The 44180-nt window shown below is 50.9% G+C and carries 39 protein-coding genes; 18 read left to right on the top strand and 21 right to left on the bottom strand.

Features of this window, described 5'->3' with window-relative positions; genetic code table 11:
- Positions 1 to 1024, bottom strand: a 1024-nt coding sequence (locus KO503_RS15225) for a replication initiator protein A (protein WP_215992409.1), incomplete at its 3' end; no start/stop codon positions are given.
- A gap of 411 nt (positions 1025 to 1435) precedes the next feature.
- Here KO503_RS15225 and KO503_RS15220 point away from each other — a divergent pair.
- Entirely contained in the window at positions 1436 to 2833 is a 1398-nt protein-coding gene (locus tag KO503_RS15220; RefSeq protein WP_215992408.1) for an AAA family ATPase, read from the top strand.
- Positions 2820 to 3839: a ParB/RepB/Spo0J family partition protein gene (locus tag KO503_RS15215; protein ID WP_215992407.1), complete on the top strand. Its 1020-nt coding sequence runs from the start codon at positions 2820 to 2822 to the stop codon at positions 3837 to 3839. The genes KO503_RS15220 and KO503_RS15215 overlap by 14 nt, the downstream gene beginning before the upstream one ends.
- Before the next feature lie 84 nt (positions 3840 to 3923).
- Here the strand turns inward: KO503_RS15215 and KO503_RS15210 are convergent, their stop codons facing one another.
- Positions 3924 to 4958 carry a helix-turn-helix transcriptional regulator gene (locus KO503_RS15210; protein ID WP_215992406.1) on the bottom strand — a complete coding sequence of 345 codons (1035 nt, stop codon included), beginning with the start codon at positions 4956 to 4958 and terminating at the stop codon, positions 3924 to 3926.
- Between the two features lie 100 nt (positions 4959 to 5058).
- Between KO503_RS15210 and cysD the strand changes: the two genes are divergently transcribed.
- Both cysD and cysN read left to right on the top strand, forming a co-directional pair.
- Positions 5059 to 5961 carry a sulfate adenylyltransferase subunit CysD gene (cysD, locus tag KO503_RS15205; RefSeq protein ID WP_215992405.1) on the top strand — a complete coding sequence of 301 codons (903 nt, stop codon included), beginning with the start codon at positions 5059 to 5061 and terminating at the stop codon, positions 5959 to 5961.
- Positions 5962 to 6019: 58 nt separating this feature from the next.
- Entirely contained in the window at positions 6020 to 7927 is a 1908-nt protein-coding gene (cysN, locus tag KO503_RS15200; RefSeq protein ID WP_215992404.1) for a sulfate adenylyltransferase subunit CysN, read from the top strand.
- Positions 7928 to 8035: 108 nt separating this feature from the next.
- Here cysN and KO503_RS15195 read toward each other — a convergent pair whose 3' ends face one another.
- On the bottom strand, positions 8036 to 9070 hold the full coding sequence (locus KO503_RS15195; RefSeq protein WP_215992403.1) for a tyrosine-type recombinase/integrase: 1035 nt from the start codon (positions 9068 to 9070) through the stop codon (positions 8036 to 8038).
- A 107-nt stretch (positions 9071 to 9177) separates the two neighbouring features.
- Here KO503_RS15195 and KO503_RS15190 point away from each other — a divergent pair, with 107 nt between their 5' ends.
- Positions 9178 to 10080 carry a DUF1403 family protein gene (locus KO503_RS15190; protein ID WP_252731122.1) on the top strand — a complete coding sequence of 301 codons (903 nt, stop codon included), beginning with the start codon at positions 9178 to 9180 and terminating at the stop codon, positions 10078 to 10080.
- A 4-nt stretch (positions 10081 to 10084) separates the two neighbouring features.
- The gene (scpB, locus tag KO503_RS15185; RefSeq protein WP_215992402.1) at positions 10085 to 10675 is read left to right on the top strand and encodes an SMC-Scp complex subunit ScpB; all 591 of its coding nucleotides are present in this window, start codon (positions 10085 to 10087) and stop codon (positions 10673 to 10675) included.
- Positions 10676 to 10700: 25 nt separating this feature from the next.
- On the opposite strand, the gene KO503_RS15180 is transcribed toward scpB, so the two are convergent.
- Together KO503_RS15180 and KO503_RS15175 are read right to left on the bottom strand one after the other, a co-directional pair.
- A complete protein-coding gene (locus tag KO503_RS15180; protein ID WP_215992401.1) occupies positions 10701 to 12893 on the bottom strand; it encodes a plasmid recombination protein in 2193 nt (730 codons plus the stop codon).
- A 277-nt stretch (positions 12894 to 13170) separates the two neighbouring features.
- Entirely contained in the window at positions 13171 to 13944 is a 774-nt protein-coding gene (locus KO503_RS15175) for a FadR/GntR family transcriptional regulator (protein WP_215992400.1), read from the bottom strand.
- A 94-nt stretch (positions 13945 to 14038) separates the two neighbouring features.
- Here KO503_RS15175 and KO503_RS15170 point away from each other — a divergent pair, with 94 nt between their 5' ends.
- From KO503_RS15170 to KO503_RS15150, 5 genes are all read left to right on the top strand, one after another.
- A complete protein-coding gene (locus KO503_RS15170; RefSeq protein ID WP_215992399.1) occupies positions 14039 to 14686 on the top strand; it encodes a GDSL-type esterase/lipase family protein in 648 nt (215 codons plus the stop codon).
- Between the two features lie 182 nt (positions 14687 to 14868).
- Positions 14869 to 15525, top strand: a complete 657-nt coding sequence (locus KO503_RS15165; RefSeq protein WP_215992398.1) for a GDSL-type esterase/lipase family protein — start codon at positions 14869 to 14871, stop codon at positions 15523 to 15525.
- Positions 15526 to 15610: 85 nt separating this feature from the next.
- Positions 15611 to 16570 (top strand): sugar ABC transporter substrate-binding protein, encoded by a 960-nt coding sequence (locus tag KO503_RS15160; RefSeq protein ID WP_215992397.1) that lies wholly within the window; start codon positions 15611 to 15613, stop codon positions 16568 to 16570.
- A complete protein-coding gene (locus KO503_RS15155; protein ID WP_215992396.1) occupies positions 16561 to 17358 on the top strand; it encodes an ATP-binding cassette domain-containing protein in 798 nt (265 codons plus the stop codon). The genes KO503_RS15160 and KO503_RS15155 overlap by 10 nt, the downstream gene beginning before the upstream one ends.
- Positions 17351 to 18352 carry an ABC transporter permease gene (locus tag KO503_RS15150; protein ID WP_215992395.1) on the top strand — a complete coding sequence of 334 codons (1002 nt, stop codon included), beginning with the start codon at positions 17351 to 17353 and terminating at the stop codon, positions 18350 to 18352. Before KO503_RS15155 ends, KO503_RS15150 begins: the two co-directional genes overlap by 8 nt.
- A gap of 170 nt (positions 18353 to 18522) precedes the next feature.
- On the opposite strand, the gene KO503_RS15145 is transcribed toward KO503_RS15150, so the two are convergent.
- The 6 genes from KO503_RS15145 to KO503_RS15120 form a co-directional block, all read right to left on the bottom strand.
- A complete protein-coding gene (locus KO503_RS15145; protein WP_215992394.1) occupies positions 18523 to 19296 on the bottom strand; it encodes a metallophosphoesterase family protein in 774 nt (257 codons plus the stop codon).
- A 153-nt stretch (positions 19297 to 19449) separates the two neighbouring features.
- A complete protein-coding gene (locus KO503_RS15140; RefSeq protein ID WP_215992393.1) occupies positions 19450 to 19971 on the bottom strand; it encodes a hypothetical protein in 522 nt (173 codons plus the stop codon).
- Between the two features lie 198 nt (positions 19972 to 20169).
- A complete protein-coding gene (locus KO503_RS15135) occupies positions 20170 to 20439 on the bottom strand; it encodes a hypothetical protein (protein ID WP_215992392.1) in 270 nt (89 codons plus the stop codon).
- A 192-nt stretch (positions 20440 to 20631) separates the two neighbouring features.
- A complete protein-coding gene (locus KO503_RS15130; RefSeq protein ID WP_252731120.1) occupies positions 20632 to 21996 on the bottom strand; it encodes a polysaccharide biosynthesis/export family protein in 1365 nt (454 codons plus the stop codon).
- A 136-nt stretch (positions 21997 to 22132) separates the two neighbouring features.
- On the bottom strand, positions 22133 to 24223 hold the full coding sequence (locus KO503_RS15125; protein ID WP_215992391.1) for a GumC family protein: 2091 nt from the start codon (positions 24221 to 24223) through the stop codon (positions 22133 to 22135).
- Positions 24224 to 24351: 128 nt separating this feature from the next.
- The gene (locus tag KO503_RS15120) at positions 24352 to 25743 is read right to left on the bottom strand and encodes a phosphomannomutase (RefSeq protein WP_215992390.1); all 1392 of its coding nucleotides are present in this window, start codon (positions 25741 to 25743) and stop codon (positions 24352 to 24354) included.
- A 377-nt stretch (positions 25744 to 26120) separates the two neighbouring features.
- On the opposite strand from KO503_RS15120, the gene KO503_RS15115 reads away from it, so the two are divergent.
- Positions 26121 to 27578 carry a mannose-1-phosphate guanylyltransferase/mannose-6-phosphate isomerase gene (locus tag KO503_RS15115; RefSeq protein WP_215992389.1) on the top strand — a complete coding sequence of 486 codons (1458 nt, stop codon included), beginning with the start codon at positions 26121 to 26123 and terminating at the stop codon, positions 27576 to 27578.
- A gap of 45 nt (positions 27579 to 27623) precedes the next feature.
- On the opposite strand, the gene KO503_RS15110 is transcribed toward KO503_RS15115, so the two are convergent.
- Positions 27624 to 28427 carry a sulfotransferase family 2 domain-containing protein gene (locus tag KO503_RS15110; protein WP_215992388.1) on the bottom strand — a complete coding sequence of 268 codons (804 nt, stop codon included), beginning with the start codon at positions 28425 to 28427 and terminating at the stop codon, positions 27624 to 27626.
- Between the two features lie 218 nt (positions 28428 to 28645).
- Between KO503_RS15110 and KO503_RS15105 the strand changes: the two genes are divergently transcribed.
- The 3 genes from KO503_RS15105 to KO503_RS15095 are packed head-to-tail and all read left to right on the top strand — an operon-like array spanning position 28646 to position 32155.
- Complete coding sequence (locus KO503_RS15105; protein WP_215992387.1) at positions 28646 to 29941, top strand: oligosaccharide flippase family protein; 1296 nt, start codon at positions 28646 to 28648, stop codon at positions 29939 to 29941.
- A 1-nt stretch (position 29942) separates the two neighbouring features.
- Complete coding sequence (locus KO503_RS15100; protein WP_215992386.1) at positions 29943 to 31229, top strand: hypothetical protein; 1287 nt, start codon at positions 29943 to 29945, stop codon at positions 31227 to 31229.
- Positions 31226 to 32155, top strand: a complete 930-nt coding sequence (locus KO503_RS15095; RefSeq protein WP_215992385.1) for a hypothetical protein — start codon at positions 31226 to 31228, stop codon at positions 32153 to 32155. Before KO503_RS15100 ends, KO503_RS15095 begins: the two co-directional genes overlap by 4 nt.
- 6 nt (positions 32156 to 32161) lie before the next feature.
- Here KO503_RS15095 and KO503_RS15090 read toward each other — a convergent pair whose 3' ends face one another.
- From KO503_RS15090 to KO503_RS18045, 3 genes are all read right to left on the bottom strand, one after another.
- Positions 32162 to 32335 carry a hypothetical protein gene (locus tag KO503_RS15090; protein ID WP_215992384.1) on the bottom strand — a complete coding sequence of 58 codons (174 nt, stop codon included), beginning with the start codon at positions 32333 to 32335 and terminating at the stop codon, positions 32162 to 32164.
- Between the two features lie 115 nt (positions 32336 to 32450).
- The gene (locus KO503_RS15085) at positions 32451 to 33578 is read right to left on the bottom strand and encodes a glycosyltransferase family 4 protein (protein WP_215992383.1); all 1128 of its coding nucleotides are present in this window, start codon (positions 33576 to 33578) and stop codon (positions 32451 to 32453) included.
- Positions 33575 to 34276 carry an acyltransferase gene (locus KO503_RS18045; RefSeq protein ID WP_215992382.1) on the bottom strand — a complete coding sequence of 234 codons (702 nt, stop codon included), beginning with the start codon at positions 34274 to 34276 and terminating at the stop codon, positions 33575 to 33577. The genes KO503_RS15085 and KO503_RS18045 overlap by 4 nt, the downstream gene beginning before the upstream one ends.
- Before the next feature lie 236 nt (positions 34277 to 34512).
- On the opposite strand from KO503_RS18045, the gene KO503_RS15075 reads away from it, so the two are divergent.
- Entirely contained in the window at positions 34513 to 35421 is a 909-nt protein-coding gene (locus tag KO503_RS15075; RefSeq protein WP_215992381.1) for a glycosyltransferase, read from the top strand.
- 20 nt (positions 35422 to 35441) lie between these two features.
- On the opposite strand, the gene KO503_RS15070 is transcribed toward KO503_RS15075, so the two are convergent.
- The 6 genes from KO503_RS15070 to rfbC form a co-directional block, all read right to left on the bottom strand.
- Positions 35442 to 36548, bottom strand: a complete 1107-nt coding sequence (locus KO503_RS15070; RefSeq protein WP_215992380.1) for a glycosyltransferase family 4 protein — start codon at positions 36546 to 36548, stop codon at positions 35442 to 35444.
- A 17-nt stretch (positions 36549 to 36565) separates the two neighbouring features.
- Positions 36566 to 37639, bottom strand: a complete 1074-nt coding sequence (locus tag KO503_RS15065; protein ID WP_215992379.1) for an acyltransferase family protein — start codon at positions 37637 to 37639, stop codon at positions 36566 to 36568.
- An 80-nt stretch (positions 37640 to 37719) separates the two neighbouring features.
- Positions 37720 to 38604, bottom strand: a complete 885-nt coding sequence (rfbA, locus tag KO503_RS15060; protein ID WP_215992378.1) for a glucose-1-phosphate thymidylyltransferase RfbA — start codon at positions 38602 to 38604, stop codon at positions 37720 to 37722.
- Positions 38601 to 39452: a dTDP-4-dehydrorhamnose reductase gene (gene rfbD / locus KO503_RS15055; protein WP_215992377.1), complete on the bottom strand. Its 852-nt coding sequence runs from the start codon at positions 39450 to 39452 to the stop codon at positions 38601 to 38603. The genes rfbA and rfbD overlap by 4 nt, the downstream gene beginning before the upstream one ends.
- Positions 39449 to 40498, bottom strand: coding sequence for a dTDP-glucose 4,6-dehydratase (gene rfbB / locus KO503_RS15050; protein WP_215992376.1), 1050 nt, complete (start codon positions 40496 to 40498; stop codon positions 39449 to 39451). Before rfbB ends, rfbD begins: the two co-directional genes overlap by 4 nt.
- On the bottom strand, positions 40495 to 41058 hold the full coding sequence (gene rfbC / locus KO503_RS15045) for a dTDP-4-dehydrorhamnose 3,5-epimerase (protein ID WP_215992375.1): 564 nt from the start codon (positions 41056 to 41058) through the stop codon (positions 40495 to 40497). Before rfbC ends, rfbB begins: the two co-directional genes overlap by 4 nt.
- Before the next feature lie 316 nt (positions 41059 to 41374).
- Between rfbC and KO503_RS15040 the strand changes: the two genes are divergently transcribed.
- Together KO503_RS15040 and KO503_RS15035 are read left to right on the top strand one after the other, a co-directional pair.
- The gene (locus tag KO503_RS15040; RefSeq protein WP_354667596.1) at positions 41375 to 43513 is read left to right on the top strand and encodes a YjbH domain-containing protein; all 2139 of its coding nucleotides are present in this window, start codon (positions 41375 to 41377) and stop codon (positions 43511 to 43513) included.
- On the top strand, positions 43510 to 44169 hold the full coding sequence (locus KO503_RS15035; protein WP_215992373.1) for a YjbF family lipoprotein: 660 nt from the start codon (positions 43510 to 43512) through the stop codon (positions 44167 to 44169). Before KO503_RS15040 ends, KO503_RS15035 begins: the two co-directional genes overlap by 4 nt.
- Positions 44170 to 44180 lie beyond the last annotated feature (11 nt).

Genomic DNA, 44180 nt, shown 5'->3' with positions numbered 1-44180 from the left:
TCTTGGCCATACGCACTTTGACGTAGCCCAAGAACGCTTGTTCTGCGGAATGCAATCGCGGGTGGCCAGAGGCCGCCCAGTAGGCACGCCAATCCGCCTCAAGCGCATAGACATCCCAACCAGGCGCAATATCGCGCGCGCGCTCGAACGCAGCCACTGGTAATGGCCCAAGCGTCGGACCATCGTTTTCCAACACGCGCGCGCGCGTTGTAAAGCGGATGATGTCGCCCTCTTCTTCTGCGATCTCGTAATCGGGCAGTTGATTGGCCTCGATCATATCGCGGATCATTTTGCGAAATACACGACGCGGGCTGGCCGAGCCTGATTTTTTCAACAGCGTTGACACAGACACGCGCCAATAATCTTGCTTGCCACAATGTTTACGCGCCAACTCGTAAACCCGCCGTTCCAGCGGTTTGCGCAACCTGAAATAATCACGACTGAGCGTCAAAACAGATTTCGACATAACGGCTCTAAACAGCCATTCCGACAAGGTGACAGAGACATTCAGCATCCGCCCGCCACGGGTTTTCCGCTCAATTTCCCAGCTTTCAATCAGGCCAAACCCAGACGTCACCTCATGATCACCAACCACGATGTTGGTTTTGATCCGCGTCCCCGCAAGACGGTCAAACGCTTCCGTCAAACGCCGGTAAGAATCCCCACTGGTTTCACGGTTAGTGGCCACCAAAAGATCATGGGCGGTCAAGGTCAGCGTGCGACTGATGGCACGTCCCATATTGAGCGCCGCCATCAATTGACTGACGCAAAAAATCAAAATGTCTTTGTCGTGAATTGTCGCCAGACCTTTAACAGAGGGCGTGACCTCGATCTGCGTTCCGTTGTGCTCGTAAGACAAAATACGTCGATCAGGGCGTGTAGACAGCGAGAACATCGGATGTTCCATCGTCGCCAAATCATCCTTGGGAATGGCATCAAAGATGTCGCAAAGAAAAAAATCAATCTGCGGATGCCGATCGGGTAAAAGCCCCCCTGCCCCAGCAGTTGTCACTGCGCCTGCCATTCTTGTCCCTGACTGCTCATCATTGAAGCAAATTCGCCATTTCCCCTTCGGGGTTTTATTAACACCCAGCTTAAAGATAGGAGCTTGAACGGTCCAGTCTTTCCAACGTGGGTTCAGAGTCGCTTGAACGTGGGTTCAGAGTCACCTTATCGTGGGTTCAGAGTCGCCTATGATTTTCAGATCCCATATTTTTTGTTTTGTTTCATATAGATATAGAATTCACCTTGACCCCTTAACTAATAAATAACTTAAATATAACACTGCATTTTTTTTCAGACCTTCAATTGCGGTCCTACTGAACCTCAAAAAGTAGCAACAATTTCAACAAATTGATTCGCAATGGTACGGTTTTACTTCCATGTGCTGCTTTTTGCAGTATTCTAAGGAAAACATGGCATATGAGGTTTGGCAATGACCAAAGACGGAACCATCCAACCCCCTTATTTCAACATCGATCCTGACCAAGCCATGCTTGATCTTGAAACACCGGTGAACACAAAAGGCTTTGCCAGTATCGCAGAAGCCTGCAGTCGTGGACGTGATGATCTTGCCTCTCGCGGGATGAACGAAGCCGGTCACAAAAAGCTTAGACTATTTTCCACATGGGAAATCACTCGTTATCTGATCCCTGTTGCCACACCGCATTTCAGACGCGTGTTGCGCTCAAACCCAGATTTACCCCAAGGCAGCTCTGAAACCGATGGCGGCGCGAAATGGTTCACGCTTGATGAGGTTCTCAAACTTCGCGCGCATTTCGCAGCTGAAGGTTCTAAGAGCAAAGAATATGTCCCCTATCGGCCCAAAGGCCTGCCTGCCAAAATCGTTGCTGTCGCAAATTTCAAAGGCGGTGTTGGTAAAACATCCACGGCAGCACATCTGGCCATGTCAGCGGCTTTGGATGGATATAAGGTTTTGGTCATTGACCTGGATAGCCAAGGATCGATGACTTCTATCTTTGGTGGCAAGGTCGAAGACGAGTGGGGCACTGTGTTCCCGCTTCTGGCCCGCCACTACGCCACACACCAGCGTCAGGCCAACCAGTCTCGTATGGATCGCGGAGAAGCCCCTGTGCCCCTTGATGAGACGCTCACAGAGGCCTTGAAGGTCAAAGCCCAAGACGTGATCCAATCCACCCATTGGCCCAACATCGACTTGATAGGTGCGCAGCTAAATTTATACTGGTCCGAATTTCAAATTCCGGTCTGGCGGATGCAAGGCCGCGGCTGGAAACTCTGGGATGCGCTCACAGATGTGCTGGAGGCCGACGGGGTGCTTGATGATTATGACATCGTGTTCCTCGATACCCCCCCTGCCCTTGGCTATCTGACGATCAACGGCTTGGCCGCCTCGGACATCTTGCTCGTGCCTCTTGGGGCGTCATTCTTGGAGTTCGATTCCACAGGCCGTTTTTTTGACATGCTGCATTCCACCTTCCAATCTATCGAGGACGGGGAAAACATGGCGGCGCGGGCTTTGGGCCGCGAGGAATTGAGTTTTGAATGGGACGCCGTGCGCACCGTAATCACCCGCTACGATGGGGCACAGCAAGGTGAGTTAGGGTCTTTGATGCAGGCTTATTTGGGCAAAACGCTATCCCCGCATAGACAAGATTTCACTGCCTTGATCGGTCAAGCCGGCGAACAAGTGAATGGCATCTATGAAGCCGACTATAGGGACTTTAACCGCGAGACCTATGCCCGTGGCCGACAGACCTTTGATGAAACCTATGCAGCGTTTAAACGCTTGCTCTTGGGCAGCTGGCGGCGGGACGAGATAGACGCACAGGAGATGACGCATGGCGAAACGTAAAAGACTGACCCCTGCCCGTTCAGATTTTCTTGGTGGCAATGACCAAATTGACTCGAATGCAGCCAAAACTGACGCGCGAGCCCCTGAGACCAAAGCGATGTTTTCGATGGGTGTAGCCAAAACCACAAGCCGCCCGCCGATCGCGCATGTCGCAGGCGAAGCGGCGATGACTGCGGCGCTCACTGAAATGACCGACATGGTGGCTAAGGCGCGCTCTGAAGGCCGTATTGTTGAAGTTCTGGCGTTGTCGCAGGTCGATATGGGGCATCTGGTGCGTGACCGCGTTCATGTCCATAGCGATGATCTTGAGGCGCTCAAATCCAGCCTAAAAGCGCGTGGGCAGCAAACACCCATTGAAGTGGTGGATCGTGGCGCAGAGACGACGCCGCGCTATGGTTTGATCTCTGGCTGGCGCCGTATGGTTGCGCTGTCCGAGATTGGCGCACCTGAAGTTTTGGCGATTGTGCGTCAGCCTAAAACCTCTTCGGATGCCTATGTCGCGATGGTGGAAGAAAACGAAATTCGCTCTGACATCAGTTTTTATGAACGAGCACGCGTCGTGGTCAAAGCCTTGGAGGAGGGGGTCTATACAGACTCTAAGAAAGCCCTTCAGACTCTGTTTTCAAATGTTTCGCGTGCGAAACGTTCCAAGATCAAAAGCTTTATGACCCTTGTTGAGACTCTAGACGGGGCTTTGCAGTTCCCGTCTGCCTTGAGCGAACGCACAGGCCTTGAATTGGTCAAAAGAATTCAGGCGGACCCCGCCAATGCCGAAGCGATGAAGGCGCGACTAGCGCAAGCAAAGCCGACTTCAGCTGAGGCCGAAATGGCTGTGTTGTTGACTGAAGCGCGCGCGAAAGTGGCTCATCCTAAAGGGTTAAAGACTACGACCCAAGTTAAAGTCACCTTTCACCCAAAAGATGGGCGTGCGGAACTCACGGGGGAGGGCGTTGACGAGGCCCTGATAAAAGATTTGAACAAGTGGCTGAAAGCGCGCCGGATGTAAAAACGCGATTTGCCAATTCTTGGCATTTGTTTCGCGCGCGAAACAAAAATAGATCACGTTGCGATCTTGATAAGACGCGCGGAACTATAACCAAATTGCACTGGCTTGCATGGCGCGTACAACACCGGGTTGGCCACGGACGCCTATGTGAGCAAAAAGTTGTTTTGATGTGCTGCGGGTTGTTTCTATTGTCCAACCCAGCGTTTGAGCCGCGTCACTCAGGCTGAGACCATCACATAGCGCTGCCGCAAGCCGGGCTTCGCTGCGGTTCAGATCAAAGGCGACCATGATTTGTGACAAGGGCAGGGCGCTTGCCTTCACATCATGACGTATCCGTCCCACCAAAACCATAGTGCCAGCATGATGCTGGGTCGAGAGGATCATTTGCACCCGTGGGGATGAGCAAAGCCAGACACTGTGTGGACCGGAATTTCCATTTGTAATAGCGCCTAAAGCATCCCGCAAATCCCGTGCCGCTACAGGCGTAAGGCGTAGCCGGCCTTCGCCGCTCAAGCCAATGTTCGCCACTTTCCCAAGCTGTTCTGCCAGCCCTAAGGCCATCGCAGTGACTTGACCTGTGGGGGTAAACACAATCCATCCCGCGCCGAGGTCGGCACAGATTTGATGTGTCAGCTCTGCTTGCGCACGCTCACGATTGAGGCTTTGCCATGCCCGAACAGCAGGGGCGAGATAGGGCAACAGGTTGGACAGATGTTGGCCATCTATTGCGCGAAAATCGTCTGTGCGACGTTTGAGGGTGATTATCCCCCAAGCATCCGTCGCGACCCTCCACCGTATGGCCCGCAGCGGTAGATCCGATTTGAGCGCACTAGGGTGGTCTGATTGAGAATACACGCGGCTGGTGCGCATCCTGTCGCTTGCGGTTAAGTCTGCGTCCCCTAAATCATCACCCACTTGCCAGCTCTGCACGGATCGATTGTTTTCGATCAGATGCAATTCTGCGCTGTCTGCATGAGTGATATCTGCCAGCACCCTCAGGAAATGGGACCAAGCCTTTTGGGGAGGGGCCTCAGATGATTTGAACTCGGCACGGGCCTCATCTGGCAGGCCTGTCGAGGCCATAAACAGCGCTGTAAGAAGTTGGGTTTCGTCTGACATATGGCCTCATTACAATATACCTCCCATATGGGGGGTGATTGCTGAGGCAGGCAAGGGTAAATACAGGTAATACTCAATTTAGCAGATTTAGAGAGGGCCTATGGCCAACAAAACCCTCACACACCTTCAGCGTTTGGAAGCCGAGAGCATCCACATCATGCGTGAAGTCGTCGCCGAGACAGAAAACCCAGTCATGCTTTACAGCGTTGGCAAGGACAGTGCTGTCATGTTGCATTTGGCGAAAAAAGCCTTTTACCCATCACCGCCGCCTTTTCCTTTGCTGCACGTTGATACAACTTGGAAATTCCAAGAAATGTACAAGCTGCGCGACAAAGCGGCCAAAGATGCTGGCATGGAATTGTTGGTCTACCAAAACCCAGAAGCGCAGGAACGCGGTATCAACCCGTTTGATCACGGCAGCTTGCACACCGATATGTGGAAGACCGAGGGTCTAAAGCAGGCGCTTAATAAATACGGCTTTGATGCGGCCTTTGGTGGTGCGCGTCGTGATGAGGAAAAAGCGCGTGCGAAAGAACGTGTGTTCTCATTCCGCTCGGCCAATCACCGTTGGGATCCGAAAAACCAGCGCGCTGAATTGTGGAACATCTACAACGCGCGTAAAGCCAAAGGCGAAAGCGTTCGTGTTTTCCCGATTTCCAACTGGACCGAATTGGACATCTGGCAGTACATCCATCTGGAAGGGATCGAAATAGTTCCTCTCTACATGTCTGCGATGCGTCCAACTGTCGTTCGTGATGGCTTGACCATCATGGTTGACGACGACCGTTTCCCGCTGAATGGCGAAGAACCTGTGATGCGCTCTGTGCGGTTCCGCACTCTTGGGTGTTACCCGCTGACGGGTGCAGTGGAAAGTGAGGCGACAACATTGCCTGAGATCATTCAGGAAATGCTGTTGACCACAACCTCCGAGCGGCAGGGCCGCGCCATCGACCACGATCAAGCGGCGTCGATGGAAAAGAAAAAGCAGGAAGGCTATTTCTAGGCGCTCAATGCGCCAGATATCGCCTTCATTTTTGCCCTTTCAGTTCAGGTGACTATTTATGACGACCCCGGATCCTATTTACAAAACAGATGCTTTGATCGCTGAAAACATCGATCAGTATCTTGAAACACACCAGCATAAAACCATGCTGCGCTTTATCACTTGTGGTTCTGTCGACGACGGCAAATCCACTTTGATCGGTCGCTTGTTGTACGATTCAAAGATGATCTTTGAAGACCAGCTTGCAACACTCGAAGCCGACAGCAAACGCTCTGGCACCCAAGGCGAAGAAATTGATTTCGCGCTTTTGGTTGACGGTTTGGCGGCAGAACGCGAGCAAGGTATCACCATCGATGTGGCGTACCGTTTCTTTGCCACCGAAAAGCGTAAATTCATCGTGGCCGATACGCCGGGCCATGAGCAATACACACGCAACATGGTAACAGGCGCCTCAACGGCTGACCTTGCCGTCATTTTGATCGATGCGCGTAAAGGCATTTTGACCCAAACCCGCCGTCACAGCTATCTCGTGAAACTTCTGGGCATTCGCCACGTGGTTTTGGCTGTGAACAAGATGGATTTGGTGGATTACGATCAAGATACATTCAACCAAATCGTTTCTGATTACCGCGAATTTGCTGACACTATCGGTATCGAAGACTTCACAGCGATTCCGATTTCAGGTTTCAAAGGCGACAACATCACAGGCGCGAGTGAAAACACGTCTTGGTATAAAGGCACATCCTTGTTGCCGCACCTTGAAACAGTGTCTGTCGAAGATAGCCTCGAGCAAGCCGAACCTTTCCGCATGCCTGTGCAATGGGTGAATCGCCCGAACCTTGATTTCCGTGGTTTTTCTGGCCTGATCGCCTCTGGCACAGTGCGCCCCGGTGATGAAGTGCGGGTTTTGCCATCAGGAAAAACATCAACCATCGACAAGATCGTCACCTTTGATGGCGACCGTGACATGGCTGTTGCCGGTGAATCTGTCACGCTAACTTTGACAGATGAAATCGATTGTTCGCGTGGTCAAGTGATTGTCGCCTCGAAATCACCGCTTGAAGTTGCTGATCAGTTTGAAAGCACATTGGTGTGGATGGACGAGCAAGAGCTTGTTCCTGGCCGTGCCTACTGGATGAAAATCGGGTCACAAACCGTTTCAGCCACCGTGCAAGAACCCAAATACGAAGTGAATGTGAACACGCAAGAACACCTTGCATCCAAGACATTGGATTTGAATGCCATCGGCATCGCCAATATCACGACAGACCGCGAAATTCCTTTCGCACCCTACGAAGAGTCACATGATCTGGGCGGGTTTATTCTGATCGATAAGATCAGCAATCAAACTGTCGCGGCTGGTATGTTGCACTTCTCATTGCGTCGTGCGCAAAACGTGCATTGGCAAGCCACTGACTTGGGCCGTGATCACCACGCCTCGATGAAGCACCAAAAAGCAGCCGTGCTTTGGCTGACAGGTCTGTCTGGATCTGGCAAATCGACCATCGCCAACATCGTTGAGAAAAAACTGGCGCGGATGAACCGCCATACCTTCTTGCTGGATGGCGATAACGTGCGTCATGGCTTGAACAAAGACCTTGGCTTTACCGAAGCTGATCGGGTGGAAAACATCCGTCGCGTTGGTGAGGTTGCCAAGTTGATGACGGATGCGGGCCTGATCGTGATCACCGCGTTCATTTCGCCTTACCGTTCAGAACGCGACATGGTGCGGTCTATGATGCAGCCGGGCGAATTTGTTGAAGTGTTTGTCGATACACCTTTGGAAGTGGCCGAAAGCCGCGATGTCAAAGGCCTGTATGCGAAAGCACGTGCGGGTGAATTGAAAAACTTCACTGGCATCGACAGCCCCTACGAACATCCTGAATCGCCAGACATGCGGATCGATACAACTGCAATGACGCCTGAAGAGGCCGCAGACGCGATCATCGCACGCCTTATCCCGTAAGGTGTTGCTTTAAACGGAAAGCCCGACGCGTCGCACACGGTCGCGTCGGGCAATGACTTCATTGCAGTTTGTTTCGCGTGCGAAACAAACTTTTTAGAAATACAAAATCTATAGTCCCGCAGCTTTGGTCAGGTTCACACGGAACCGATCTCGGCGGCGTTGATAACGGCGGGTCATTTCAGCGGAGGCATGTCCAAGATGTTTTTGCACATAACGCTCATCCACTTCGGCTGAACTGGCCAACCCCGCTCGCAAGCTATGACCAGAAAATAAAGTCAGCCGTTCTTTTTCAGGCAGATCAGATCGGATGCCCGCGGCCAAGACGGTTTGCTTAATCAGCCGTGCCACATGTTTGTCCGACAACCGCGCCTCAAGCGCATGTTTGCCATTGCGCGCCGTGCGCCTGAATACGGGACCAAGGTCAATTTTGGAAAAGTGCAACCATTGCTCAAGAGCATGCACAGGGCAGCTTTGATCCGACGATCCTCGACCAATCTCAACCTCGCGCCAACCGGTTTTGCTGTGAAAGGTCAAAATGATCCCTGCGTCCAAAATTTCGACCCACCCTTTGCCGTCAATTGTATCGCCCTTGCGCATATCCAAACTGACGATTTCAGAGCGCCGTAATCCGCCTGCAAACCCCAGCAATAAAATAGCGCGATCCCGAAGCCCGCGCAGATCAAACCCCAAGGTCGCAACCATGGCGCGGATGTCTTCGGGCAGGATGGCTTCCTTTTGCTCCGGAGGGCGGGCGTGCTTGCGCCGGATGCCCGCCAGCACAGTCGAGATGTGGCGATCCTTGCGATCCAGCGCAAAGCCATGTTGTTTGTAATGCCACACAAGCCCAGAGAGACGTCGCTCTATGGTCGCCACAGACAGGGCAGGGGAGCGATCATCTGGAGCGGCACAATTGGCCATGTAAAGCCCGATCAACTCAGCGGACGGGGGTAAAGGTTCTGCGCCTCGACGCCTGCACCAGCGTGCGAATTGCGACCAGTCTGTTTTGTAAGCCGCATTGGTATTGTCCGCCACGGCCATGCGTGCGTAATCGCGCGCGGTGGTAACCAAGCGATCCATGGTGCCTGAGCCGGAAACATCAGCTGGCAGGGCAATTTCATCGGGTTTTGGGGCGTTGCGCGACATAGATTTTAGGCTATTTTATTATGTCCGATAATACAAACTTATTGGACGTAAATAGATCATACAAGCTGAGGCGGTTTGATGGAAAATATCTAGCCATAAGCGCCGTCATGGATTACGATTTTCGTATGAAAATCGAATATATTCCGCAAAGGACGAGTCTAGATACAGTGTTCCGAATACCGTCTTGGATTCCGTCTGGATGTGCCGAAACTCTTGAAGATGCGGCGTTTTTATCAGGGGCAGCGTTGTCGCATCTGCATACTCTATTGATGTGCGGTGACGTGCCTCAGGAGTTGTTGAGAGACCGCTTGGCGCTACGGGCAGCCGAAGCCTGTATGACTTTTGCGGGGCGACCTGAACGCGCAAGCGACCTGCGTGATGCTCTGCACTTCATGCGTCCAGGCGACCTGCCCGGTCCGGCAGGGGAGACTTATCTGCAATGGCGGCGCGCGATCGAGAGGCCCTTGTCGATCAAAACCTTGCATCGCGCTCTGCCTCAAGTTGATGTCGCGCAGGTCGTCGATTGGCTCGACGCGGGGCAGGGTGCGCCGGTGGACCGCGCTGCCGCTGTGTTTGAAGCCGTCCTGATGGATGCGCCGCGCGCGGAGGTTTCAGCCTTGATCCTTGCAGACGCTGCTTTGGCGCAGGGGCTGGGGTGGGACCATCTGGTTCCGCTGCTGGCTGCGGGCCTAAAACATGCTGACCTTCGTAAGCGTGGTGATGATCTGCGATTGGTATATCATCGCGCGGTAGTCTCTTCGGCTTGTGAGGCTGTCGGCTTTGGGGCGGAGCTTTCGCGTGGTGCGGTGCATCTGAAAGCGGTCGCGCCGAAGTTGCGGGCGAAAGCGGCGGGCGCTGCCGTTGAGATGTTTCTGGCGCGGGATGCTGTTTCGCCAATGGCTTTGCCTTTGCCTGATCGGGCGGCACGACGTCTTTGCGATAGGTTGGGCGCGTTGGGGGCAGTGCGGGAACTTACTGGCCGCGACACCTTTCGACTATATGGGGTCTAATCCTATGGCTAAGAAACACCCTGAGCCTGAACTTGACCGCGAGCTGGCTGACCTGCCGCCAGAACTGCGCTGGCGCGAATGGATGCGACGGATTGAGGCCGTGCTGTTTGCCAGCGCTTCGCCGGTGCTGCGCGAGGATTTGGCAAAGGTGGTGGGGCAGGAGGCTTCGGTCGATCTTTTGATCGAAGATCTCTGTGCTGACCTTGCTGGCCGGTCTTTTGAAATTGCCAAAGTGGTTGGTGGCTGGATGTTCCGGACCCGATCTGCCTATGCGCCGGCGATCCGAGCCGCGGCGGACCTTGGTGAGCAGCGGCTGGACCTGAGCACGCTTGATGTCGCTGTGTTGACTGCAATTGCCTATCACCAACCGATCACGCGTGAGGGGTTGAAAGACGTCTTCGCCAAGGACATCAGCCGTGACCTGATTGGACGGTTACATGCGCGTGGTCTGATCGGGACGGGTCCGCGATCACCTCGGCGTGGCGCGCCTTATACGTTCGTCACCACCGAAGAGTTTCTCGTGCTGTTCGGGTTGGAAACGCTACGCGACCTACCAGATCGTGAGCAGATGCAGGATGCAGGGCTGTTAGAGTAATCGTATTATCCACGAGGCAAAAGGCTCAAAATCTCATATTTGGGCCGTTGCTGGTTGATGCTGGTTTTGGATTGGCATCGAGGGCCGCCTCAGTGCGTTTTTTGATTTCATCGGGGAGCCCCAAGAACAGTTTTGCAAGTTCTGGCATTTGGTGCGTTGTCCTGTTGGCACGTTCTTTTGCGAATTGGGACGCAAGCGGCTCGAGCACAGCCTCAGTCCACACGATCGGAAGCTCGCCTTTGTTTTCCATCACCTCCATTTCACACAGTAAGGTTTGGAGAGAGTCTCGGCTCACCCTAGATAAGGCCGCCCATCTCTCTCGGATATCGTCAGAGGAGACATCACAAGGGATGCCGCGCTTTGCCACACGTTTAGCGAAAGCCGCGCGATAGTCAGCATGCTGCAACCGAACAGTCAAAGAGTGCAGCGTGCCATTTCCGATATCTGCACCGTTGAGCCAGTTCCTGAGCCAGAGATTTGCAGCGGAATAATCCTCATCCATCGGTTTCAAGCCGGTCAGCTCATCGGTCCAAGATTTAAGGCTTTCATAGGCTGGTCGGAGGGGGGCCATTTTGCTGGTGAGGTCAATGATGTCTGAGGACAATTTTCCATATGCCGCTTGGGCATCTTTCTCGGCCGTTTCGGCAGCTCGATGATTTGCACGGGTTTGTTTGAGATCTCGTAGTGCCCCGCTGAGGTCTTCTTGGGTCTGCCGCTTTTGTTTCTCGAGAATTTCTACCTCACGTTTGCGTTCTTTGTGTCGCTTGAGCTGTTCGATAAACTCTGACACAAATCTGCGAATGCGCGAGAACGTGTCATGAATGATGGACTTGATGGTTGCGGGCAGAGGGATCGGATCGCCGCTTGAGAAGTGGGTCGACAGGAACTCATATCTGTCGCCTTTATCGGGCTTGCCTGCGCGCCGTTCAAAAAGGTCATCCGTTGCTTTGCTTGAGGGGAAAGCATCAGATTCAAGAACATGTTCGAAAGTGCCGTCAAAAATGGCTTCGAATGCGAAAGCGATGTTGGTTAGAGCATTCGATATCCAGTTGATCTCTTCCTTCATTTGAATGCGCTCGCGTTTGAATGTGCGTTCACGTTGCACAAGCTGCGCAACTCGTTCGTCCCATTCCGCAGTGCGTTCTGCCTCAAGTCGCTTGGCCTTTTCGGCTGCATTTGCCTCTAAACGCCCAGCGACTTTTTCGCTTGCAGCCACGGTCGCCTTTGAAATGCGCAAGGCATTGGCCGTGCCTGTTTCCAGTGTTTCCCGCATGAGGTCATCTTTTGTGGCCTCAAACGCTTCACGTTCTTTGCGCAGGGCTTCGCGTTCCTCGGCTAGTTTTTGTCGTTCCTCCTGGAGTTGGGCCACTTCAGCTTCGTTTTGTTCCTCCAGCTCAATGACGTACTCACGTTTGTTGCTGGGGTTTGGGTATTGCGCTGGTTCAAAGGATGCGAGCGAGTATTCAAGCCCGAGTGGTTTCATCGCTTCTGCATAGGATTCGCGCAGCTGTCCAAAGCTGTTGTACTTTCCAAGGACATGGTTGGATGACCAACTCAATGTTTTTGTGCCGATCTCTGTCTTCCAATCTTCGCAGCGCTGCCTGAATGCTTCGTCGGTTTCCCCTGCTTTCTTGCGGTCAGGTTTGCGAGATCGTTTCATATAAGTTGGACAGATCGCGAGGTGGACATGGGGTGTCGTTTCATCGCCATTGTAAATGGCAGAGACCAAGTCGTCTCCAAAGGTTGCGACGATCCATGCCTTTGTGAGCGTCTTCCAAGCCGACAGACGTTTCGGGTCTTCGCTTCCTGGAGCACCGCCATCTGGTCGAAAATATTCTGGTGAGGCACCGAGGATGATGGTGCAAAAAGGAGAGCCTGACGAGTTTTTAAATGTCGGCTCAACCACGTCTTTCATATAGGCGTTCACATCGTTGAGAATGTGCATGCCGGACCCTACCCAGACCTCATTGAGGTGCACACGATCAAGGTCAATCGCAGACCAGCCGTCAGGGTTTCGTTTTGTCTGGTGTAGTGTGGCTGCTTTCAAATTGGCGCGCGAAGATTGGCGAAAATTCGTGACGATGGCACCCGTTCCAGCAAGTTGACGCTCTTTTGGTTGACGTGGTTTTCTTGTGCCGCGTGGTTTCCGAGGGCGTCTGGCCATGACATCATTCCATATGGTTGAGACAATGATTCCGATTTGGAGTTTATTGCTCATAATGAAACTCCAGCTTCGCAGGAGTGTCAATGAGGATCATGGGGAACTGCTTCGCAGCCTCCCCCCGACACCCCTACGCTACGCGCCGACACGTTCTGGGCCTCTTTTATCCCTTCAATATTCCGATTGTGATAATGTCGTTGACCAGCCAATTACAGCGTTGCCCCCAACAGAATGCAGGTCGTTTGAAAGACGATGCACCGTCACTGCCGCGCGGCATAAGTCGCATGGTTAGGTCTTTAACGTGATGTATTGGTGAGCGGTTTAGCGCAGCCGTTTACATGCTGACGCCGGCGGGTGCGCGGCGGTCTTTGACGGTGGGCAGGGCGTTGCTGAAAATCTCTGTATTCAGCGTCCTGATGGCATCCGTGTCCTTTGCCTCTATCGCATCGCACAGCGCGGTATACTGTTGGGGATTGGCTCCGAAGCCAATCTGAACGAGCCATTCAATATGATGCGCATGCAAGCCGTAAATCATGCTTGTTGTCAAAGATAACAGAAAGTCGTTCATGACGATTTGTGCAGCGGTGCGGTGAAACGCAAGGGCAGCGATCGCGGCCTCAACCGGTGTGCCGTCAATCATCCGCGCCTGTTCGCGCAGGGCGCTCGTGTCCAGATCTCTCTCAGAGATCTGTGCCAAAAGGCTGCTTTGGGTCATGGCCAATGCATTAATCAATTGACTGCCGACATCAGGAAAACTCTCTGACGCGCTCATCCAGCCAATCATTTCGCGATCGACAAAATTCCAATCAGATTGGTTCAGAATTGCGGTGCCACGACGACGTTTGGTTTCTACAATTGACTTGGAAGAAAGTGACTTCACGGCCTCACGCACAACCGTACGGCTGACGCTAAGCTCCTCACCCAGAATATCCTCACGCGGCAAAAGCCCTGTTTGCGCCCAGTTCTTTGACACAATCGCGGAAAAGATGTGTTGCGCGGCAAGTGTGCTCAGATCGGTGCGGCTTTCCCTGATGGGCTCAAGCTTGGATGCCGACACACTCTTTTGTGTCGGACGCGGAATAGGGTCCGGGCGCCTGTAAATTGTCATTTCTATAACCTTATAGTCGCTAGAGCTTGCTATTCTTTGGACTTATAGATCATACGAATAGACGAGGTCAATTCACAGCATCGGAGCGGAGTATATGGAAAAGACAGTTGTTTGTTTTGGAGACTCAAATACATGGGGTTGCGAACCATTTGAGCATCCCAATGCTACGCCAAGGCGTATGCCAAAAGAGCGGCGCTGGACCAATGTTATGGTTGAAGATGCCAAGTTCCCGATCAAAATAATCGAAGAGGGCCTCAGCGGGCGCACGACGGTATTTGATGACCCTATCGAGGGGGAACACAAAAACGGGTCTCGTTTGCTGGTGGCTTGCTTGGAGACTCACGCGCCCCTTGATTTGGTGATCATCATGCTTGGGACGAACGATTTTAAAACGCATTTTAACGTATCGTCGTTTACATCCGCGCGCGGAATTTTGACCCTGATCCAGCTTATCAAAGGCTATTACGTGCTGTCGGATGATTGTCCGGAAATCCTGATCGTAACGCCCCCGTCTATCGACGCAAGCGCTGAGGTCGCCTTTTGGGGGGATGCCGCAGAGCGCTGTATCGGCCATGCAGATTATCTAAATCAGGTTGCTGAGCGCACAGGGTGCTTCCATTTTGACTGCAATCTCGTCGCTGGTGCAGTCAAAGACGGTATTCACCTTGATGATGCTGGTCACCGTGCGCTGGGGCAGGCACTGGCCCCGCAAGTCATGAGTATCCTCGAAATGCGATCATAACACGCACTCTTTACATCATACGTATGATGTAATATCCATTCTATAGCCAGAGTCGCACAGTGTGCTTGGCTGGATTTAGGGTGGGGAAAACTGTTGATGCTATTGTCGCGATTAAACGGGCGTTTTAACGCCGTGTTGCCATTCGCTTTTGAGCCTGCACGTCGAACATGTGGGGGGATGCTATGACATCCGCGCCTGTTATTCTGTGTTTTGGCGATTCAAACACCCATGGCACATGCCCCATGCAAGGTATTCGTGATGTCAGGCGCTTTCCCCTGCATGAACGCTGGCCTGGTGTTGCACAGGCTGTCCTTGGCGACAGCGCGCAGCTTATCGAGGCTGGCCATCCGGGGCGTACAACGTTGTTTGACAATAGGACCGCAGGCGGAAATCGCAGCGGCCTAACAGCGCTGAATGTTTATCTTGAATCCAATTGCCCGCTTGATTGCGTGGTTCTGATGTTGGGCACCAACGATCTGCATGCGCATTACGCCATCAGCGCACAAGTGGTTGCATGGAATCTTGCCCAGCTGATCGAGCTGATCCAGCAGACTCCTTGCGGACCTGTGAAAGGGCAAGCTCCTAAAATTCTGATCGTCGCCCCGCCCCACATTGTTGAAACTGGGTTTGCCGCGAGCGCAATGGCGGGTGCAGCCGAAAAATCGCAGCAGCTTGGCGCATGTTTGCGCGAATTGGCCGACCAGTACGGCACAGGTTTTATCGATGCTGCAACGATTGTGTCAGCTGATCCGCTTGATGGAATTCACCTGAGCGCGGATGCCCACATCCAGCTTGGCCACGCGATTGCAGAACACATAACGACACTTTTGGAGGTGTAGGGGGAACGCGGGCGCGCGTCCTCCAAGAATTGAAACGACCAAGACCAGAGGGGCCATGAAGGCCTCATTCCATAGGGAGAGAGATATGGACAACCAGAAAAGAACTATTGCCAATTCGGCGGTTCGCGTATTGTTGGGGGCGACCCTGCTTGCCACCACCTCTATGAGTAGTGCGATGGCCGACCCTGTCGAAAGCATCTATTTCGTCAACCCGTTGCCTCAGTTTCCAGCATGGCGCCTTATCGGTGATTGTATGGCAGAAGAGGCTACGCGTCTTGGTGTGACGTTGACCGAAACAGGTCCGACAGACGGTACGTTGAACGCCAATGTGATGATGCAACAGATTCAACAAGGCATTTCCAACAAGGTCGACGCGATCGTCACCTTCCCTGCATCAGATGGTTTTGTGCCACTGCTTGAACAGGCTGGAAGGGCAGATATTCTTGTCGGCACGCTTTATGGCTCCGGATTCACCGCATCTGCATCTGACACCAACGTTGGTGCAAACTTTGCGACTGTCGGGAAGATTATGGTCGAAACGCTCATCGAACGTGAAGGCCAGCAAAATGTCGGGCTGATGGTGCAAGGCCCAAGTGGGTCTGCCAAAGAATACCAAGACGCATTTATGGCCGAGGCCGAGGCCGCTGATAACGTGACGGTCGTGGCAACTGTCTTTACTGAAGACAATGCCAGCAAAGCGTTGGATCAGGCAAATGCTTTGCTGACGGCCCACCCCGAAATCAACGTCATTGCATCTCACATGGGCACAGCAACACAAGGCACTGTCGCTGCGATTACATCGCGCGGGTTGATAGGTGATGTTGTGATGTTGGCAAACGGCGCCGCTGGCGGTGGTCAAGAAGGTCTAGAAGATGGAACAGTTCACCGCATCATGATGCAAAACCTGTGCAGTGCGGGGACGCAGGTCGTCGACGGTCTGGTCAAAATCGGCAACGGTGAAGAGGTGCCCGCGCAACTGGATGTTGGCATCCAGATGTTTGGTGCCGAAGGCCTTCAGCAATACTTGGACGACGGATGGCAGTAACAGAACACACAGGCACTCGGGTGAAAACCCGCGTGCCTGCCCTGTCGCTGCGCAATGTCGAAAAGGCATTCGGACAGGTCACTGCCCTCAGCTGCGTCAATCTTGACGCGCAGGTGGGTGAAATTCACTTTGTTGTTGGCGACAACGGTGCGGGCAAATCCACAACGTTGAAAATTCTAGCCGGCATGCATACTGCCGATGCAGGGGAGATATCACTGAACGGCACGCCCGTGCATTTCGCCGATGCCTCTGACGCAAAGGCTCAGGGCATTGCTGTGGTTCACCAAAATTTGGCGCTAGTCGAATGCCTTGATGTGGCAACAAATATGTCGCTGGGCGCGATCCCCAAGCGTGGCTTTATGTTGGACCGTAAGGCAATGGAGCGCGAGGCAGAGGCCGTGTTGTCTGATCTCAAGGTCAGGGTCGGATCGGTGCGCACGCAAATCGGTTTGCTGTCAGGGGGGGAACGCCAGATCGTCGCCATCGCTCGCGCTGTGCGGATGAATCTGCCGATCATCTTACTGGATGAACCCACCGCAGCCCTTGGCGTGCGTGAAACGGCACATGTGGGAGAAATCCTGCAAGAGCTACGGCGCAAGGGGAAGACCGTGATCTGCATCAGTCATGATTTGGATTTCGTTTTCAAACTTGCCGATAAAGTAACCGTAATGCGACTGGGGAAATCCGTTGCAACCCTGACCGCAGATCAGGCGCGTCACGACCTCGTCGTCGGCCTCATCACGGGGTCGATCGATGCCGCACAGATTGAAAAGAGATCCCATGACTGACCAACCCGTGTCTGTGAATTCCGCCGCTAAAAAAACGCGTTTCACGCTTGAAATGTTTCTTCGGCCTGAATTGACGTTGATCATTGTCATCGTCGCAATTGCTATTGCGACATCCTTTGTTAACCCGAATTTCCTGAACATCGGTAATCTGACCGACATCGGGCGTGCGGCCGTCATTTACTTTGTCATGGCCTGTGGTGCATCGCTTTTGATGATCGGCGGAGGCTTGGACTTTTCGGTTGGGGCCGTGTTCACATTGGGGGCGATTACAACCACCATGTTGCTGCAGGCTGGCGTTCCGTGGCCCATTGCCATTGTCGTCGGCGTGTTTGTCGGGGGCGTTGCGGGTTATCTGAACAGCCAAATCATCCAAAAACTGCATGTTCCGTCGATCATCGCAACACTTGGATCGTTCTACATTTTCACGGGCCTTACCATTCAGGTGACGGGTGGGCAGGATATTCTGCCCCTGCCCCGCGCGTTTCAGGTTCTTGGGCAAGGTGCGATTTTCGGTATTCCCTACGTGGTGCTTTATGCGGCAGTGGTTGGCGCGGCTTTCTGGTTTGTCCTTGAGCACACACCCTTTGGTGTGGAAGTCCGCGCAGTGGGCGGTAATCGTGAGGCTGCGCAGGCCAATGGTATTAAGGTCGAACGGGTTGAACGCATCATTTACATCCTCGGCGGAGCGACTGCCGCCTTTGCGGGCATTATTTATGCCGCCCGTGTGGGCAGTGGGCAAGTTGCAGCGGGCGGATCAGCGGTGACGTTGACGGTGATTACCGCTGTTCTGATTGGCGGTGTCAGTCTGCAAGGCGGCTTGGGCACGATCACAGGTATCGCTGTCGGTGCGGTTTTGCTGTCTGAGATCGACAATGCCCTCATCGTGGCATCCATTCCGCCACAGTATAACACCATTATCGTTGGTGTTATCCTTATCGCAGCCGTCGCTGTCGATCACATCAGGCGCCAAAGATTGTACCGTGTAAAGCGCTGACGATCACTGCATCAAATTTCACGCTTTTCTCGTGTCTTTATGAAACTTCATAGGCAGAGCAAAAAGCGTGAAATTTTAGCAGTTGTCGATCCCGATAAAATCCATGAAATACCCGATCAGGCATATGGGGGATCGCATAAGCGCCATGCACTTCAGCTGCGTTTTAGCCTTTATCCACGGGTTTGAATAAATTCAACGGCCCCGTCGTGCAGGAATGCAGCGGTCAGGCGGCTTGTGGCATATGCTCCGGTATCCACCGAAATCACACCGTTACTCTCTTGTGGGATATCTACGATGGTATGCCCATGGACAACCCAAAGCCCGTCTTGCCGTGGCTGCTGTTGAAAGCGCACATGGCCCCAAGTCAAGGCTTGGTCCTTTTGATGTTCTATGGGCAGCGTAGGGTCTGCGCCAGCGTGGACGACAGCAACATTGCCGCTTTGAAACACGCGAGGGCGGTCGCTGAGCCACTGCTCAAGCCCTGATGGCATAGCAGCCAAAAGATGTTCATGCGCTTGTCTTAAGGCTTTTGGCGTGTTGTTTTGGCTTAAATGCAAAGCGCCATAGCTTGCCAGCGTTTGCAAGCCGCCATGACGCATCCATCTGTTGCCTGCTTCTTCTGGATTACGAAGAAATGACAACATCATTTCTTCGTGGTTGCCCAAAATAACCACTGTGTTTGGGCGCGTGGTCTGTAAGCTGCGTATGCGCTCTAAAACCTCTGCGCTGTCTTCGCCGCGGTCTATCAAGTCCCCAACAAAGATCCAGCGGGCGTCGGGCGCTTGGTCGTTTAACTGGTCGATCATCGCATTCAGGCAGCCCAGCTGCCCATGGATATCGCCCACAATAGCAAGGTTTTCTTCTGGACTTGGCGCCCCACCTTCAAACCGTAAAATAGGTGCAGTTTCTTTTGGCTTTCGCGGGCGAAAAAAACGCTTAAACATCGGGAAAACCCTTCCTTCGAGCAGAGGTCAAACACAAACCGCGCTCAACGGAGCGCGGTTTGTGTTTATGAAAATGCCACGCATTATTATAGGTCATATCAACATCAGAGCGCAAATAAAGCAGTGCTGACCTCATGAGGTGTTATTCATGCCTCAGCGGCACCTTTGAACGCCTAGTCGTATGAGTTCAGCGCCTGTGAGTTTCGTTGGTTTTCGTGTACTGTAACGGGCGCTTGTCATGTACCAGGTTTTGATGGCTGGTGGGTAATGTGCTGAAATGACGTTTGACCAGCGGTCGAATTCGGCTTTGGGCAGTTTTGATCCGAACCGGTAAGGGCCATGGAACCCGAAGACAGCTGTCGGTGTCACGCAGACATTTCGGGCTCCCAAAAACATTGTGCAGCTGGACATGCAGGAACCACGGCGGATTTCGATGCGCTGCCCCAATCTGTTGATCTGTTGGATTTCGCCGTAGCGTTCGCGGACGCGGACGCTGCCGCCTGGGTCGCCGTTGATAACGATTGTTGCCCCTGGGACTTTTGACTTTGGCCGTGCGGCATATGCGGGCAGCGCAAACGCCGTCAGCAGTAGTGCTGTGCCAAGTATAGATACACCGTAGACAAACGAATTTCGTCCGCGCGCCAAAAGCGCACGCTTTGATTGTTTAAAAAACATGTAATCACCCCACGTGATAAATAAGGGGTGTTCTCACCCCATGTCGCCGACCCCCATCGGCTTGCTTTGGAGTAAAACAGAGAGAGTCTAAGAAACGATTAAGTGGTGGTGAGAGGTTGTCGATCAAACATAAAAAAAGGCACCACAAAATGGTGCCTTTTAAATATCAAAACGCTCAGACCGCAGCTGCGGTTGGGTTTAGTTTGTAGTTGTAGTTGTAGTTGTAGTCGTTGTGCTGTTGCCCGAAAGGCCAGCAGCCAAAATGCCGCCGCCACCGATGAGGGGTACGATGCCTGGGATAAAGTTTTGTACATCGCCAGCGCCAGGCAGCATGATGCAGGCTTCATCATCTTTGTTGGCTTCGTCTTCGCAGTCGTCTTCTTGTGAGACGGCGGCTATTTCTTGTGCTGTTGCCGCTGTTGCGAACATTGCAAAGGCGGAAAGAAGAAGGAATGCAAATTTAGACATGGTTGACTCGCTATTCTGGTTTGGCGTCTCTTTAACGAAAGAAACGTGATGACATATTTAAGGTTACTATAACCCAGTTCACATTTTAATTATATGGCAAAATAGGTAAAATAACCTGTTTTGTGCGCCTAGGTTGCCCAAAACACGAAGATTAGGCGCAAGATTGCCCAATATTCGTGCTGAACATCACCGTTACTGGGCAGCTGAGGCAGTAATATTGAGGATGGATGGGGTGATTTGATTGATCAGGCGATTCCATCTGGTGACGGGCTGTTCGGCAACGAACACGATATCATTGGGCCGCAACTCAAAACGCGTGGCCAAAGTGAGCATTGTGACATTTCTGGTATCGAGCTTCCATGCGGTGAAGGCATCAAATTCCATCGGATCCTCAGAACCACGCAAGACATAGATATGACGCGGGTCAGCGGTTGTGGTCGCAAGACCTGCAGCACCTTCATAAAGCGCATCAGCCAAGCTGGCCTGACGCCCAAGAGGTAGTGGAAAGCGGCCTTGGGTTTTGACTTCGCCTGTGAGGTAGACATAGTCACGATCGCTAGCGTCAAACTGGACCTGAGCGGTGTAATTTGCGCGGGCCTCGGCAAGTTGCGCGCGGCGCAGGGATACTTCTGTATTAAGCTGTGATAGGGCCGCTGTGCGTGCATTTTGGCGGTAAGAGGCCAATTGAATTTGTTGACTGAAGTAGGCCGACGCTTGATCCAGCTGGTAGGTGTCATCAACGAAGATGCTATCGCTCGGGAACAGTGGGATTTTTTGCAGACTGTCGCTTGCGTAGAGTTTTTCCAGCGGAATTTGGTAGAGCGATCCATCGCGATAAAGGCGCACAGAGGTGTAATCCATGTTCTCGGCCGTTGTGCCACCGACGCCAGCCAACGCTTCGTCAAGATACAGTGGAGTCAGAGTGATTGGGACAACTCCGGGGTTGGGGACTGCGCCCCCAATGGAGACTTTTTTGGAGTTGAACTGTGAGATTTCAAGGCTGAAGGTCGGTTCAATCTGGGCTGAGACCAAGCTTTGGAACAGTGTTGCTTCGGCTTCTTCCAAGGTGAGACCTGCAATGGATACGCGGCCAACATCGGGGATGGCGATGCTGCCATCGTCTTGCACGGTATAGCCTTGGCGGCTGTTTTGCGCGGCCAACAGTCCAGACAGCTGTTCAACGGAAGATCCCGCAGGCGTCGCAAGCAAAACGACATCGCCAACACCGATCATGTAGGGTTGTGGCTGACGCGCAGGGGGCAAGCGTGTTGCCAAGGCGTTTGGACGCGTTTGCGCGGTATAAGACGGCTCAGGCACAGCGCCGGCACCTCTGAGACCGCCACCCATACCGGCTGTCGCGCGAAACACGGCTGGTAAATCATGGGGCGTATAAGAAGACCGATTGGCCACAAGCACACTTTGGCTGGTGACAGGCACAACACGCACTTTTGCCTCATCCGTAGCGCCAGCAACGACCTTTTGGCTATGATATACAGTCCCACAAGAGGACAGTGAAAGTGCCATGATGAGAGCAACAGCTGTACGCACTGGAAACATTCCTTGTCTTAAAATCCGTCGATTGTCGGTTCTTAATATCGAAGATCGATCCTTAAAACCATTCTATAGAGTCGAACCTGCACGATAGAGGCTTTCGCGCCGCACCAAGCGGCACAAAACCGTCTCAGATCCGCGATCAATTCGTATAATATTTCGTCCCGTAAGACCCATAGGCGCCATATGAATCGCCATAGCCATAGCGTTTCATGCCTTTGGGGTCGATTTGGTTGAGCACCAGCCCGTTGACTGTGACACCAACTGTTTCAAACATCCGCAATGAATCGCGTACTTGGGTTTTTGATGTTTTGTCCCAATGGACGGTGAACAAAACGACATCAACGTGTTGGGCAACAACCCGTGCGTCAGGCACAACCAGCACAGGCGGTGTGTCGATGATCACAAAGTCATAGGCCTCGCGCGCGGTTTTCAGGAAGTCTAAGAAGCGTCGCGATGACAAAATGTCGGCTGCATTCTCAGAGCTGGGTTCGCTGACAAGGATGTCTGCACCAAGAATTTTGTCGTGCATAACAGCTTCGCTTAACGCGACATCTCCCGCCAAAACGCTCATCAAGCCTTTGGCGTCTGTGACGTTAAGATACTGACTGAACACAAGACGGCGAATGTCGCCTTCAACCAAAAGAACTTTTTTGCCCAAGCCAACCAAGTTTTGCGCCAAAGCAAAAGACACCGTGGTTTTGCCTTCGCCGGGTAAGGACGAGGTCGACATGATCACTTGTGGCGTTTTGTCGACACCGGACAGCAATACCGATGTCCTTAGGTTGCGCACGGCCTCAGCCGCAGCAGATGTGGGTTTGTCTGCCAGATAGTCCAGACCGTCGCGACGGCTGCGACTTGGCAAAAGTGGGATTTGACCCATCACTCGCAGGCCTGTGTCTGATTCCAAATCGCTCGATTGGCGATAGCCTTTTTGGCGCATTTCCAACAGAAACGCTGCACCACACCCAAGTATTCCACCCAGAATGAGTGACATCGCAAGGATCAATGATTTACGTGGCTCCGACGGACCGCTCGGCAAAACCGCGTTGGATAAAATGCGGCTGTCCGCTTGCTGAATACCCTCTTGAGCTGCGGTTTCTTTGAGGCGGCCTAGGAAATATTCATAGAGCAGTCGACTGGCCTCGGCTTCGCGTGACAATTGCTGCAACTGAATGATCTCATCGCTTTGCGTGGCGATCTCGATCTCGCGTTCTTCAATACTCGCGGCCAAAGACTGTACCTGTGCGCCCACGCGTTGTGCTTGCAATTGGGCCCGCGCCAGAAGTTGCGCGAATTGCGCATCAAATTCAGGGCCTGAACCCGTTTGGCGCCACAGCGTCGTCAGTCGAGAATCGCCCGCTTGTTCCGCTTTGTCTTGATCTGATGCTGTCTCTAAAGCCGTTAAAGTCGCCAGTTGACGTTCAGCTTCTGCAAGGGTCGCACGGGTTGTTTGCAACCGATCACGCGACTCTTTGAGTTGACGATCAAGCGCTTGCACACTTTCGATGCTGACCGCTTCAGAATTGGTCGAAAATGCTGATACACGCGCTTCGGCTTGTTCCAATTCCAATTTAAGATCCGCCACGCGGGATGTCAGCCATTCCGATGCGTCTTTGGTGGCTTCGAATTTCACATCCATTTGGTATAGAATATACTGCTCTGCCATTATGTCCGCGAGGGTTGCAGATTTTTGTGCATCCTCGGTTTCAAGCGTAATTTGTAGCACATAAGTGTTGGGAATGTTTCGTACAGAGATACGTTCTAACAGTGCATTGATGGTCGAAGCGTGCTGTTTTTCTTGTGTTGTGGGCTCAGGTTTTGCACCAGTCAAGGCGGTCGTCAACTTGCCCTTAAAGTCCAATGGACGTAGCGCAGTGTTAAACTCAGGATCTTCTGTCAGGCCTGCCACGTTCACAACACGTTCTAGCAAGCGGCGGCTTTTGAGAATCTCAACTTCCGTGTTGATTGCCTCGGAATCTGTCCCGAGGCTTGGCAAGACAGAACTGAGGTCTAACAGCTGCTGACCCGAAGCATCCAGAAGCACAACAGTCGTAGCACGGTATTTGGGTACAGCAACACTGATGGCATAAAACGCCCCCAACGCACCCATCACGACCATACAGGTTAAAATCAACAGCTTCTTGCGCCACAAAACGCCGAGTAAAGCCCCTAAATCAATTACGTCTTCATCAGTTGCACTGCCGTACGACGGATTATTGTTTTGCGACACGAGATTCTCTACTTATTACTAGGGTCTAATTGCAGTATGGTTTAGGATAATTACAGCCGAATATCCATTGGCTTAACGTGACATTTGCAAAATGTCGTGCCCTTTTCTCAAAATCGGTGGATGCTTGCTTAAGAATATAGCCGCGCCGCAACACCTTTGCGCACTTGGACGGTTAGGTCTTTGGCGCGTGCTTCTGAGCTGGATTGGGCATAGATGCGAAACTCTGGTGCATTGCCTGAGGGGCGTAAATGCACCACATCGCCACTTTCAAAATCGACCCGCAAGCCATCCGTCAGATCGACGCTGGCGATGGCCCCGTAGGGCGCGAAAAAGGCTTCACGTTTCTCGGTGTCGTCAATCAACTCCGTCAAGAAAGCCCCAGCTTTGGCGCGATCAATCTCTTGCAAACGATCTGCTGCCGTAAAGCATTGAGGCAAGCCTGCCACAAGGTCGGTTAGAGTCTTGTTTTGCTGTTTGGCGGCAAACAAAGGGGCTATGATGGGCAACATGCAGTCGCGGGTCGGCAGGACGGCCAGAGGGCCTGATAGGTATGCATCAAAGCCCAAAAGAAATCCGCCATTGGCTTCAAACCCCACGCAGGCGTCTGCGGGCGCTTTGGCTTTTTCCATCTCGGAAATCACAAAAGGCGAGCCGATGCGGGTCAAAACCACGGTTTCAAATTCAGGACAGCGGCGCACCATGTCATTGGAGGACACCGGAGTGATCACCGTTTTTGCGCCCAAAACTTGCGCGGTCAACACGCCAAGCACATCCCCTGGAATGACTTTACCAGTTGCATCGCTGAGCAGCGGTCGGTCTGCGTCGCCATCAGTCGAAGCCACAGCGTCAAGGCCGTGCTCTTGGCTCCATGTGATCAGATTGGCGCGGGTCGTGTCATCAACGGCTTCTGTATCAACCGGAATAAACGTGTCGGAATGCGCCAAAGGCACCACGGTGGCCCCCAGTTGTGTTAAGATGACCTCCATCGTGTCCCGTGCAACAGACGAATGGCGGTAAACGCCGATGCGCAGACCTGAAAGGGCTGCCGCTCCAAAGGCATCGATGTAGCGATTTACATAGACGGTCTCTGCCTCGGGCCGCGGTGTCTGCATCCCTGCTGGCCCTGTGCGACGCGCCCGCGCAGCATAAGCTGCGGTGATTTTTTGTTCGTCTTCTTTGGAAATTTCGCCCTGTGGCACGTAGAATTTTAAACCATTGCGGTCTGCAGGGATATGACTGCCAGTCACCATGATTGCGGCAGCACCCGCGCTCATCGAGGCCAAAGCCAGCGCGGGTGTGCCAATCGCACCGCAATCAACGACATCAACGCCTGCCTCTAGAGCTGTGCGGGCAATCATCTGGGCAATGTCAGGCGAAGAGGGGCGCAAATCTTGGCCGATGAAAAGTGTGTCGCACTCAGGCACGGTTGTCAAAAAAGCATGCACGTAATCTGCGACGACTTCTTCGGTCAAATCAATAACAAGGCCGCGCAGGCCGCTGGTGCCAAAAGAAGGAGCCATATTGAAGGCCTTTCGTCAGAGAAATTCATTTAACCCGTCTCTAACATCGATATGAAAAATTCAAAATGCAAAGTTATTTGACACCGAATAATAGAACAGCCCTAGCAACATGCTTTATCTGGCTTTCCTCGCTGTCTCGGGCAGCCTATCGCGCGCGTGCTATAAGATGTGGGGAACGTTACCAAGCTTGGCCCTGCTGAGATTACTTTTTAAGCACAGCTGAGGGTAAGGACTATTTATATGCCGTTTCAGTGTTACAGGAGGCAAATGTCTAAATTTTAAGCGGCGGCTTTATTTTCATTAATAGCCGTGTCACATAGTAGTTCTATTGATATATGAATCTATAAAGTTGACCTAACGACAGGATATATTCCACCATGACTTCAGCACGTATCACGCCCGTTATTTTATGTGGTGGATCTGGAACAAGGCTCTGGCCACTGTCTCGCAAAAGCTACCCTAAACAATTTGTTCCGCTCGTCGGTGAGCAGACCTTATTTCAGGCATCGGCAAAACGTTTAAGCGGTGTGTCCTCCGAGCTCAACTTTACGGCCCCTTCAGTCTTAACCGGATCTGATTTCCGGTTCATCGTAACTGAACAGCTCGCTGAAATTGGCATCGACCCCGGTGCCATTTTGATTGAACCAGAAGGCCGCAACACGGCGCCTGCGATTTTGGCTGCAGCCTTGCATTTGGCAAAGGCTGATCCCGAAGCCATCATGCTTGTCGCACCCTCCGATCATGTTGTGCCCGATACAAAAGCCTTTCACGCGGCTATTGAAAAAGGCCTTGCAGCTGTTGTGACAGGTAAACTTGTGACCTTTGGCATCAAGCCAACCCATGCGGAAACGGCCTATGGTTATCTTGAATTGGCCACGCAGCCCGAAGCCTCTGGCGCTGCAGTTGATCTCAAACAGTTTGTTGAAAAACCAGACGCCGCCCGCGCTGCCGAGATGGTGGATGTAGGCACATTTATGTGGAACGCAGGGATTTTCCTGTTCAAAGCCAAAGATATTATAGCGGCCTTTGGTGAACACGCTTCAAGCCTGACGGCGCCAGTGACTGCAGCCGTTGATGCGGCGCAGGTTGATCTGGGCTTCTTGCGCTTGGACGCGGACGCTTGGGCACAAGCCGAAGATATTTCCATCGACTACGCTGTGATGGAACGTGCGGCCAATTTGGCAGTTGTGCCCTTTGATGGCGGCTGGTCTGATTTAGGCGGTTGGGACGCGGTTTGGCGCGAGCTTGGCCCCGACGCGGATGGGGTGGTCACTTCAGGCGACGCCACGGCGATTGAATGTGAAAATAGCCTTTTGCGCTCTGACAGTGAAAGCCTTGAAATTGTCGGCATCGGCCTTAAAAACGTGATGGCGATTGCGATGAATGACGCTGTTTTGGTGGCTGACATGTCGCGCGCCCAAGACGTCAAAAAAGCTGTTGCGGCTCTAAAAGCCAAAGGCTCTGCACAAGCAACCACGTTCCCTAAAGATCACCGCCCTTGGGGCTGGTTCGAGAGCCTTGTGGTGGGCAGCCGTTTCCAAGTGAAACGTATTCATGTGCATCCGGGAGCTGCTTTGTCTTTGCAAAGCCATTTTCATCGCTCAGAGCACTGGATCGTGGTCGAGGGCACTGCGCGTGTGACGATTGATGATGATGTGCGCTTGGTGACAGAAAACCAATCTGTCTACCTGCCTTTGGGCTGTGTTCACCGCATGGAAAACCCAGGCAAAGTGCCTATGGTTTTGATCGAAGTTCAAACTGGGTCTTACGTCGGTGAAGATGATATTATTCGCTACGAGGATATTTATTCTCGCGGCCAAGGTGCGAAGGGATAAGTCTCGGACTAAAAGCGAAAACGAGTATGTTATTTTTTCTCGTTTTCATTCCACCCAGCAGCTTGCTCGCGGGGCATTGTTCGCGAGTGCCCAAAGGTTTAGATCAGCAGAATAGTATCGATCGACGATGTCCCCAACGATTGGGTCAGATTGTATGGATGATGGCTTTATGTCTATCCCTGACCAATCTTTGCCTAAAGTTTCGCCGATGCTGTGTAGGCCTTCATCCATACGTTCAGACACAGTGAGAGCATCAACGATAAGTGTCCCATGCATGTCACATATAAAACTGATTTGCGGTTGAAAATGCGGCCATTTGATTAGCTCTTTAAATGTACTGTCGCTTACGTTTGCACAAAATGTCTCAAAGCTATCAAAATCTGCGAGGGCGGTTTCCGCAAACACTTTATCGGTTTCAAAAGGTGTTTTAAATTTCAGATAGTCGAAGGCGGAACGCAGGCGGGTTATGGGGTTGCGCAATATAGCAAATTTTTTTGTTTTCTTGAACGTATGGCTGTCTAACAAGTTTAGATATTGCGCCGAATGGTGTGCATTTATTCTTGTTGATGCCTCGGGTGCGAATTGAGGGTAAACGATGCCGTTGATGAATGTACCCGCATTTTTCGGAATGTGAATAAATGCTACATCCTCTGAGGCGTAGAGTGAAAATGGGGATGTTTTCCGCCCTGTCATGTAAGAAAAACGCCTGTACCACATTCTTGCAGGAGTGTAGAGTGTATCAGGCAATAATATACTAAAGCCATTTTTTTCTCTTAGTAGATCATGAGGTCTAGGTACCGTTAGCTGATCCAGTCCTTGTCGCAAAAAAATTGGTTGGATTGTTGTCATAATTTACCGGCCATGCTTCTGAATAGTTTATCGCAACTGCGCGTTGGTGCTTCGATCGAAGACAATTTATTTATAGCCTGATATTGTAATGCTGTCAGCAAAGGACTTCATGATTCTAAACGTCACAATAAAGCCTCTTGCGTTTTGTGTAGTGCTCAGAAATGGTAGAGTTAACTTAAGGGCGGAACTATCCGACCCCCAGATTAATGGGAGCGGATTTGTTGCTTTTTTCTCTAAAAACAAATAGTGCTAAGGCTGCTTTCTGGTTAAGTCTTTTGAAAGTCGGGGCTCTACCTATTACAGTATTACTGTCTATTGTTGTTGCGCGCGCTCTAGGTCCTCAAGATTTTGGGCGCTACGCTTTTGTCCTGTCTCTGGCTACTGTTCTTGCCATCCCTGCAGGGCAGGGTGTTGTCGCACTTATTGTGCGTGAGACTGCACAGGCTATGCAGGCTGGTGAATTTGAACTTATGGCAGGCATTCGCAAAAGGGCTCATCACTTTCTCGCTGGTTTTACAATCTTGGTTTGGTCGGTTGGGCTAGCCTATTCCTCGTTCATTTTGGATGCTTCATCAGTTGTGGAGCGACAGTGCATTTATACAGTCTTGTTACTGTTTCCTGTGCTGTCATTGATTGCGATTCAGGCGGGTGTCTTACAAGGGCTTCATCATGCATTAGCCTCACAGGTAGGCCAGATCGCACTGCGCCCTGGGCTGGCACTTTTGTTTGTGACACTCTCTCTTTTACTTATGCCTGGGATTTCGCTTCGTGGGGCTTTTGCCATCCAAATCGTGGCGACGTTATTGGCCCTCGTGGCTAGTTTTATAATGTTGCGGCGTCTTGCTCCCTCCCAACTCATAGGTGCAAGCCCTCGTTACGAGGATAGGGCATGGAGGTCTGCGGTCTTACCTTTTGCTCTAATTGCTTTCACTAATACATTTACTGCCGAGATAGGCATTCTTGTTTTAGGTTCGTATGGGGATGAAGTCAGCGCAGGAGCTCTCAGAGTGGCCATAAGTGGCGCACAACTCCTTAGCTTTCCATTGTTTATCAATAATATGATACTCTCACCTCAGGCCGCACAAATGTTTAAGAGTGGGCAGATTCAAGCATTGGCTCTACGCAGCCGAAAATTTGCACGTTTAACTTTTTTTGTGTCCATCCTGGTTGGTGTGCCGCTTATTGTGTTTGCTGCGCCAATCTTAGGATTCACTTTTGGCCAAGAGTACGCGGACTTAGCCACTCGGCCCCTGCAAATTCTTGCTCTTGGACATCTTGGCAATGTTGCAATGGGACCTGTCGGAATGCTTCTATCTATGTCTGGACATGAAGGATCTGCCCTGAAAGGGCAGATCGTCGCTCTTGGGGTTGTCGTCGCGCTTGCTCTTATTTTAGCTCCTTTTTATGGTGCTACAGGAGCTGCGATCGCAGTAGCTGTAGGTACGCTTATCGGACGTTGTGTTCTGGTGCGCCTCTGCATAAAACGTTTGAAATTCCGTCCGGCTGTGATTTAGTATGCATGATGAAACGATAGTTCTTACCCAAAGCGCGCCCCTCAAAATGCACAGTCCTGGGCAGATCAGACGATCCACTTTTTTGTTTTATTTGACTATAGCCTTCATTATCGCCCCTAAAGTTAATCTAATTTCCTTTGGGGCTTCAGGCCTACGTGTCGAAGATTTCGTTCTTTTTGCCGCATTGCCGGCGCTTTTTTGGAGGTATCAGTCAAGAGCGCATCCCTTCCCGATCTATGTCTGGGCATTTTTCTTATTTTTGATCACGTCTTTTGTGTCCGCGGTTGTAAATTTAAATGAGCTTGGGTTAATCGGCCTTGTTTTCACTGGTCGACAGCTACAATATTTTCTTTGGTTTCTCATAGCTGCAGAGTTTGCTCCGTTCGTTTTCGAGGCACGTTTTCGGCGAGCTTTTGGGGGAATTGCACTTGTATTATTACTTTGGTGGATTGGTGAAGCCGCTCATATTATTCCCAAAATTGGGCGTTTCACTGTCGTAGATGATCGTATTACACTCAACACATCTGGACCATACGAAACAGCGATACTTGCCGTACTTATCCTGATAGTTGCTCCCAAAACATGGCAAAAAATAGCAATGGCGGGGGTTCTACTCGCCACACAGTCTCGTGTAACTTTAGTCGCCGCTCTTGCTGTCTGGCAATTAGCCTACCCTAGCAAGAACACACTTGTGATCCTATTATTAGCGCCTTTAGTTCTACTTCTTGTAAGTATGGGTCCACAAGGTTTGTCAGATTCACGTTTTAATCAGACCCAATCTGTTTCGAGCATGGCTGAAGATTTGTTCAAACGGGTCGACGAGGTTCCCCAAATTACATCTTTGAGCGAATTTCGTGCAATGGTGGACGATGGGTTACGTAGCAATGTGGATTTTTCAGTTGGAGATGCAAGCTTTCAAGTTAGGGCCTATAAATGGGCTTTGATTATCAAGTCTTTGGGAGCAGATACAAAGCACTTTCTTTTGGGTTGGGGACCGGGTGCTTGGGGGCTCGCGGTTGATGGACATTATATCCGTTTTTTGGGTGAAGGCGGTGTCATTGGTTTTGCGGCTGCACTTTTCTTTTTTTGGACGAGTTTATTCAGCCGTGATGCGCCGCGCCTCTATCGTCTAGGTTTTCTCACAATGGCTTTAAGTTGTATATTTATTGACGCAGCAGTCGCATCTAAAGTATCCTCAACACTTTGGATTATCGCCGGATATTATCATGGTCGACGCCTCCATCGACAGCACATATTCAAACCTAGTAGTAAGGTACTAACAGCATGAAATGCCTTTTGCATATCGGAACAGAGAAAACTGGCAGCACGTCAATTCAGAGTTTTGTAACTAGTAATCGTGCATCTCTCTCTCGCCAAGGAATCAAAGTTTGTGAAACGCTTGGCGTAGGGAATAATCGCGCTCTTGCTGCTTACTTTCAAGGCAGGCTTGACGACTTAAGTCGCCGAAATAAAATCAAAACACTTGAAGAGCAGAAAGTGTATTTTGGTCCAGTTCTTAAGGAGCTCTTAGATGAAATCGAAATGGCTCGTGAGAATCATGAAGTGTTCCTTATTTCTTCAGAGCACCTTCATTCCCGCCTGACATCGTATGAACAGATAAACGAACTTCAGGAGTTTCTTGCACCATTGTTTCAAAGTATTCAAGTTTTTGGATACTTTCGCGAACAAGCGAGTCTCTTGAAAAGTAACTATTCTACTTGGGTTGAAGGAGGGGGAGGCACAATGAGTCTTACCGAGTTTTCTCAGGAAGCCACGCTTGGCAACCCTTATTATGACTATAGTACGTTAGCCAAAATGTGGACGTCTGCTTTTGGAAGTGGTGCGTTTTGTGCGCGCCTTTACAAAAGAAGTGCTCTCCATAAGGGAGATGTGCGGCAAGATTTTGCTATCGAAGCCTTAGGCATTCGAGATTTCTCAGACCTCACATTTATCGAAACGGAAGCAAATAGATCGCTCGGCTCCATTGGAATCATAATTGCACGAGGGCTAAATTTGCTTCTACCTCAATTTTGGCTTGGCGGTCGACGCAATCGTTTCAGAGATGGTATCATGCGGCTCGCAATCCTTTCAGGCCTAGCGCGCATTGGCCGACTGGAATTTTTGCAAGCCACCGAAGTTCAAGATCGGTTTGAACAAACCAATCTTTTATTTTCTAAAAATTTTTTGGGAGAGTCCCGTAATATTTTCCGATGAGGGAACTCAGCTAACAACCAGTCGTTTTATTCGAGATCGGTTTAATGAGGCGGGCCGCCATCCCTCACTGATCAAAGTGCCGGCCAGTATTGTTTCTGCGCCATTAGCAATCATTGAAAAACCATTGGACACAGGAGCCGTCAGGCTGACGGCATTATTCAAAAATTTATCAATAGACATATTGGATTCCTTGTATGTTTTTCTCCCCAGATACTAGAAAGAAAGCCATTCAAAGAACCCAAACCTGAGGCGATCAGTGTTAAATATTTTTTACTAATTTTTGAAATTCCAACCGTCAGCTGAGCTGTGCGTAGACAGCTGCTGTGTCACGCGCGATAGAATCCCACGTGTAGTCAGCGACAATTTTTTTTCCGAGTTTGATTGATGGGGTTACCCAACTGGCATTTTCCGCAATCTGTCTTAACCCTTCAGACAAAGCTTCGGACGAAAACGTTGGGAAAAGTTGTTCAGGTGACACCGCAAGCTCTGTCATGGAGCTGTTATTCGCAATCATAACCGGGGTTTCAACCGCGTAGCTTTCAAAAATGGGAATCCCAAAACCTTCGTATTCTGACGACATGACGGTCGCTTGCGCATGAGCCAAGACCTGCCACTTACGCTCCTCATCAACAGGCCCAAGATAAAGAAATCTGTCACCGAGAATGCCTTGAATTTTTGTAATAATCCCCTCGGCTTCAAAATTAAGGCGGCCAGCAACAACCATTTTCCAGCCGCTGCCTGCAGGGAATGCTTGATCAAATCCTTTGGCCATCGTCACTAGGTTTTTACGTGGCTCGACGTTGCCGACAAAACTAACAAATGGACCTTCGTTGAGAGGATCTCCTTCGTTGAGAGGCTCTACACTTGGGCCATCGATAATAGCACGATCCACCCCATTTCCAATCACAGATATACGATCACGGGCGTCGGGATAGAAATCAAGGATGCGTTCCTTAGTATACTCCGAAACGGAAATGATATGATCAGCGTCTCGCATCTGGCGGTGAAAATTTCGTCTTGCAAATATCCTGTTTCGTTTGGAAAATAATTCAGGGCGATCCAAGGGGATAAGATCATGGATCGTAGCGACCTTTGCTGCTTTTTTGGGTTTGCCTAGATTTGCAAAATAAGTTTCGTGAACGATATCGTACCCATTCTCGAAGAACGCTTGACCACTGAAAGGCAAAAATTCTAACAGCAGGTTTGGCACCAACCGTTTATTCTTAAAAAAACGCGATGGGGTAATTCGTGCCTGTTTCGAAATTAGATCGACAAACTCGTTGGCTCCATTTTCTTCTTGGACGAAAGCATCCAGTTGATAGTCAGTGGTACGCAAAAGTGCCTCTGACACTCCTAAACAGTACCGAGCAACGCCACTGATAGGGGGACGAACTGGGCGGCAATCAAAAAGAACACGGGTCATTTATAATCCTCATTATTTTGGGCTGGTCCCTTATGGTCAATGCGGCGGGCTTCTCTTGCTGGTACACCAAAGGCTACCATTCCGGGGGCGATAGAGCGTGTGACCACAGAGCCCGCACCGATGACCGCACCATCGCCAATCGTCACACCATCGAGAATCGTGACACTGTTGCCCATCCAGACATTTTGACCTATCTCAATGCCCTGCCTTTTAACGGAGCCGTCGGTAAACGTATTGCTCTCGCCGATCTCATGTGATTCTGCAGACAACCGTAAGCCTGCGCCAATCTGCGTACCCGCGCCAATCGTGACTTTGCCACCGACTCCGATGGAGCTGAACGGCCCGACATAAGCTCGTTCACCAATTTCAAGACCCTCGCCCACAGAACTCAATCCGCTACGACACTGTACCCAGCAATATTCACGCAAAGTAGCACCACTTCGGAGAACCACACCACTGCGAGAGTAAGCATCAATATAGGAATGATGGCCGATAGAGGCCCCTCGCTCAAGCGTGAGGTGGCCTTTGGAAATAAGGATGACTCCCCGTCCAATAAAGACAACACGTCGACGCAAGAGGCCGTATCGCAATAGACCACGCACCGCAGGCCAGCCAGCTTTGGAAGAGAGATATCCTAGATCAGACCAAGACAAGTCATATTCACGGCCCGTCAGTGATTTTAATAGTAATTTTAACACTTTGGCCCCTCGGATTATATCTGTTCATGGTAACATTTTTCTCTGATGCGACAAAGCAATTTTACAACTTTTTGCCGCTCACCACAAAGATCATAAAACGACAGAAAAACAAGTTGTTATGTTGCTCATATTCTGAACTTAATAGGGCAACGTTTCTACCTGCCAAAAGAGATTGCAATCATTCATAGCAGCCACCACGCTGGCCTTTATGTAGACTTCATAGGAGAATTGAAAATTTGGTTGCCTTAGTTATTCCCGTATACAATGGAGGCGAGCTTTATCGGCAATGCCTTCAGTCTGTGAACCGGCAGGCCTGTCAATTCAGCAAAAAACTTGTGATGGAAAGCGGCTCTTCAGACGCGTCACGGGAGCTTTCAATTGAGTATGGTTTCGACGTCTATGATGTCCCAGCCGGAACGTTTAATCATGGTGGGACACGGTCAGATGCCGTCGAAATGATAGATGACGAAATCATCGTATTTATCACCCAAGATGCCATACTTGATAACCCTGATGCTATCAAAAATCTGATCAAATGTTTCGATAATTCAGACGTGGGTGCAGTTTACGGCCGTCAGTTACCACACAATGACGGCAACCCACTTGCAATCCATGCCCGGACAACAAGTTACGGCCCTGAGAGCTATGTCGCGTCGATGGAAAGCGACTATCCTGTAGGAATACGTAAATGTTTCATGTCAAATTCATTCGCAGCCTATCGCCGTTCCGCTTTGCTGGAAGTCGGAGGATTTCCTGACAATGTGATTTTGTCGGAGGACATGTACGCCGTCGCCAAAATGCTCAAGCTTGGCTGGAAAATCGCCTATGCTGCCGATGCTCGTGCTCAACATTCCCATAACTACTCTGTTGGAGAAGAATTTCGGCGCTATTTTGACATTGGCGTTTTCCAAAGCCAAGAAGACTGGATTCTTGAAACGTTTGGAAGCCCTGAAGGCGAAGGTATACGTGTTGTCCTCCACCAGTTTGGTTTTCTAATGAAACACGGCCATTTTCTGTGGATACCCCGAGCCTTCTTCGCAGCAGGTGCAAAATTTTTAGGCTATAAGCTTGGGCGAAAGAACGAAAGGCTTGGTCCCAATGTTTCACGCAAATTAGCAATGCACCGTGCCTTTTTCAAAAGGTGAACACTCTCGCCTGACGCGCGCTATGCCGCGGTGATCTTTTTTAGAACATCTCGGGCATAGTCCTGTGAAACACCAAACTCACCGAAGAAATTTTCGGCACTTTTTTCAGCATTTTCTTGGAGCGCTGTCGCGTGCTCCAAAAGGAGAGACGGCAATGTCATGCGCTCGTTACGAACCTGAGTGACTTTTTCCAACAGCAAAGTAGCATCCTTTTCGACATCCATGGACATCAACCAGTCTGTAGAAATAAGTCGCGATCGGATGCAACCTCGATCTGGCGCCAAGACGGCGGCGCCGAAATTATATGCTTCAAGCAAAACAAGAGGATCGGCTTCATCAATCAACTGGGTAGGAAGAACGAACAGTTCTGTGTGCTCAAGGAAATCCTTCTTGGCTTGACCTGCAACAGGTCCCATCCATTTAAGAGTGCCGTTGCTTTGCTCCACGGCTTCGCGCACCTGTTTTTCAAGCTCAGGATCAGGAATCGGCCCAGCCAGAACAAGTTCGGCATCAAGATCATTTAAGGCAAGGTGCTTCCACATTTCCAATAGATAAGGGACACCTTTTTCTACAGTCATAACACTCATATGGCCTACGGTGACCCGTGGCCCCCTCTCCTGTCCAGAAAGAGATCCAGACCGAGAAAAGAATGCCGCATTCGGCAGAGTTATAAACCGTTCCTTATCGTTGACGCGGTATAGATTTTCATACTCATCTCGCATTTTATCGCAAAGAAGAATATGGGTAATAAGACCAGCCCCAAGCTTTCCCATCAAGCGGACCTGCGGGAGAGGACCAATCGCAATCGCACGATAGCTGTGATGATGCGCATAGAATGGATGGCCGCGTAGACGCAAAACCAGAACGGTCACCAAGAAAAACCAAAGGCCCATCTGCCCAGGCGGCGACGTATAAACGATGTCTCCTGAACGGAGACGAGCCAAAAGAATAAGCGGATTGAGCAACCCTCGCCCTATCTTCTGAACCGTGGTCCCTCCGATCGGCAGGTGCTCGATTTGACCACAATCAGACAGACATGTGCGCATCAACTGGTTGAACACAGTCTGCCCACTAATTGGTTCGTCGCACTGCGCCACGAGCCAAATTTTTGTTTTGGGTCCAGCCATGGCGGACATCCTCTGCTTCACTTCTTGTTCCGAGATTTAGTAACGTTCGTGAGCGCCTTACGTGCTGGGGTCTCTATCAAAAAATATCCTGCATAACTAGTGACAACAATCACAGCTATGGACAAGGCCGTCATGGCAATTAGAACCGCCTGATTGCCATGAAACATCTTGTCCGCAACAGCATTCATGAAAACAAGAATAATGACCCTATGCCAAATATACATCGAATAAGTTAGCTGACCAAAGGGAGCCAACCGTCTAATCATACCATTAATGTTCCCATGGACGTCACTTGCAACAGCCGTGGTAGCCAAAGCGACGATTGTTACCATCCGAATCCAACTGGATGTTGGCGTAAGCATTTCGAAAATCAGAAGGAGAACAAGAATTACACTGACAATGCCCTTGTCTTTCATATTCGGTAAATGCTCACGAATGCAGAACAGAAATATACCGAAAGTGAAACCCGTAAGTCCACGAAGCACGCTAGGCAAATGGCCCCAGCCGTCAGTGTGTTCAAGCAATACACCCGAGATGATGAAACACACACTAACACTACCTATCAACAGCCAAATAGAGCGCGCGAGTAATATAAATATTGGAAATAGGACATAGAGTCCCATTTCAATACTTATCGACCACGTCACGCCGTTGAACGTATAAGGGGAGCCACAGTTCAAATATTCCTGAATGAGCAGCGCTGTGTGCAAAATACAGGCAGGATCAAAAGACGGGGCTGTAGTAGCATTGGCTCGCAACAGAAGGATCCACCAAGTCCCAATGTTAATAGCCAGCACCACTAAATGTAGCGGGTACAAACGGGCAACGCGGCGCCACAAAAATTTTAAGTAGCTACTTAACGAATTGATACGTCCCAGATAAGCATAGGTAAGAACAAAGCCAGAAATCATGAAAAAGAGATCAACAAACATGCCAAACCCTTGGAGACCAATGATATCTTGCCTCTGTTCAGGGGAAAAGAAAAACTCATTGAGATGATAATAGACAATCCCTAAAGATGCGATAAAGCGCAGAAAATCCAGCGTCAAAAGATTATTAGTCTCGGGTGTAAGCCGCCAATATTTTATCATATCCGGTCATTTTCTCCTGTTACAGTGCTCGGCGGCAACTACCTGTTATCTGTGGATCAGGTGCGCAAACCAGCCAGCCACTAGTTACCTGCATCCCTCAGTAAATTTGCAAGGTATTTTCCATACTCGGTTTTCTTAAATGTCTCAGCATGTTCCTGCATTTTGCCATCATTGATCCAACCTGCCGCATAGGCGATCTCTTCAGGGCACCCCGATTGCATGCCTTGGCGCGTGGACAGCGTGCGCACAAAATTCCCAGCATCCAACAAAGACCCATGTGTGCCGGTATCGAGCCACGCATAGCCACGCCCCATGCGTTCCACGGATAGCGTGCCATCGGCCAGGTAGGTCTCAAGAAGCGTGACAATTTCAACCTCACCGCGATGCGATGGTTTGACCTCTTTCGCACGACGCGGAGCGTCTCCATCTAAGAAATACAGGCCCGTCACCGCATAGTTTGAGGGGGGTAAGTCTGGCTTTTCGATGATTTTTTCAACGATGCCGTTGCTGTCAAATTTCACAACGCCGTAGCGCTCTGGGTCTGCCACGTGATAGCCAAACACCGTGCCTCCGTTTTTTTTCCTATCGGCTGCATGCAACATCTCGGGCAGTCCATGACCAAAGAAAATATTATCCCCCAAAACCATTGCTGAGGGTGCGCCATCAAGAAAATCTTCGGCCAAAATATAGGCCTGCGCCAGGCCATCAGGGGACGGCTGCGTAATATAAGTGATTTCGATGCCCCACTGGGAGCCATCGCCCAACAACCGCTCGAATTGATTTTGGTCCTGCGGCGTAGTGATCATCGCGATCTCGCGAATGCCAGCGAGCATTAACACGGACAATGGGTAATAGATCATTGGTTTATCATAGATCGGCATAAGCTGTTTTGATACAGCCATGGTCAATGGATACAATCGCGTGCCGGAGCCCCCAGCGAGGATAATACCTTTACGTTCGCTCATGTCGTTTTCTCCAAATCTGTCAGAACATCGGCCAATCCGGCCTTCCAATTGGGGCGATTAATACCGAATGTGACATCAAGCGTATGACAATCCATCCGGCTATTGCTTGGCCGTTTGGCGGGGGTTGGATAGGCCGAAGATGGAATATCTTCGACTGCGCATGTGAGGTCAGCCTCAGCAAAAATCGCGCGAGCAAAATCAGCCCAGCTCACATCAGGCGTGCCCGAGAAATGATAGGTACCAGCAGCCTTCGGCTCTACTTGAAGTCGCCGCGCCATTTCGACACAGGCGTTGGCAATCGCGCGGGCGGAAGTTGGGCCACCGATTTGATCGCCAACGATGGTCAGCTTGTCACGCTCGCTCCCAAGCCGCAGCATGGTTTTGACAAAGTTATTGCCGTGAGCAGAAAATACCCAAGAGGTGCGTAGAATGGCAAAGGTGCCACCCTCTGCTCGCACACCGTCTTCGCCAGCAAGTTTCGTTCGCCCGTAGGCCCCCAAGGGTGCAGTTGGATGATCAGTCGAAAACGGTGTTTCGCCAGCCCCATCGAACACGTAATCGGTAGAGATATGAACAAAAGGGATGCCAAGAGTAGCACAGGCCTTGGCCATTTCTGTCGGTGCCTTGCCATTCACCAAAGCTGCGGTGTCTTCGTCTTCTTCAGCCTTGTCCACCCCAGTGTAGGCTGCGGCGTTGATAACGGCATCGGGCTTGAGCGTTACGATTTTGTGGGCACATAGGTTTGGATCGGTTAAATCCGCCTCGTCTCGACCAAGGAATATGGCATCAGGCAGAAGCGCACGCAATTCCGTAGCGACTTGGCCGGTTTTACCAAAAACAAGGATCATGCTTTGACCCCCAAGCGTTCGCCAACACCGTGGCGCTGCTGCAGCGCGCTCCACCACGCTTCATTGGAAAGATACCACTCAACTGTTTTCTCAAGGCCCTCTTCGACAGTTACCGAAGGTTGCCATCCCAATTCTTCGCGAATGCGGGTTGGATCAATAGCATAGCGCGCATCATGGCCGGGACGATCCGTCACAAAGGTGATCTGATCAGTATAACTTCCGCTGGCTTTGGGTCGTTTTTTATCCAAAATCGCGCAAAGCGTTCTAACCAACTCAAGGTTTGTGCGCTCATTTTCGCCGCCAATATTATAGCTACGCCCCAATACGCCTTTTTCAACGACCAGCAAAAGTGCGTCAGCGTGATCTTCGACATAAAGCCAATCACGGATATTTGCCCCGTCACCGTAGATCGGAAGTTCTTTTCCTGCGAGCGCATTGAGAATGATCACAGGCACCAGTTTTTCAGGAAAATGGAACGGGCCGTAATTGTTCGAACAATTGGTCAAAACCACAGGCAAACCATAAGTTTCGTGCCATGCCCGCACCAAGTGATCCGAGCTGGCTTTCGACGCCGAATAAGGTGAGCGCGGGTCATACGGCGTGTCTTCGGTGAACTTTACCGCAGGATCATTTGGTAGGGAGCCAAACACTTCATCGGTGGAAATATGATGGAACCGGAACGTGTCGGGCTTGTCCGCCTCAATCCAATATTTACGCGCGGCTTCAAGCATGTTGAACGTGCCGGTGATGTTAGTTTCAACAAAATCGCCTGGGCCATCAATAGAACGGTCCACATGACTTTCCGCCGCCAAATGCATCACCGCATCCGGTTTATGTTTAGAAAAAACAGCGTCTAATGCATCACGATTTCGAATATCAACCTGTTCAAACGCATAAAGTGGGCTGTCAGAAACAGAAGCCACATTATCCAAACATGCAGCATAAGTCAGCGCATCCACGTTCACCACCTCGTGCCCCCGGTCAACAGCCAAGCGCACGACAGCTGATCCGATAAAGCCGGCTCCGCCTGTGATCAAAAGTTTCATACGGAACCCTCATATACGAAAGGCGTCAAGAACTCCGCAAAGCTTTGCGCTTTTTCATCTTTTTCGGAAATCGCAGGTATGATGCCATCAAGCGGCCATTCAATCCCACAGCTGTCCCATTTTACCGTGCCGTCACATTCAGGCGCATAGTGGTCAGTGCATTTATAGACAATTTCACTGTCAGGCGCCAAAGTCATAAACCCGTGCAAAAATCCCTCAGGTATCCAAAGCTGTTTGCCATTCTCAAAGGACAGCTCTTCACCAATCCATTTGCCGTAGGTTGGCGATCCCTTGCGCACATCCACAGCCACATCAAAAATTCGACCGCGTCCGCAGCGCACCAGCTTGCCTTGCGCGTGAGGTGGCGACTGGAAATGAAGGCCACGCACAGTCCCAATCCCATGAGAAAGTGAATGGTTATCTTGCACAAACTCAGGCAAAATGAGCCCCGCCCTTGAAAGAGCTGCCTTATTCCAACTTTCTCCAAAAAAGCCACGGTGATCTCCGAAGCGTGGTGGGGTAATGATAAACACACCATTAAGCAAAGTTTTCTCGATCAAACCGATATCTCCAACAAATGTATTTTTGGGTATTTTCTAACGATTTTAGCTGCACTTACAACAACTCTGTTTCTTTCTCACTACGCAATATTGATCTGTTCAACTTGTGGAGGTGACGCAGCGTCCATTTCACTTATAAACAGGGCAAAATAGGACTAATGGCACAAGGCCCATATCAACATATTCGGCCATAGACATACCAATTTTGACGTGGCTGCCTTTTTTTCGACCTTAAATACGTGCGCGAAGGTCACAATGGCTTACTTTATCAGCCAATAAAGAGCTCTGTATTTATAAATAACGGGACATCATCTATATGCTCTTAATCAAAATTAATGAAAGTGTGAACATGATACTCCAGCACATGTGTTTCGGCGTTATAAGCAGTATTATTTTTGGTACCTCCTGCGCCATGGCTTTGGAGTTGAAATTTCCAGTATCCACTTACGGCACCCCAGGGTTAATAGACATACCTTCCGGCGAAGCTTTTCCAGACGGACAGATAACGCTTACGGGAGCCTTATTCTCTACTACGCAAAAGCACACATTGTCTTTTCAAATTTCTCCCCGAATATTCGGAAGCTTTCGCTATTCGATCCTTAATGATTTCAAGCCCGTCGGCGGTGACCTCTACGATAGAAGCTTTGATTTAGGTTATTTAATTATAAAAGAGGGTAATCTGCGACCATCTATTGTAGTCGGTCTGCGCGATTTTGGCGGAACAGGTGTCTTTGGGTCCGAATATATCGCAGCAACTAAACACTTCGCGAATGACCGCATCGCGTTAACAGGTGGTATTGGGTGGGGCCGCCTAGGAAGCTACGGAGGATTTTCAAACCCATTATCAGTTTTAAGTGGTTCTTTTGAAACACGTGGGAGTGGTCCGAACAATATTTCTGAAGTAGGTCAACTAGAGGTAGATCAGTGGTTTAGAGGTGATGCCGCTTTCTTTGGCGGATTTGCTTGGCAAGTCAATGAAAGCATAACCTTTAAGGCTGAATACTCCTCTGACGCTTATGTTTCAGAAAGCATAAATATGGGATTTAAACATAAAACTCCATTTAACGCCTCTTTAAGCTATGGGTTTAAAAATGGGGCACAATTGTCTGTATATACCCTACATGGCTCAGAAGTCGGGGTTATGGGCACTATCCCAATCACCCCACAAAACCCTAGATTTCCAAGCGGCATAGAAGAAGCTCCTGCTGCTTTAACACCTCGCCAAAGCCAAGCGGCGTTGTCATGGGACGAAGGCAGTGTACGTCAAAAGGACAGCGCGCTGTTCGTAGCGTTGGACGACCAAGGCATCGCTCTTGAGGGCATCACAATCGAGGGCTCTACTGCGACGGTGCGCATTGGTAACGAGCGCTTCCCAGCGCATGCACAGGCCCTCGGGCGCACGGCACGCATTTTGGCCAATAACCTTCCAGACAATATTACTACTTTCAAAGTGGAATCCATCACCAACGGTATCACAACCTCACGCACCACCCTAGGACGGGAAGGTTTAGAAGCGTTTGAATATGATCTTGAGAACAGTTGGAAAAGCTTTGCCGGCACCAGTTTTGAAGATGCAGCACGTAGTGAAGCTGAAGCCATCGCGGGCGTTTATCCAAAATTCGACTGGCGTTTGACCCCTTATCTTGATCCTGCTTTGTTTGATCCAGATAACCCCGTACGCGCCGATGTAGGTCTGCAATTTGCGGCCTCTTTTGAACCAACCCGTGGCCTGATTTTGTCAGGTGCTGTGCGCCAGCCTCTAACAGGGAATCTCGACACCAGCACACGTGCATCAAATTCTGTTTTGCCCCATGTGCGCTCCGACGTGACCGAATATGCCAAGCAATCTGATATACAAATCAAAAACCTGACGGCTGAATATTTCTTCCGCCCAGGTAAAAACCTATATGGGCGCATCACAGCGGGCTATCTTGAAACCATGTATGGCGGCGTCTCAGGCGAAGTGCTTTGGAAACCCGTCAACGGCAACTTGGCCTTTGGCGCCGAGCTGAACTACGCCATTCAACGTGATTTCGACCAACTGTTCGGCTTGCAAGACTATGACATCGTGACCGGCCATGCCTCGGCTTACTACGATTTCGGTGGCGGATACTTGGGGCAGCTCGATGTCGGGCGTTACCTTGCGGGCGATTATGGTGCAACCGTCTCTCTAGATCGCGAATTCGACAATGGCTTCCGCGTGGGCGCGTTTTTCACGCTCACGGACGTGCCATTCGACGAGTTTGGCGAAGGCTCCTTTGACAAAGGCATTCGCTTTTCTATCCCTGTGGACTGGCTCACGGGATCTGCCAACCAAGGCGGCTACGGCACGACTATCCGTCCTGTTCAACGCGATGGTGGGGCACGTCTGGATGTACGCAATAGGCTTTATGGTATTGTCAGAGGCAGCCATACAACCGAGTTAGAAGACCGTTGGGGGAAATTCTGGAGATGAGTTTTACAACCGCCTTGCGCCCTTTGGGCCTTGCCTTCACCCTGATCGCAGGGTTAAGCGCCTGCTCCTCAGATCCTGACAACCCCAACCTGTTGGCGGACTTCATGGGCGGGAACGATGCAATAGAGCCTGACGAAACATTTTTGGCTTATGAAGCCGCAGGTGCGCCGGCACTGATCATGTCACTTCAGTCCATACCAGATGCATTTACGGCTTTCGTGCGCCAAACAACGAACGCCAAGGGCGAAGAAACATGGATTTCATTGGACAAGCTGTCTATGGGCATGAAGGACGGCATGATCATTGCCACTCGTGGCTTGGGTGCTGATCAGCTGGCAGGGGCCCCCTATCAAACTCTTGCGGCGCTTAAAGCAGGGCGCAATGGCATCACAGATCGGTTCATCACACATATCAATGGCAAAAGCCAAGCCGAAACACTCGCGTTTCGCTGTAGCGTGACCTTTCAAAAACAAGCCCTTGTCGACTTAGGTGGCTATACTGCCAATACCGATCTGTATTACGAGGACTGCCGCAACACGCAAACCAAGTTCCGCAACTTTTTCTGGGTGGAACGCGGCAGTCGTAAAATTGTGCAATCGCGTCAATGGATCAGTGACAGCCTCGGCAGTGTCGCTCTGCGAACTTTGCCAAGATAACTATCTCTTGG

The organism is Pacificibacter marinus (genome assembly GCF_018860505.1).
GTDB classification, from domain to species: domain Bacteria; phylum Pseudomonadota; class Alphaproteobacteria; order Rhodobacterales; family Rhodobacteraceae; genus Celeribacter; species Celeribacter marinus_B.
Note: the sequence above shows the minus strand (reverse complement) of the source record. Positions and strands in the feature narration are given on the sequence as shown.

What these genes read in the sequence shown, in the direction of transcription:
- KO503_RS15215 (WP_215992407.1), top strand. Translation starts at nt 2,820, where the DNA reads ATGGCGAAACGTAAAAGACTGACCCCTGCCCGTTCAGATTTTCTTGGT.
- KO503_RS15155 (WP_215992396.1), top strand. Translation starts at nt 16,561, where the DNA reads ATGGCAGTAACAGAACACACAGGCACTCGGGTGAAAACCCGCGTGCCT.
- KO503_RS15085 (WP_215992383.1), bottom strand. Translation starts at nt 33,578, where the DNA reads ATGACCCGTGTTCTTTTTGATTGCCGCCCAGTTCGTCCCCCTATCAGT.
- KO503_RS15040 (WP_354667596.1), top strand. Translation starts at nt 41,375, where the DNA reads ATGCTCTTAATCAAAATTAATGAAAGTGTGAACATGATACTCCAGCAC.
- KO503_RS15150 (WP_215992395.1), top strand. Translation starts at nt 17,351, where the DNA reads ATGACTGACCAACCCGTGTCTGTGAATTCCGCCGCTAAAAAAACGCGT.
- KO503_RS15180 (WP_215992401.1), bottom strand. Translation starts at nt 12,893, where the DNA reads ATGAGCAATAAACTCCAAATCGGAATCATTGTCTCAACCATATGGAAT.
- KO503_RS15065 (WP_215992379.1), bottom strand. Translation starts at nt 37,639, where the DNA reads ATGATAAAATATTGGCGGCTTACACCCGAGACTAATAATCTTTTGACG.
- KO503_RS15070 (WP_215992380.1), bottom strand. Translation starts at nt 36,548, where the DNA reads ATGGCTGGACCCAAAACAAAAATTTGGCTCGTGGCGCAGTGCGACGAA.
- KO503_RS15090 (WP_215992384.1), bottom strand. Translation starts at nt 32,335, where the DNA reads ATGTCTATTGATAAATTTTTGAATAATGCCGTCAGCCTGACGGCTCCT.
- KO503_RS15115 (WP_215992389.1), top strand. Translation starts at nt 26,121, where the DNA reads ATGACTTCAGCACGTATCACGCCCGTTATTTTATGTGGTGGATCTGGA.
- KO503_RS15210 (WP_215992406.1), bottom strand. Translation starts at nt 4,958, where the DNA reads ATGTCAGACGAAACCCAACTTCTTACAGCGCTGTTTATGGCCTCGACA.
- KO503_RS15145 (WP_215992394.1), bottom strand. Translation starts at nt 19,296, where the DNA reads ATGTTTAAGCGTTTTTTTCGCCCGCGAAAGCCAAAAGAAACTGCACCT.
- KO503_RS15130 (WP_252731120.1), bottom strand. Translation starts at nt 21,996, where the DNA reads ATGTTTCCAGTGCGTACAGCTGTTGCTCTCATCATGGCACTTTCACTG.
- KO503_RS15190 (WP_252731122.1), top strand. Translation starts at nt 9,178, where the DNA reads ATGGATTACGATTTTCGTATGAAAATCGAATATATTCCGCAAAGGACG.
- KO503_RS15165 (WP_215992398.1), top strand. Translation starts at nt 14,869, where the DNA reads ATGACATCCGCGCCTGTTATTCTGTGTTTTGGCGATTCAAACACCCAT.
- KO503_RS15135 (WP_215992392.1), bottom strand. Translation starts at nt 20,439, where the DNA reads ATGTCTAAATTTGCATTCCTTCTTCTTTCCGCCTTTGCAATGTTCGCA.
- KO503_RS15110 (WP_215992388.1), bottom strand. Translation starts at nt 28,427, where the DNA reads ATGACAACAATCCAACCAATTTTTTTGCGACAAGGACTGGATCAGCTA.
- KO503_RS15170 (WP_215992399.1), top strand. Translation starts at nt 14,039, where the DNA reads ATGGAAAAGACAGTTGTTTGTTTTGGAGACTCAAATACATGGGGTTGC.
- KO503_RS15035 (WP_215992373.1), top strand. Translation starts at nt 43,510, where the DNA reads ATGAGTTTTACAACCGCCTTGCGCCCTTTGGGCCTTGCCTTCACCCTG.
- KO503_RS15100 (WP_215992386.1), top strand. Translation starts at nt 29,943, where the DNA reads ATGCATGATGAAACGATAGTTCTTACCCAAAGCGCGCCCCTCAAAATG.
- cysN (WP_215992404.1), top strand. Translation starts at nt 6,020, where the DNA reads ATGACGACCCCGGATCCTATTTACAAAACAGATGCTTTGATCGCTGAA.
- rfbA (WP_215992378.1), bottom strand. Translation starts at nt 38,604, where the DNA reads ATGAGCGAACGTAAAGGTATTATCCTCGCTGGGGGCTCCGGCACGCGA.
- scpB (WP_215992402.1), top strand. Translation starts at nt 10,085, where the DNA reads ATGGCTAAGAAACACCCTGAGCCTGAACTTGACCGCGAGCTGGCTGAC.
- KO503_RS15195 (WP_215992403.1), bottom strand. Translation starts at nt 9,070, where the DNA reads ATGTCGCGCAACGCCCCAAAACCCGATGAAATTGCCCTGCCAGCTGAT.
- rfbB (WP_215992376.1), bottom strand. Translation starts at nt 40,498, where the DNA reads ATGAAACTTTTGATCACAGGCGGAGCCGGCTTTATCGGATCAGCTGTC.
- KO503_RS15095 (WP_215992385.1), top strand. Translation starts at nt 31,226, where the DNA reads ATGAAATGCCTTTTGCATATCGGAACAGAGAAAACTGGCAGCACGTCA.
- KO503_RS15175 (WP_215992400.1), bottom strand. Translation starts at nt 13,944, where the DNA reads ATGACAATTTACAGGCGCCCGGACCCTATTCCGCGTCCGACACAAAAG.
- cysD (WP_215992405.1), top strand. Translation starts at nt 5,059, where the DNA reads ATGGCCAACAAAACCCTCACACACCTTCAGCGTTTGGAAGCCGAGAGC.
- KO503_RS15220 (WP_215992408.1), top strand. Translation starts at nt 1,436, where the DNA reads ATGACCAAAGACGGAACCATCCAACCCCCTTATTTCAACATCGATCCT.
- rfbD (WP_215992377.1), bottom strand. Translation starts at nt 39,452, where the DNA reads ATGATCCTTGTTTTTGGTAAAACCGGCCAAGTCGCTACGGAATTGCGT.
- KO503_RS15160 (WP_215992397.1), top strand. Translation starts at nt 15,611, where the DNA reads ATGGACAACCAGAAAAGAACTATTGCCAATTCGGCGGTTCGCGTATTG.
- KO503_RS15140 (WP_215992393.1), bottom strand. Translation starts at nt 19,971, where the DNA reads ATGTTTTTTAAACAATCAAAGCGTGCGCTTTTGGCGCGCGGACGAAAT.
- KO503_RS15120 (WP_215992390.1), bottom strand. Translation starts at nt 25,743, where the DNA reads ATGGCTCCTTCTTTTGGCACCAGCGGCCTGCGCGGCCTTGTTATTGAT.